Below are 56570 nucleotides of genomic sequence, written 5' to 3' on the forward strand. Positions count from 1 at the left end.
GCCGCTGCTGATGGAGCCCCTGACCGCCGGGGTCACCGTGGCGCTGGAACTGGCCGAGGTCGATGAATTCGATTCGGCCGGGCTGCAGTTGCTGCTGCTGGCCCACCGGGAGGCGCAGCGTTTGGGCGGCAGCCTGGAGCTGGTCGATCCCAGCCCCGCCGTCACCGAACTGCTGGAGCTGGCAGGTCTTGCCGACTTCTTTACCGCGGCCGCCGCGGAAGGTGTTGCCGCATGAACATGGACGAGATTCTCAAGACCTTCATCGCCGAGAGCGAGGAATTGCTGCAGCAGATGGAAGCCGCGCTGCTGCAGATCGAGCAGGCACCGGATGATGTCGAGCTGATCAATGCCATCTTCCGCGCCGCCCACACCATCAAGGGTTCGGCCGGTCTGTTCGGTCTGGACCATGTGGTGGCCTTCACCCATGTCGCCGAAAGCGTGCTCGACCGGATCCGCAGCAACGAGCTGGCCTTCGACGAGACCCTGTCGGCGCTGTTCCTTGAGGTCTGCGACCACCTCAACGGCCTGATCGCCCGGGTGTCGTCCGGCAGCGAGCCGGAGCCCGACTTCCAGGCCGCCGGCGCCGTGCTGGTGCAGCGCCTGGAGCACTATCTGCAGCCGAGCGCCAAGGCGGCCCAGCCGGTCGCTGCCGCCCGTACCCTGGCGGCACCGGTCGATGGCGTGGCCGCCGGCCACTGGCACCTGTCGCTGCGCTTCGGTCCGGACATGCTGCGCAACGGCATGGATCCGCTGGCCTTCGTCCGCTACCTCAACAGCTTTGGCCGCATCGTCAACATCGTCACCCTGACCGATGCCATCCCGGCCGCAGCGGACATGGATCCGGAGACCTGCTACCTGGGCTTCGAGGTCGCCTTCGACAGCGACGCCGACAAGGCGACCATCGAGGCGGCCTTCGAATTCGTCCGCGAAGACAGCCAGATCCGCATCCTGCCGCCGCACAGCCGCAGCAGCGACTACTGCCAGCTGATCGACGACCTGGCCGAGGAAGACCTGCGCCTGGGCGAGATCCTGGTGCGCTGCGGCACCCTGACCGCCACCGAGCTGGACGAGGTGCTGCGCCGCCAGGCCGATCCGGCCACCCCGCGCCAGCCTATTGGCGAAGCCCTGGTGGAAGCCCAGCTGGTCAATCCGCCGGTGGTGGATGCGGCCCTGAACAAGCAGCGCAAGATCAAGGAGCAGCGCGCGCCGGCGGGCGAAGGCCAGTTGATCCGCATCGACGCCACCAAACTCGACCAACTGATCGACCTCATCGGTGAGCTGATCATCGCCGGTGCCGGGACCCAGCTGATCGCCCAGCAGAGCGGCCTGGCGGCCCTGGTGGAATCCACCGGGGTGCTGTCGCGCCTGGTGGAAGAGGTGCGGGATACCGCCCTGACCCTGCGCATGGTGCAGATCGGTACCACCTTCAACCGCTTCCAGCGGGTGGTCCGCGACGTCTCCAAGGAAATCGGCAAGGACATTGCCCTGCGCATCAGCGGTGGCGAGACCGAACTGGACAAGACCGTGGTGGAAAAGATCGGTGATCCGCTGACCCACCTGATCCGCAACGCCATGGACCACGGCATCGAATCCGCCGAGCTGCGCCTGGCGCGTGGCAAGCCGGCCCAGGGCACCGTGGGGCTGAACGCCTATCACGAGGCCAGCAGCATCGTCATCCAGGTCACCGACGACGGTGGCGGTCTGTCGCGCGAGCGCATCCTGCGCAAGGCGACCGAGCGCGGCCTGATCGCCGAAGGCCAGGTGCTGGCCGACAAGGACGTGTTCAACCTGATCTTCGAACCGGGTTTCTCCACCGCCGAGCAGATCAGCAACCTGTCCGGTCGCGGCGTCGGCATGGACGTGGTGAAAAAGAACATCACCGCCCTGCGCGGCAGCGTCGACCTCACCAGCGAGGAGGGCCGCGGCACCACGGTGACCATCCGCCTGCCGCTGACCCTGGCGATCATCGACGGCTTCCTCATCGGCGTCGGCAAGGCCACCTACGTGGTGCCCCTGGAAGCGGTGGAGGAGTGCATCGAGCTGACCGAGGCGGCCAGTGTCCAGGCCAACGGCAACGACTACCTCGACCTGCGCGGCGAGGTGCTGCCGGTGCTGCGCCTGCGTCAGCTGTTCACCATCGAGGAAGCCCCGCCGCGGCGGCAGAACGTGGTGGTGGTGCGCTATGCCGGCCAGCGCGCCGGCCTGGTGGTCGATCAGCTGCTCGGCGAATTCCAGACCGTGATCAAGCCGCTCGGTCCGCTGTTCGGCCACAACCGCAGCCTCGGTGGTTTCACCATCCTGGGTACCGGTGCCGTGGCGCTGATCCTCAACGTGCCCGGCCTGATTGGCGAAGCCGCGTCCACCGGCACCGCTGCTCCAGTCCTCGCACCCGTGCTGGCCTAACTGAACCGACCCGACTTGACCTGACCGACAAGGATTTAGAGTCCATGACCGTTACCAAACGCATGTCCCTGCTGGTCCTCTCTGCGCTGCTGGGGATCATTCTCCTGGCAGGGCTGGCCTACTACCAATTGCACCAGGTCTTCGAACGGGCCAATTTCGGCAACAACGATACCGTGCCGGCCATTCTGGGCATCGACGCCGTCGACGCCCATTCCGCCGATGTCATCACCAACATCTATCGCCATCTCGCCGCCGACGGTGATGCCGCCACCCAGAAGGCCGAAAAGGAACTCAGCGAATCGCAGCGGCTGACCGATGAGGCGCTCAAGGCTTACGAGGGGCAGATCTCCGACGACACCGACAAGCGTCTATGGGAAGACGACAGGCAGGCGATCGCCGCGCTCAACCAGCTCGCGGCCAAGGTGATCCCGCTGTCGCGCGCCAGCCAGGATGACGAGGTCAAGCGGCTGCTGGGCGAAAACCAGGAGATCATCACCCACGTGGGTGATGTTCTCGACGCCCATCGCCTCTATAACCAGAAGCTGGGAACCGAGCAGTCCAACCTGGCGGAGGGCACGCTCAATCAGGCCACGCTGCTGTCGGTCGGCATCTCCGTGGCCACCCTGCTACTGATCGGCCTGCTCGGCTTCTTCATCACCCGCAACCTGCTGCGTCAGCTCGGCGGCGAGCCGGCCGAGGTGGCCAAGGTCGCCAACCGCACCGCCGCGGGCGACCTGCCCGACGATCTGCAGCTGCGCGCCGGCGACGATTCCAGCCTGATGGCCGCCATGCAGCGCATGGTGGTGACCCTGCGCGGTCTGGTGCAGGAGATGAGCACCATGGCCAGCGAGCATGATCGCGGCGAGACCGACAAACGCATCCCGCTGGAGCGCTTCCAGGGCACCTTCCGCAACGTCGCCGAAGGCGTCAACGCCATGGTCGCCGGTCACCTGAGCGATTCGGCCAAGGCCATGGCCTGCGTCAAAAGCTTCGGCGAAGGCGATCTGGCCGCGCCGCTGGAGCGTTTCCCCGGCAGGAAGGCGGTGATCAACGACAACCTTGAGCAGGTGCGCGACAACATCCAGCTTCTGGTCGCGGAGATGGTGCAGCTGTCCGCCGCCCATGATCGCGGCGAGACCGATGCCCGCATTCCCGTCGAGCGCTTCCAGGGCACCTTCCGCGGCATGGCCGAAGGCGTCAACGCCATGGTCGCCGGCCACCTGAGCGATTCGGCAAAGGCCATGGCCTGCGTCAAGCGCTTCGGCGAAGGCGATCTGTCGGTGGCGCTGGAACGCTTCCCCGGCCAGAAGGCGGTGATCAACGACAACCTCGAACAGGTCCGCGGCAACATCCAGCGCCTGGTCGAAGACGCCAATCTGCTGAGCCAGGCGGCCATGGCCGGTCGTCTCGACACCCGCGCCGATGCCAGTGCCCACCAGGGCGATTTCCGCCGCATCGTCGCCGGCATCAATGGCACCCTCGACGCCATCGTGGCGCCGGTCAACGAAGCCATGGGCGTGATGGCCGGGCTCTCCCAGGGCGACCTGAGCCGCACCGTACGCGGTGACTACCAGGGGCAGTTGCTGGAGCTCAAGGAGTCGATCAACGGCACCGTGGGCAAGCTGAACCAGATCATCGGCGACGTGCGCCTGTCGGCCGACTCCCTGGCCAGCGCCTCGGAAGAGATCTCCGCCACCGCCCAGAGCATGAGCCAGGCCAGCACCGAACAGGCGGCCTCGGTCGAGGAGACCAGCGCCAGCGTCGAGCAGATGTCGGCCTCCATCACCCAGAACACCGAGAACGCCAAGGTCACTGACGGCATGGCCGGCAAGGCCGCGCGGGAAGCCGGGGAGGGCGGTCAGGCGGTCGGCGAGACCCTGGTGGCCATGAAGACCATCGCCGACAAGATCGGCATCGTCGACGACATCGCCTACCAGACCAACCTGCTGGCGCTCAACGCCGCCATCGAAGCGGCCCGTGCCGGCGAGCACGGCAAGGGCTTCGCCGTGGTGGCTGCAGAGGTCCGCAAGCTGGCCGAACGCAGCCAGGTCGCCGCCCAGGAAATCGGCACCGTGGCCAAGAGCAGCGTGGCCCTGGCCGAACGCGCCGGCACCCTGCTGGAGCAGATGGTGCCGTCCATCAGCAAGACCTCCGACCTGGTGCAGGAAATCGCCTCGGCCAGCGAAGAACAGAGCAGCGGGGTGAGCCAGATCAACGGCGCCATGCTGCAACTGAGCCAGATCACCCAGCAGAACGCCTCGGCGTCCGAAGAACTGGCTGCCACCGCCGAGGAAATGAGTACCCAGGCCGAGCAGCTGCAACGCCTGATGGGCTTCTTCAATACCGGCGAAGGCCGGGTGGTACAGGACCTGGAACGCGCGCTGGAGGCCTCGCGGCCCAAGGCCATGCAGGTCCCGGGCAAGGCCCTGCGTACGGGTACCTCGGGCGTGCCTGACGGCTACGTCTCCTTCGAATCCTGACCCCTATCCAACGGCCACCTGCAGGTGGCCTTTTTGAGACCATCGACATGACCGTCATCAAGAAAATGCTGCTGCTGGTGCTGTCCGCATTATTGGGCATCCTGGTGCTGGCCGGCACCGGGCAATACGAAATCGACCAGGTGTTCCAGGCAGCCAACTACGGCAACGACAACACCGTTCCCAGCCTCAAGGCGCTCGGCGAGGTCAACGACAGCCGCTCCGACTACGTGGTGGGCATCTATCGCCACGTGCTGTCGACCAGCGCCGAAACCATGACCACCGTCGAGCAGGACCTGGCCGCGGCCAAGGAGCGCATCGGCCAGAATCTCGGCAAGTACGAGACGCTGGTCTCGGACGACCGCGACCGTGGCCTGCTGGTCGCCGATCGCGCCGCCTTTACGGCGCTGTTCAGCCTCGGCGACCAGGTCATCGCCCTGTCGCGGCAAAATCGCAACGAAGACGCCCAGGCCCTGATGCGCAGCCGCACCGACGTGATGCTGGCGATCAACAAGGCCCTCGACGAGCACGTAGGCTACAACCAGACCCTGGCGCTGCAAGGTGTGCAGGTCGCCCAGAAGACCAAGGTCGAGGCCACCTGGCTGGCCCTGGGCATTGCCCTGGCGACCCTGCTGGCGGTGGCCCTGCTGGGCTTCTTCATCACCCGCAATCTGCTGCGTCAGCTGGGCGGTGAGCCCGCGGCGGTGGCGACCCTGGCCGGCTGCGTGGCCGCCGGCGATCTGCCGGACGACATCAAGCTGCGCGACGACGACAAGACCAGCCTGATGGCGGCCATGCAGAACATGGTCACCACCCTGCGCAGCCTGATCAGCGAAATGAGCAGTATGTCGGCTGCCCATGACCGCGGCGAAACCGTGGTGCGCATTCCGGCCGAGCGCTTCCAGGGCGCCTATCGCAACATGGCCGAAGGGGTCAACGGCATGGTCGCCGGCCACCTGAGCGATTCGGCAAAGGCCATGGCCTGCGTCAAGAGCTTCGGCGAAGGCGATCTGTCGGTGGCGCTGGAGCGCTTCCCCGGGCAGAAGGCGGTCATCAACGACAACCTCGAACAGGTCCGCGGCAACATCCAGCGCCTGGTCGAAGACGCCAATCTGCTGAGCCAGGCGGCCATGGCCGGTCGTCTCGACACCCGCGCCGATGCCAGTGCCCACCAGGGCGATTTCCGCCGCATCGTCGCCGGCATCAATGGCACCCTCGACGCCATCGTGGCGCCGGTCAACGAAGCCATGGGCGTGATGGCCGGGCTCTCCCAGGGCGACCTGAGCCGCACCGTACGCGGTGACTACCAGGGGCAGTTGCTGGAGCTCAAGGAGTCGATCAACGGCACCGTGGGCAAGCTGAACCAGATCATCGGCGACGTGCGCCTGTCGGCCGACTCCCTGGCCAGCGCCTCGGAAGAGATCTCCGCCACCGCCCAGAGCATGAGCCAGGCCAGCACCGAACAGGCCGCCTCGGTCGAGGAGACCAGCGCCAGCGTAGAGCAGATGTCGGCCTCCATCGCCCAGAACACCGAGAACGCCAAGGTCACCGACGGCATGGCCGGCAAGGCCGCGCGCGAGGCCAACGAAGGTGGCGAAGCGGTGGGTGAGACGCTGGTGGCCATGAAGACCATCGCCGAGAAGATCGGCATCGTCGACGACATCGCCTACCAGACCAACCTGCTGGCGCTCAACGCCGCCATCGAAGCCGCCCGCGCCGGCGAGCACGGCAAAGGCTTCGCCGTGGTGGCCGCCGAGGTGCGCAAGCTGGCCGAACGCAGCCAGGTCGCCGCCCAGGAAATCGGCACCGTGGCCAAGAGCAGTGTGGCCCTGGCCGAGCGCGCCGGGTCACTGCTCGACGAAATGGTACCGTCCATCAGCAAGACCTCCGATCTGGTACAGGAAATCGCCGCGGCGTCCGAAGAACAGAGTAGCGGAGTCACTCAGATCAATAGCGCCATGCTGCAACTCAACCAGATCACCCAACAGAACGCCTCGGCCTCGGAAGAGCTGGCCGCGACCGCCGAAGAAATGAGCGGTCAGGCCGAGCAGCTGCAGCGCCTGATGGGCTTCTTCCACACCGGCGATGGTCGTGCGGTCCAGGACCTGGAGCGTGCCATCGAGCAGACGCGCCCGGCCGCGAGCCGTACGGCCCAGCCGACCCTGCGTCGTCCCCAGATGGCCGCGGGCGGCCTGCCGGACGGTTACGTCCGCTTCCCGGAGTAATGGCTTCATGACTGCCCTGACCCTTGGCGACATCGCCCACGAACACCTTGGCCATCAGCACCTGACCTTCGTGGTCGACGGTGAGACCTATGCGGTGGATACCCTCGCGGTGCGCGAGATCATCGAGTTCGGCCAACTGACCCAGGTCCCGCTGATGCCGGCCTGCATTCGTGGGGTGATCAATCTGCGCGGCGCGGTGGTCCCGGTGGTGGATCTGGAGGCCCGCTTCGGCGGCCGACCGACCCGGGTCGGCCCGCGGACCTGCATCGTGATCTTGGAAGTGTGCGCCGACGAAGACACCCAGGTGCTGGGCGTGGTGGTGGATGCGGTGAGCGAGGTGCTGGAAATCGCCGCGGCGGACATCCGTCCGGCGCCGGCCTTTGGCAGTCGCCTGGCGCCGCACTTCATCGCCGGCATGGTCAAGTCCGAAGACGGCTTCCTGACCCTGCTCGACGTGGCCCAGGTCCTCGACGTACAGGAACTGGCGAACCTGGCCCAGGCCGCCAGCTGAAAGACCCCGCATTGCCATGGGCGACGGTAACCGGCGCCTCTTAAACGAAGCAGTTTCAATCGGCGCCGGAGGCGCTTCCACCATGCTGAACACACTTCGCGTCTCGACCAAGCTGGCGATCGGCTTCGGGGCTGCCATCCTGATGCTGCTGCTGGTCATGGGTGTCGCCCTGCTGAACATGGGCACCATGAAGGACTCGGCCGACAACATGTCGAAATTCCGTTTCCCCATGACCGTCCAGGCCAACACCCTGGTGCGTAACACCCTGGACAGCGGCCGCCTGATGCGCAACCTGCTGCTGCTGGACGATGAGCGCGCCCTGGCCAAGACCAAGGAAGACATCGCCAAGGTCCGCTCCGGCAACGCAGAGATACTCGCCGATCTGCAAAAGAAGATCGTCAGTGAGGATGGCAAGCAGAAGCTGGCCGCTGCCACGGACGCGCGTCAGCGCCTGCAGGACAAGTACGGCGAATTCTTTCGCCTGCTCGACACCGACCGTGGCCAGGCCCGGGACTATCTGCTGAATGTCTTCGCGCCCAACAACAACGAGCTGGTCGCCGCCCTCGGCGCCCTGAACGATCTGCAGGCCCAGCGCATGCAGGAAGCCGGTGAAGCGGCGACCGACGCCTACGTCGATGCCCGCAACCTGATGCTGGTGATTGGCGCGGTGGCGACCCTGATCGCCGTCCTGCTCGGCTATCTGATCACCCGCAGCCTGATCCGGCAGCTGGGTGGCGAACCGGCCTATGCCGCCGAGGTGGTGCAGCGCGTCGCCCGCGGCGATCTGAGCGTCGAGGTGGCGACCCGCGAAGGCGACACCACCAGCATGCTGGCCTCCGTGCGTACCATGACCACCACCCTGGCGCAGATCATCAGCGACGTGCGCAGCTCGGCCGATGGCCTGGCCAGCGCCTCGGAAGAGGTCTCGGCCACTGCCCAGAGCATGAGCCAGGCCAGCACCGAGCAGGCCGCCTCCGTCGAGGAGACCAGCGCCAGCATCGAGGAGATGTCGGCTTCCATCGCCCAGAACACCGAGAACGCCAAGGTCACCGACGGCATGGCCGGCAAGGCCGCGCGTGAAGCGGACGAGGGCGGCCAGGCCGTGCGCGAGACGCTGGTGGCCATGAAGACCATCGCCGAGAAGATCGGCATCGTCGACGACATCGCCTACCAGACCAACCTGCTGGCGCTCAACGCCGCCATCGAAGCCGCCCGCGCCGGCGAGCACGGCAAAGGCTTCGCCGTGGTGGCCGCCGAGGTGCGCAAGCTGGCCGAACGCAGCCAGGTCGCCGCCCAGGAAATCGGCACCGTGGCCAAGAGCAGTGTGGCCCTGGCCGAGCGCGCCGGATCGCTGCTGGCCGAGATGGTGCCCTCCATCAACAAGACCTCCGACCTGGTGCAGGAAATCACCGCGGCCTCCGAAGAGCAGAGCGCCGGGGTCGAGCAGATCAATGGCGCCATGCTGCAACTGAGCCAGATCACCCAGCAGAACGCCTCGGCGTCCGAAGAGCTGGCCGCCACCGCGGAGGAGATGAGCGGCCAGGCCGAGCAGCTCCAGCAGATGATGGAATACTTCACCCTGAGCGGTTCGCCGGTGGCCCAGCAGGTCGCCCGTCCCGGCGCCAAGCGCTCGGGGTCGAGCCTGGCCGAGCGCGCCTCGGCGCTGATCGACTCGCCCCGTCGCGCGCCCCGTGGCAGCGTGCCGGCCGGTTTCGCCCGTTTCGAGGAGCAAGCCTGATGCTATTGCGCCAGTTTCTGACCTTTCAGCTCGCCGGTGACCTCTACGGCGTGAACACCGGCTGCGTGCGGGAGATCATCGAGTACGGCGCGGTCACCACGGTGCCCATGCTGCCGCCGGCCATCCGTGGCGTCATCAACCTGCGCGGCGCCGCCGTGCCGGTCATGGACCTCGGCGTGCGCTTTCGCAACGAGGTGACCGAGACCTCCCGCCGCAGCTGCATCGTGGTGCTGGAGATCCAGGTCGACGGTGGCCCCCAGGTGTTCGGCATCGTGGTGGACGCGGTCTGCGAGGTGCTGGAGATCGGCGCCGACGGCATCGAGCCGGCGCCGCGCTTCGGCGCTTCGATCCGCACCGATTTCATCCTCGGCATGGCCAAGCAGGGTGCCGGTTTCGTCATCCTGCTCGACATGGATCGGGTGCTGGGCGCAGACGATCTCGCCCAGCTCGCCGCCATGACGGCTGCCTGAGTCGCGAACCATGGAACTCCCCGCGCTGACCGACAGCGAATTCCGCCAGTTTCGCAGCTTCATCTTCCGGGTCGCCGGCATCAGCATGTCCGATGCCAAGCGCCCGCTGGTGAGCGGTCGCCTGGCCAAGCGCGTGCGCCAGCGCGGCACGCCCAGCTACGACGCCTATTTCCAGCTGATCCAGCGCGACCAGGCGGAATGCCAGATGGCGGTCGATCTGCTGACCACCAACGAAACCTATTTCTTTCGGGAGCCCAAGCACTTCGACTTCCTGCGCGAGCAGGTGCTGCCGAACTGGGAAAGGCGCCAGCCGCTGCGGCTGTGGAGCGGCGCCTGCTCCTCGGGCGAGGAGCCCTATACGCTGGCCATGACTCTGGCCGAAGGACTGGGCGAGCGGCCCTGGGAAATCGTCGCCTCCGACCTCAGCACCCGGGTGCTGGCCAAGGCGCGCAATGCCCAGTATCCGCTCGCCGAAGCCGAGAACATCCCGCCGGCGCTGTTGCGGCGCTACTGCTTCAAGGGCGTGGGCGACAACGACGGCACCTTTCTGGTGGATCCGCGCCTGACCGCGCGGATCGCCTTTCGCCAGATCAATCTGAACAATTCGCTGCCGGAGCTGGGCACCTTCGACATCATCTTCCTGCGCAACGTGATGATCTACTTCGACGTGCCCACCAAGCGCCAGGTGGTGGCCCGCCTGGTCCGCCACCTGCGACCCGGGGGCTACTTCTTCGTCAGTCATTCCGAGAGCCTCAATGGGGTGACCGACGCCCTGAAAATGGTCAGTCCTTCCATCTATCAACGTCCGCTCTAGCCATGGCAGCCGCGCCGGAGCTGTTTCTGCGTCCAGGCGAATGGTATTTCGGCCAGGGCGAGGTGCGGATCCGGACCATCCTGGGCTCCTGCGTGTCCTTCGTCTTCTGGCACCCGCGGCGCCGTCTCGGCGGCATGACCCATGCGCTGTTGCCCACGCGCCAGCGCGCCGTGCCCGGCGCGCCCGCCGACGGTCACTATGTCGACGAATCCCTGCAGCTGCTGCTGGGGGCGATCGCCCGCCACGGCGGTGATCTGCCCGGTTACCAGGTGCACCTCTACGGCGGCGGCAACATGTTTCCCCAGCTCCTGCGCGATCGCGTCCGCAGCATCGGCGACGTCAACGTCGAGGCGGCGCTGGCGCAGCTGGCCCAGGCCGGTATCCATTCGGTGCGGACCCATGTCCGCGGCGCCGGCCATCGCAAACTGTCCCTGGACCTCGTCGACGGCCGGGTGCTCATGCAACAGGTGGAGCTACCCTATGTTCCGCCGCTTACGAGAATTACTCCATGAACAAGATCAAGGTCCTTATCGTCGACGACTCCGCCGTGGTGCGGCAGGTGCTCGCCCAGAGTCTCGCGGAGGATCCGGCCATCGAGGTGCTGGGGGCGCCGCCGACCCGGTGTTCGCCCAGGACAAGATGCGCAAGCAGTGGCCCGACGTCATCGTGCTGGACGTGGAGATGCCACGCATGGACGGCATCACCTTTCTCAAGAAGATCATGGCCGAGCGTCCGACCCCGGTGGTGATCTGCTCGACCCTGACCGAGAAGGGCGCCGCCACCACCCTGCAGGCCATGGCCGCCGGGGCGGTCAGCATCGTCACCAAGCCCCAGGCCAATCTCAAGCAGTTCCTCAAGGACGCCTCGGACGACCTCACCAGCGCGGTCAAGGCCGCCGCCCGGGCCAATCTCAAGCGCCTGGCGCCCCGTGGCGTGCCGGTGGTGCCGACGCCCAAGCTCAGCGCCGACGCCATCCTGCCGGCCGGCGGCAGCCCGGCCATGGCGCGCACCACCGAGCGCATCGTCGCCCTGGGTACCTCCACCGGCGGGACCCAGGCCCTGGAAGCGGTGCTGACCTCACTGCCACGGGTCTGCCCGGGCATCGTCGTGGTCCAGCACATGCCCGAGCGCTTCACCGCCGCCTTCGCCGAGCGCCTGGATCGCCTCTGCGAGCTGGAGGTGCGCGAAGCCCGGCATGGCGATCGGGTCCTGCCGGGGCGGGTGCTGATCGCCCCGGGCGGTCGCCACATGCTGCTCAAGCGCAGTGGTGCCCAGTATCAGGTGGACGTGGTCGACGGTCCGCCGGTGAGTCGCCATCGCCCCTCGGTGGATGTGCTGTTCCGCTCGGTGGCGCGGGCCGCCGGCAGCAATGCCCTGGGTATCATCATGACCGGCATGGGCGATGACGGCGCCCGCGGCCTCAAGGAGCTGCGTGACGTCGGCGGCCGGACCCTCGGCCAGGACGAAGACAGTTGCGTGGTCTACGGCATGCCCAAGGAAGCCATGAAGCTCGGCGCGGTGGAGCAGGAAATCGGCCTCGGCCAGATCGCCGCCGCCATTCTCAAAGGTGGGGTCTAGACGAACTTGCGGGGCAGGCGGGACTCCAAGCGCGAGCACGCGAGGAGAGCCCCATGTTCGACATCTGCCAATGGATCAATGAACCCGAGACCTGGCTGGCCGAGCCCGAGCGGCTGCGGGTCATCACCGATCGCCACAGTGACTTCTGGCGTCAGACCCACGACGGCGCCGAGCGCCACAGCGGACACTTCTTCGGCGCCCGGGTCACCAGTGGCTTCACCGCCCAGCTGCGGGTGGCGGCGCGCTGCAAGAACCAGGGCGACCACGCCGGGCTGATGGTGCGGATCGATGAGCAGCAGTGGCTGCGCGTCGGCATCGGCTACTTCGACGATACCCCCCAGCTGCTCAGCGTCCTGACCCTGGGACGCTCGGATCTGGCCGTGGGCGCGCCCCTGGGGGAGCGCGAGGAGGTGTGGCTGAGGGTTACCCTGACCCAGGGCACCCTGCGGGTCCAGGCCTCGTTCGACGGTCAGCGCTGGCCGTTGCTGCGCCTGGCCAGCCTGCCAGCCGCCGCGGAATACCGGGTCGGCCCGGTCTGTGGCACCCCGGAGCGCGGCGGCATGGAAGTGGCGTTCAGCGAGTTCAGTCTGCAAACCCCGCTGCAACGAGGCCTGGCCGATCTGAGTTGAAGCGGGGAGGGGTGGTTCAGCCGACGGTGACGGGGGGCAGTTCCACCTGTTGCACCTGCACCGGCTTGCGCGGCGCAACCACCTTGGCGACGCCGTCGACGACCTTGTCCCCATGCTGGTTGAACACCCGGGTAGCCAGGTTCACGCGAAACTTCGGCAGCTTTTCCAGCACCTCGATTTCCACCGTCAGGGTATCGCCCAGCTTGACCGGCTTTTCGAAGGTCATGGTCTGGTCGACATAGAGGGTGCCCGGTCCCGGCAGGTTGCAGGCCACTGCGGCGCTGATCAGGGCGCCACTGAGCATGCCGTGGGCGATGGGCTCGCGAAACAGCGTCTTGGCGGCGAATTCGGGGTCCAGGTGCAGCGGGTTGCAGTCGCCGGAGACGGCGGCGAACAGCAGCACGTCGCGCTCCTCGATGGTGCGGGTCACGGTCACCTTCTGGCCGATTTCGAGGGCTTCATAAGGGATGTTTTCGGTCAGGCTCATGAAGCGCTCCGGCAGCTGTGACAGGGCGGCGGACGCCGCGAAGCCGGGCATTCTACCCAGCCTCGCCGCCGGAGGCTAATCACCTCCCGGAAAAGCCGGCAGAGAGCGTGACCGTAATTGACCATATGGTCATTAGGTGACGTTAAGGGCGGATATTGATGCTGTTGCGGGCTAGGCAAAGCTGCTAGGCTCGCAGGGCCGGTTCAGCGCTGATCACGGCACGCCAACGAACAATAACCATAGAGCGGGAGCGGGCTGCATGATGCCGAATTTCTGGAGTGACAAATATCCCGAGGGCATCCAGACAGACATAGACCTGGACCGTTATCGCAATGTCCTGGCGGTATTTCGCGAGGCCTGCCAGACCTACGCCGAGCGCCCGGCGTTCAGCAATCTGGGACGGACGCTGAGCTACCGCGAACTCTATGAATTGTCCGGCCAGTTCGCCGCCTATCTGCAAAAGCACACCGACCTGCAACCCGGCGATCGCATCGCCGTGCAGATGCCCAACGTGCTGCAGTACCCGGTGGTGGTCTTTGGCGCCATGCGCGCCGGCCTGGTGGTGGTCAACACCAACCCCCTCTATACCGCCCGCGAGATGCAGCACCAGTTCAAGGATTCCGGCGCCCGGGCGCTGGTCTGCCTGGCCAACATGGCGCACCTGGCCGAACAGGTGCTGCCGCAGACCGATATCCGCCACGTCATCATCACCGAGGTTGGTGACCTGCTGCCGACCTTCAAGCGCCTGCTGGTTAACGCCGTGGTCCGCCATGTCAAGAAGATGGTGCCGGCCTATCGCATTCCCCATTCCATCCGCTTCGTCGATGCCATGACCAAGGGCGAGCACGTCGATTTCGTCGACGCCGACCCGGCGGCGGAGGACGTCGCCGTGCTGCAGTACACCGGCGGCACCACCGGCATCGCCAAGGGCGCCATGCTGACCCACCGCAATCTGGTGGCCAACATGCTGCAGTGCCAGGTGCTGATGACCAAGTACCTGGGCGGCGGTGCCCAGGTCATGATCGCGCCGCTGCCGCTCTACCACATCTATGCCTTCACCATTCACTGCATGGCCATGCTGATCCAGGGGAACCACAACGTCCTGATCACCAATCCGCGCGACCTGCCGGCGCTGGTCAAGGAACTCAGGCAGTGGCGCTTCAACGGCTTCGTCGGTCTCAACACCCTGTTCGCCGCCCTGTGCAACAGCGAGGATTTCCGCCAGCTGGATTTCTCCCAGCTCAAGGTGACCTTTTCCGGTGGCATGGCGCTGCAGCAATCCGTGGCCCTGCGCTGGGAAGAGGTCACCGGCTGCGGCATCTGCGAAGGCTACGGCATGACCGAGACCAGTCCGGTGGTGAGCTTCAATCCGCTGGAGCGTCGCCGGCTGGGCACCATCGGCATGCCGGTGCCGGGCACCGACTGCAAGGTGGTGGATGCCGATGGCGTGGCCCAGGGCTTCGACACCCCCGGCGAGTTGTGCGTCAAGGGCCCCCAGGTTATGAAGGGCTACTGGCTGAGACCCGAGGCCACTGCCGAGGTGCTGGATGCCGAGGGCTGGCTGCGTACCGGCGACATCGCCGTGATCGAGCCGGATGGTTACCTGCGCATTGTCGACCGCAAGAAGGACATGATTCTGGTGTCCGGCTTCAACGTCTATCCCAACGAGCTGGAAGAGGTGCTCTCCCAGCTGCCCGGGGTGATGCAGTGCGCGGCCATCGGCATTCCCGACGAGGTGGCGGGGGAGAAGATCAAGGTGTTCGTGGTGCCCAAGCCCGGTGCGTCCCTGACCACCGAGCAGGTGCTCAAGCACATGCACGACAACGTCACCGGCTACAAGCGACCCAAGCTGGTGGAATTCCGCGACAGCCTGCCGACCACCAACGTCGGCAAGATCCTGCGTCGCGAACTGCGTGACGCCGAACTCAAGAAGGCGTAACAGGACGCCACTACGTCCCCTGCGCCGCTACCTCTCGTCGACTGGTAGCGGTGCTGCTGGTTTCCAAGCATGGTTTTCGCAAGAGGTTCGGGTATAAACCGCAGGCGGCATTTTGCCGTCATCTCTCCGACCTCTTTCCTTGAGGACACACCATGCGAATTAGCGTACGCCAGGCCTTGCTGGGCCTCTTCCTGCTGGGCTCCAGCGTGCTCGGTCAGGTCCAGGCCGGTGAACCCATCCGCGTCCTGTTCGTGGGCAACAGCTACACCTTCGTCAACGATCTGCCGGCAATGGTCCGTCAAATGTCCGTCGAGGCCGGTCAGTCGCGTCCGCTGGACGTCAAGCATGTGACCTTCAGCGGCGCCAGCCTCGAGGAACACTGGAAGCGCCACGACGTGCAGGACGAGCTGGCCAAGGCCAACTACGACTACGTGGTGATCCAGGATCACAGCATGATGCCGGTGAAGAATCCGGACCTCACCCGTCAGTACGTACGCCTGATCGCCGATCTGGCGCGCAAGGACGGCGCCCAGCCGATCCTGTACCTGACCTGGGCCCGGCAGAACAACCCGACCATGCAGGCGCAGCTGGACAGCGTCTATACCCCCCTGGCCAAGGAGACCGGCGCGCTGCTGGCCCCGGTGGGCCAGGCCTGGCAGAAGGCCCTGGGCGATCAGCCGCAGCCGGGGCTGTTCCTGCCTGACGGCAGCCATCCGTCCTTTACCGGCACCTACCTGACCGCCTCGGTCTTCTATGCGCTGATCTACGGCACCCGTCCGCCGCTGCCGGCCGCCGGCGAAAAGATCAAGTTCGATCACGCCGATCCCGCCGATCTGCAACAGGACGCCTGGAAGGCCCTGCAGTCCCTGGACATGGCCCTGCGCACGCCGCCGGCCAAGCTGAACGTGGCCAGCGTCCAGGCCAAGCGCTAATGCGCTACCGCCCCTGCGCGACCAGGCGTCGCGCAGGGGCCGGCAACCCGGCGGTTTTCCACCCGCCGTTCTTGTAAAGCCCCGCCGCACCCCCCAACTCTTTTACACTTACCGGTCCAAGCGACCGCCGTCGAAAGAGTTTCATGACCGATACCCCCTCCGTTGCCCGTCTCGCCGCCAACCTGGATCAGGCCTTCAACGCCGATCGCCATCGCCTGCGGCGCCAGCTCCAGGCCCTGCAGAAACAACCCGATCCGGCCCGCGAAGCCCAGTGGCTTGAGCGTTTCCAGGCGTCCTGTGCCAAGGTCGAGGCGCGGCGTGCCAGCGTGCCGCGCATCCGCTACGACGACGCCCTGCCGATCGCCGCCAAGCGCGAGGAGATCAAGCGCGCCATCGCCGCCCATCAGGTGGTGGTGATCGCCGGCGAGACCGGTTCGGGCAAGACCACCCAGCTGCCCAAGATCTGTCTGGAACTGGGCAGGGGTGTGCAGGGACTGATCGGCCACACTCAGCCGCGCCGGCTGGCGGCGCGCAGTGTGGGCGCCCGGGTGGCGGAGGAACTGGGTTCGCCGCTGGGCGAACTGGTCGGCTATCAGGTGCGGTTCGAGGATCAGAGCACCGATGCCACCCTGATCAAGCTGATGACCGATGGCATCCTACTGGCCGAAACCCAGCACGACCGCTTTCTCGAGCGCTACGACACGATCATCGTCGACGAGGCCCACGAGCGCAGTCTCAACATCGACTTCCTGCTGGGCTTTCTCAAGACCCTGCTGCCGCGTCGTCCCGATCTCAAGCTGATCATCACCTCGGCCACCATCGATCTGGAGCGCTTCTCCAGGCACTTCGACGGCGCACCCATCGTCGAGGTGTCCGGGCGGACCTATCCCGTGGAGACCTGGTACCGCCCGCTCAGCGCCGAGGTGGATGAAGACGGCGAACGGCTGGTGGACGATCTCTCGGTGGACCAGGGCATCCTCCAGGCGCTGGACGAGATCGAGGCCCACGAGCGCAGCGTCGGTCAGCGCCCGGGCGATGTGCTGGTGTTTCTCCCCGGCGAGCGCGAGATCCGCGACTGCGCCGAGGTCCTGCGCAAGGCCCAGCTGAAATTCACCGAGGTGCTGCCGCTCTATGCGCGACTGACGCCGGCCGAGCAGCAGAAGATCTTCCAGCCGCGTCCCGGGCGCAAGATCGTGCTGGCCACCAACGTCGCCGAGACCTCGCTGACCGTGCCGGGCATCCGCTACGTGATCGACAGCGGTACCGCGCGCATCAGTCGCTACAGCTATAGAGCCAAGGTCCAGCGACTACCCATCGAAGCCATCTCCCAGGCCAGCGCCAACCAGCGCAAGGGTCGTTGCGGCCGGGTCGAGCCAGGCATCTGCATCCGCCTCTTCAGCGAAGAGGACTTCCTCGGTCGCCCGACCTTCACCGATCCGGAAATCCTGCGCACCAACCTGGCGGCGGTGATCCTGCAGATGCTGCATCTGCGCCTGGGTCGCATCGAAGATTTCCCCTTCATCGAGCCGCCGGATGGCAAGGCGATCAAGGACGGCTTCACCCTGTTGCAGGAACTTTCGGCGGTCGATGTCGAAGGCCGCCTGCTGCCCCTGGGTCGGCAACTGGCGCGCCTGCCCGTCGATCCGCGGCTGGGGCGCATGCTGCTGGAGGCGACCGAGCAGGGCAGTCTCGCCGAGGTGCTGATCGTCACCAGCGCGCTGTCCGTGCAGGACCCGCGCGAGCGCCCGGCGGACCGCCAGACCCAGGCCGATCAGGCCCACGCTCAGTGGAAGGACCCGGATTCGGATTTCGCCGCCCTGGTCAATCTCTGGCACGGTTTCGAAGAGCAGCGCCAGGCGCTGGGTTCCAACGCCCTGCGCAGCTGGTGCCGCAAGCACTTCCTCAACTACCTGCGGCTGCGCGAGTGGCGCGATGCCCATCGCCAGCTGACCCTGCTGTGCCGCGAACTGGGGCTCCAGGTGCGCAAGGCCGAAAGTCCAGCGCCAGCAGCCGCGGAGGGCACCCACAAACCCGCGCCGACCACCGACAAGCACGTCAACGCCAAGGCCCAGCAACAGGCCGAAGCCAGCGAGGCGGCGGTACGCGCCCGTGGTTACGCGGCGCTGCACAAGGCCATTCTCGCCGGTCTGCTCAGCCAGATTGGCCAGAAGAGCGAGGATGGCGACTACCTGGGCGCGCGCCAGCGGCGCTTCTGGATCCATCCCAGCAGCGTCATCGGCCGCAAGAAACCCACCTGGATCATGGCCGCGGAGCTGGTGGAGACCACCAAGCTGTTCGCCCGCATGGTGGCCAAGATCGAACCGGACTGGATCGAGCCGGTGGCGGGGCACCTGGTCAAGAAGACCCACCTCGAACCCCACTGGGAGAAGAAGCGGGGCCAGGTGGTGGCCTATGAGCAGGTCACCCTCTATGGCCTGATCGTGGTCGGTCGTCGCCCGGTGCACTTCGGCCCCGTAGATCCGCCCGCTGCCCGCGAGTTGTTCATCCGCGAGGGCCTGGTGCGCGGCGAGATCAACAGTCGCGCCAAGTGCCTGGCCGCCAACCGGGCGCTGCTGGAGCGGCTGGACGAACTGGAAGCCAAGGCCCGCCGCCGCGACATCCTCGCCGACGAGGAAACCCTGTTCGACTACTATGCCGCGCGGCTGCCGGCGGACGTCTACCAGACTGCCACCTTCGACAGCTGGTATCGCCGCGAAAGCGCCAAGCAGCCCGATCTGCTGATCATGCGCGAGGAAGACGTCCTTGCCCGCGAAGCCAGCGAGGTCACCGCCGCCCAGTATCCGGACACCCTGCGCCTGGGCGAGTTGACCCTGCCGCTGTCCTACGAATTCGACCCGACCCATCCGCGTGACGGCGTCACTCTGCGGGTGCCGGCGCCACTGTTGCCACAGCTGCCGCCCCAGCGCCTCGACTGGCTGGTGCCAGGGTTGCTCTATGACCGCTGCGTGGCCCTGGTGCGCAACCTGCCCAAGGCCCTGCGCAAGAACTTCGTCCCGGTACCGGATTTCGTTCGCGCGGCGCTGGACAAGATCCCCTTCGGCGAGGGCTCGCTGCACGAGGCGCTGGGACGCGAATTGCAGCGCATGACCGGTGCCCGCATCCCCGACGACGCCTGGCCGGAGGCCGAAGCCGGCCTGGATCCGCACCTGCGCATGAATCTCGAGGTGGTCGATGCCCAGGGCAAGCCGCTGGGCGAGGGCCGCGACCTGGCCGAGGTGACGGCGCGCTTCGCTCAGGAAAGCCAGGCGGCCCTGGCGCTGCCGACGCAGAAGCGCCAGGAGCAGCGCCCGGTGGAGGCCAAGGCCTTCGCCGAGGTGGCGGCCAAGACCCAGCAGCAGGTGGCCGGCCTTTCCATGACGGTCTATCCGGCGCTGGTGGACGAGCAGGGCACGGTGCGCGAAGGCCGCTTCGCCACCCAGGCCGAAGCCCGCTACCAGCACCGCCGCGCCCTGCAGCGACTGCTGCTGCAGCAACTGGCGGAACAGGCCAAGTTCCTGCGCGGCAAGTTGCCCGGGCTCACCGAGCTGGGCCTGCTGCACCGCGAACTGGGCCGGCCGGAGGCCCTGGTGGAAGACATCCTGCTGGCCAGCCTGGACGCCACCATCCTCGCCGACGACGCCGAGCTGCCCCGCGATGGCGCCGGCCTGGCCTCGCTGGCCGAACGGCGCAAGGCGGGCTGGACCGAGCAGGCCGAACGCATCGCGCGCCTGACCCTGGAGATCCTCAAGCTCTGGCATGGCCTGCAGAAGAAATTCAAGGGTCGCATCGACCTGGCCCAGGCGGTGGCCCTCAACGACATCAAGGCGCAGCTGGGTAGCCTGGTCTATCCCGGGTTCGTCCGCGATACGCCGCTGGAATGGCTCAAGGAGTATCCACGCTACCTGAAGGCCATCGAGCAGCGCTTCGACAAGCTCGGCGGCCAGGTGCAGCGCGATCGCGTCTGGAGCGGCGAGCTGGCCGGACTCTGGGAGCAGTATCGCGCCCGCGCCGCCAAGCATGGTCAGGAGGGCAAGCGCGACGCCAACCTAGAGCTCTATCGCTGGATGCTGGAAGAGTATCGGGTGTCGCTCTGGGCCCAGCAGCTGGGCACGCGGATGCCGGTGTCGGACAAGCGGCTGAACAAGCAGTGGAGCCAGGTGGAGGCCTAGCGGTCCTCCATCGGCGGCGCCGCTCGGAAGATGTTCGAGCGATCATCCGTAGATCTCTGAGCCGCGCTGTCTGGGCGGCAACCTGGTGGTACGGCTGGCCGCGTGGCGGAGCGTCTCCCGGCATGGGTTGGCGCCCGCCGCCCGTCTTTCGCTCACTGTCCGGACGACTACTAGATGCTCTGGACGGACAGCCACCCAGCCACTGGCCCGCGATGTATGAACGTCTGGTGCGGGCCTAGCGTGGCAGCACCTGGCGCAGCGAGCCGCCCACATCCGGCAGGTCCATCTCGATACGCCGCCACCAGGCTTCCGCGAAGCTGTAGAAGGCAAAGGCAATCAGGCCCAGGCCTACCACCGACAGCACCAGTCCGCCGAAGGGCAGATTCTGCAGGCCGTTCAGGGCGTCCTTCATGCCCGGCGGATGCAGCGCCTGGTAGCGCGAACCGCTGACCACCAGCAGGACGGCGATCTCGACGAAAGCCACGCCCCGAGCGATCAGGCCGAAGCGACCGATGGGCCGAATCATGCGCAGCTGTTCGGGACTGGCTTCGAGATAACGCTCGAAGCTGGCCTTCCAGCCCTTCACGAAATGGGCGAGGCCCACCCCCAGGGGGATCAGTGCGGCGACGTAGACCAGCAGATTGGAATAGCGCCAGCCGAGGATCATCTGCAGCAGGTCGTTGGTTTCCCCACCCGAACCACCGCTCTGGCGCAGACCGCTGATCAGCAGGCCCAGGGCGAAGAAGGCCAGTGCGCCATAGGTGATGCCGCCCACCAGCAGGCCGGCGCGGATCACCAGGCCCTTGGGCTTGCTGCCATGGTCATCGACATCGCGGATGGCCTGGAGAATACGCCAGGCCGCGAAGGCGATCAGACCGACCACCACCAGGCCGACCAGAAAGTGCCCGAAGGGCTGGGCGAGCAGGGCTTCCAGGCTGTCGTGGCTGTCCGCCGGCTTGCCGGAGCCGCGTGCGGCGAGCAGCGCCAGGACGCCGATGATGAGATAGACGAGGCCACGAGCGGCGTAGCCGCCGCGAGCCAGCAAGGTAAGTCCGGTACGAGTGTGCATCTGTTATGCCCTGTTACATTCTGCCTTGTACTGACCGGTGGCCCGCGTGCGGGTTCTAATGGCCGGACGGACGTTCTCCGGGGACTGGCAGCGAGCGGGTTTTGGCCTTAGGCTCGCACCCTTTGCTCCGGCGACCGGTTCATGGACAAAGCGCGACTGCTTCCCCTCATTCTTCAGGCCCTGGAAGCCGACCGCGAGGTCATCAGCCAGCAACTGGCGGCCAGTCACGAGGCGGCCACCCACAGCGAAAGCAAGGCTGAGAACAAGTACGACACCCGCGGTCTGGAAGCGGCCTATCTGGCGGATGGCCAACGCCGTCGCCTGCACGAGATCGAGCTGGCCCTGGCGGCCTACCGGGCGCTGACACCCGTGGCCATGAACGACGGCATTCGCGTCGGTGCCCTGGTCGAGTTGACCACCGCGACGGCCAGCCGCTGGATGTTCCTCGGCCCGGATGCAGCGGGACTCAAGGTCAGGCTGGATGGCCACGATGTCCTGGTGATCTCGCCCCACGCACCCTTGGGTCAGGCATTGCTGGGGCGGGAGGAGGGCGATGAGGTGGCGGTGACGGTGGAAGGCAAGGTGCACCGGCAGGAGATCCTGGCGGTGTATTAACGTAGGACAGAGGTAACGTCCTGTCTCCATCGTGGCCTTGGCCCGCGCCTGTGGACTGGGCAATGGCGGCGGATCGCGAGCGTGCCGGTGCCGATGGAGATGAATGCCCGCCCGGATAGCTCCCTCTCCCCTCGGGAGAGTGTTGGGGTGAGGGTGCCTTCGCCACGAAGCCCCGGTGGAAAAGGCTACGCCGTTTTCCACGCTACGATCCCATGTGGTGCCGTTGATGGTAATCGCGGCCATGGGCCGCTCCTACAGACCTCGCTTAGGGGCGTCGACCATGTTGTGCGATTAGGGCAGTGCTCCAACCCTTCAGGTTAGCTGTAGGAGCGGCCGCATCGGCGGACCGCCATGGCCGCGATCAAGAGACGTTGAGGTCCGCCGTGATTCCAGGATTGCCGCCAGGGCGATCCCTCTCTCAGGTCTCCACTCCCTCCACCGGCCGGTTGGCCCTGGGCGGTGCCGCCTCTTCCTTTTCCGACTTCGGCCGATGCTGATCCAGCCAGGCGCGGCCCTGATTCTGGGCCTCGTCGACCTTCTTGTTCAGCTTGTCGAGGGTCCCACCGAGGGTTTCCCGCGCCTGTTCGCGAGCGGCTTCCTCCACCTTGGTGGCGAAGCTGTCCGCGGCCTTCTCGGCACTGTCGCAACCGCCGAGACCAAGTAGCAGGAGAATGCCGGCGAGTCCGAGGATGGCTCTGGTAGTCATGGTCGTCCGCTCCTTCACGAAGGCCTGTTCAGGGAGTCGCGCGGCTCATGACCGGCAGCGGTGGGCTTGGCCTCGCTGCGGGTCTTGTACAGCGACACCAGCACGCCACCGGCCAGCAGGCCCAGGGTCACGCTCAGGGAGATCGCCGGGGGGATCTTGCCGATGATGCCCACCAGGAAGATCTTGCAGCCGATGAACACCAGCACCAGCGCCAGGGCGTACTTGAGATAGGCGAAGCGATGGATCATCGCCGCCAGGGCGAAGTACAGGGCGCGCAGGCCAAGGATGGCGAAGACGTTGGAGGTGTAGACGATGAAGGGATCCTGGGTGATGGCGAAGATCGCCGGCACGCTGTCCACCGCGAACACCAGGTCGGCGCACTCGATCACGATCAGCGCCAGGAACATCGGCGTCACCCAGAGCACCGTCTTGCCGCTGGCATCGGGCTGGCGCACGAAGAAATGCTGGCCGTGCAGCTCGTCGGTCACGCGCAGCTTCTTGCGCAGGAATTTGATGAAGAAGTTGTCGTCGAGCTTGGGCTCTTCGTCCACCTTGGCGAACAGCATCTTGACCCCGGTGATCACCAGGAAGGCGCCAAAGACGTAGAGGATCCAGTCGAACTGGTGGATCAGGGCGGCGCCCAGGCCGATCATGATGGCGCGCAGCACGATCACCCCGAGGATGCCCCAGAACAGCACCCGGTGCTGGTATTCCCGCGGGATGGCGAAGAAGCCGAAGATCACCGCCATGAGGAAGACGTTGTCCATGGACAGCGACTTCTCGATCAGGAACCCGGTGACGTAGTCGAGGCTGGCATCGGCGCCCTTGAGCTGCCAGACGAAGAGGGCGAACAGCAGGCCCGCGGTGATGTAGCCCGCGGACAGCAGCAGGCTTTCCTTGACCTCGATGGGCTTGTTCTCCTTGTGGAGGACACCCAGGTCGAAGGCCAGCAGGGCGATGACGACGGCGAAGAAGGTCAGCCACATCCAGGTGGCGGTGCCGAGGAAGTCGGCGAAGAGGAATGCATGCAGGGCGTTCATGAGCCCCTCCTTAGTCAAGTTTCAAGACTATGACTCGACATGGCGGCACATACCGTCAGAGGGGCCCGGGTCACCAGGACAGGATTTCGAACTCGCGCACATTCGGCAAGGCTTGCAGTTTTACAAAATGCAACCGCTCTGGATCAGGCCTCTCGGGAGGAATGGTGGCCGGTGATCAGCCAGCGGCCGTCGATCTGCTCGAAGGTGAAGAGAAAGCGTGCGGGCACACTGATGACCTGCTCGCCATCGCGATAGTGGAAGACATAGAGGCCGCCGACCACCACGGTGCTGAGTTTGCTGCTGACCCTCTTCTTGAAGATCTCCACGTCGCACACCAGCCCCTCATTGGCGAGGAAATTGCGGAAATATTCCCGCCGGCTGTCCTCGCAGTCCCGCACCTCGTTGGAAAGCGTCGGCACCAGGATGGCGTCGGGCGCATAGAGCGCAAGAATGGCTTCCACATCGCGGGTGGCGACGGTCGCCGCCCAGGTGTGCAGAGCAGCCTTGGCGCCGGCGAGGCAGGCGATCTCTTCGTTGGAGCGAGCAGGCGCGTGGGCAGGACTGGCAACGGACACGGCGTTATCCTCAGGTGAACTTGAAATTGTTATAATATAACAATTGGTACTGAGCGAGTACGTGCCATGGCCAGATCGTTGGAAGATGACACCGGTCGGGGAGATCCGGGTCATGACGGGGCGGCGTCGCCGTCGGTAGCCGGCGACGGCGGAGGAGTGCGGCTCAGCGATTCTCGATCTTCGAGCGCAGCGGGATCTCTTCGCGGGAATCGGTCTCGCTCACCGGCTGGCCGACCATCTCTTCATAGACCGCTGGCTGGGCGATGAACAGGCGCACCTCCTTGACGTCGTCGAGGATACGCCGGGCTTCTTCCACCGAGGCCACGTGCAGGGTCGCGCCCTTGTCATCGGCGACCGGTACCGAGGTGCCTTCCACCAAGGCATGGATGACGTAGGAGCCGCCTTCCATGGACACCAGGTTGACTTCCTTGACCGCGCCGGCCTTGACCTGCTGATTCAGCTCTTTGATATTCATCGACACACCTCGGTTATCACGCTAACGAGCCCTCCGCGGCGGCAGGGGGAGTTAGGGATTCGAGGCGAGGGCAGGGCTGGGAGTTCCGATGCGAGAGGCGGCCAGGGCGCGTTTTGCGGCTTTTTTCAGTACCCCGTCATTTCCAGATAGCCCACCCCCTTGGCGCTGCCCTCCACCCTGACCGGACCTTCCCAGTAGGGCGTGCCCAGGGCCATCCAGGCATCGGGGTTGACCGCCGCGATATGCAGATCGAGCTGCCGCCCCGGCAGGGTGATGGACCAGCGTACCGGCACCTCGCGTCCGGCGACCCTGTGGGTGGACTCCGGCGCCAGGCGGATATCGCCGGGATGCAGGGGCTGGTTGTGGCCGTCGGCACCGATCAGGTTGCCGAACAGATAGTGCTGGCCGTCGGCCTGGCGCAAGCGATAGAGCATCAGTTGCCGACCGTCGTCCAGGTGCAGGGAAAACCAGTCCCAGCCGAGCTGGTCCGCGGCCAGGTGCTGGCTGCTCCATTCGCGATCCAGCCAGGCCAGGCCCTTGACCGGCACGCGCCGGCCTTCGATCTCCAATTCGCCCTGGGCCTGGAAGAACGGCTGGCTGTAGTAGTAGGACGCCTGGCCGCTGGCGGATTTGCGACTCACCCCGCCTACGCCCTGGAGCACCAGCGGGCCGCTGGCGGCGAGATTCAGCCGGTAGGCGAAGCCCGGACCCTGGGTCCGAACCTCGGCGCGTCCGTTCAGGTCTCCGCTCAGCCGCCAGTCGTCGATCCAGGCGGAAAAGGGCGCGGCGGTCACCCCGGCCTGGCCGATGCCGCCGCGACCCTGGGTCTGGGCGGAAAACTGGCGGGTCTCGCTGGTAAGACCGGCATGGCCCAGCCAGAGGTTGCCGTTGCTCCAGCCGGGCTGGTCGGCGCCGGGGCGCAGGGCGCTGCGGAACAGCGTCCATTGCACGCCGTATTGATGGCCCTCGGCATCGCTGAGGTTGGCCGTGACGTACCACCATTCGATGCGGAAATCCGGGTGGGCGCCGTGATCGGCCGGAAAGCTGAAGACCTTGCCCGGCACTACCGGGGCGAAGTTCTCGCTGCCCTGGCCGAGGCCGGCGAAGCCTGCGGACGGCGGCTGCTCGTCGCAACCGGTGAGCAGCAGGAATGCGACCAGCAGGACCCTAGCGTTCATTACCGAGTTCTCGCAGCAGATCCAGCGGTTGACTGCGCTGCAGCCGAAGCAGGGGCCAGGCGGCCGCCAGCAGGGTCGCCAGCAGGGCAATGGCGGAGAGCGCCAGCAACTGGCCCGGAAAGACCTGCAGCGGCAATCGCCAGCCAAAGGCCTGGACGTTCACCACCGCCACCAGGCACCAGGCGAGCAGGATGCCCAATGGGATGGCCAGCGCCAGGGTCAGCAGGGCGAGCCCCAGCAACTGGCCCAGACTGAGCAGGATCAGCCGCGGACGCTCGATGCCCAGCGCCCAGAGTGGCGCGAGCTGGCCGAGACGGCGCTGCGCCTGGCCGAGCAGGGCGATGAACAGGGCGAGACCGGCCACTGCCAAGGTCAGGGCATTGAGCGCCGCGGTGGCGCTGAAGGTGCGCTCGAAGACCTGGTCGGCATAGCGCCGCAGCTGACCCTGGTCGATGGAATGACTGGCGTCCAGTGCGAAGCGCTGCTGCAGCTCGCTGCGCAGGGCCTCCACCTGCGCCGGCGCCATGCGGACGACGATGCGCACCAGGGCGGCATCCGGCCACAGCGCCCGCAGCCGGGCCTGGGGTAGCAGCAGGTGGCCACGCGGATTGCCATAGTCGGCATAGGTGGCGAGCACCGGGGCGGACCAGCGACCCTGGCTGCCCTGCAGCTCCAGCCGTTGCCCCTTGACCACCCCCAGGCGGCGGGCCAGTTGCTCGCTGAGCATCAGGCCATCACCGGCGAAGAACGGCGTCCAGGCCTCGTCGCCGGCATCGAGCAGCGGCCAGTGTCGCCGATAGAGATCGGCGTCGAGGATACCGCTCAGGGTAGATGGCTGGCCTTGAATACCCGTCTCCCGTTCGTACACCGGCAGTACCGCGCGCACGCTGGATTGGCGGGGCAGCCAGTCGAGCAGGGTCGCCGCCTGGGCAGCGTCCTGCGGGCGCAGATAGAGTTCGGCGGCCAGGCGCTGGTCGAGCCAGCCATCGAAGGTGCGGCGAAAACCCTCGGTCATGCTGCCGGCGCCGACATTGGCCGCCAGGGCCAGCAACAACGCCATCAGCGCCTGGGACAGTCCGGGCAACTGTTGTCGGGCGTCGGCCAGGAACCAGCGCGAAAGTGGCCGCCGTGCCCGCTTCAGCAGGAGATCCAGCAGAGCGCTCAGCAGCGGCGGCAACGCCAGCGCGGCAGCCAGCAGGAGGCAACCCAGCAGGGCCAGGCCGCTGGCCAGGCTGTTGCCGCCCAGCCAGAGGACCAGCGCCGCCAGGCCCACCAGCAGGGCACCCAGCGCCTGGCGACGCAGCCAGCGGCCATGGGCAGCGCGCCAGGCCTCGCCCTGGGCCAGGGCCAGCAGCGGTAGCCGCGCCGCGCGCCACAGACCATCGGCACCGGCCAGCAGGGCTCCACCCAGGCTGAGGCCGAGGCCGGCCAGCCACCAGGCCGGACTCAGGGTCAGGCTGCCGGCGATTTCGGCGCCGTAGAGGCCGCGCAGGCTGGCCGCCACATCGGGTAGCAACAGCGCCGCCAGAAGGTACCCGCTGGCAACCCCCAGGGCGCCCGCCACCAGGGCGATCAGCGCCAGCTCCAGGGTCAGCGCCAGTACCAGGGTCGCGGCCGACAGGCCACAGGCGCGCAGGGTACGCAGTAGGGCCCGGCGCTGTTCCAGCGCCAGACCGGTCGCGGCATGGACAATGAACAGGCCGACGGCAAAGGCCAGCAGGCCGAGTGCCAGCAGGTTGAGGTGGAAGCTGTCGGTCAGGCGGTCCAGTTCGGCGCCCTGGTCATTCTCCACCCGTTGCAGGCTGACCCCGTCCAGGGTGGGCAGGGCACGTTGGAAGGTCTTTGGCAGGATCAGCCGGGAAAGCTGGTCTGGCGCGTCCAGCAGGCGCTGAGCCTGGCCGATGTCCATTACCAGGGTACCGGGCGCCAGGCCGGGGCGCGGCTGCAACGGTGGCAGCACCAGGCCATCGGCGCGATGCAGCACCGCGCCGGCCTGCAGCCGCCATTCACGCAGCGTCTCTGGCGCGATCCAGGTGGTCCCGGTCGGACCGAGGAAGTCGAACAGGGCCTCTGGCGGTGCGCTGGCCGTCACGCCGCGATCGCTGGGCAGACTGACTGGTTCGATGCCCAGCAGTGGCAGGGCGCCCTCGCGCTCGGCCAGGGTCAGGCGCCCCTGTAGGACGGGCGACACCGGCCAGCCCTGGCGGCGCAGTTCGACGAACAGCGCCTGGGGCAAGCGCTTGCCGTCGGGGGCTTCAAGACTCGACTGGTCGGCGCCGAAGAGGGCGCTGGCCTGGGCATAGCTCTGGCGGGCCTGGGCGTTGAGCGCCAGCACTCCGGTCAGCAGTGCGGTCGCCAGCCACAGGCCGGCGACCAGGCCGGCGAGTTGCAGGGGATGCCGCCGCCAGTGACTGACCAGGCTGTGCAGACTCCAGTAGAGCAGCCTCATGATGGGCCCACGGCTGCGCCGCCGAGACGTCCGCGTTCCAGTTGCAGGGTGCGATCGAGATGACTGGCGATACGCGCGCTGTGGGTCACCATCAGCAGGCTGCTGCCGGTCTCGGCCACCAGTTCCAGCAACAGGGCGAGGGCCTGGTTGCCACTGGCTTCGTCGAGATTGCCGGTGGGTTCATCGGCGAGCAGCAGGGGTGGCCGGGAGGCGAGCGCCCGCCCCAGGGCCACGCGCTGCTGCTGGCCGCCGGAGAGCTGTTCCGGATAGCGTTCCAGCAGGGTGGCCAGGCCCAGGCGTTCGGCCAGCTCGGCTTGCCAGCGCGGATCATGGCGGCCGGCCAGCCGGGCCTGGAAGGCGAGATTGTCGGCCACGGTCAGACTGGCGATCAGATTGAATTGCTGGAAGATCAGCCCGATGCCCTCGCGGCGCCAGGTGGCCAGACCACGCTCGTTGAGGCTGGCGAGTGCCTGGCCGGCGGCCTGGATCTGGCCGCGGTCAGGTCGGTCGAGACCGGCGACCAGGTGCAGCAGGGTGCTCTTGCCACTGCCGGATTCGCCCATGAGCGCCAGACTCGCGCCCCGCGCCAGGCTCAGGTCCACGCCGCGCAGGACCGGCAGCGGCCCCTGGGGCGTGGGATAACTCTTGTGCAGATCGGTGATGGTCAGCATCGCGCCTCCAGCGCCGGTCGTGGTCTGCAATCGACCGGGCGCGGGCGGTGACGTTCAGCGCGGTCAGCGGCGCTTGGCCTTGCCCTTGCCAGCTTTTTCGTCTTCCTCGCGCTGCAGGCGTTCGCACTTGCGCACCATGTTCAGGTAGTACACGGCGCTGCCGGCGAACAGGATGATGGGCAGCGCCAGGGACATTTCCAGCAGGCTGCCGGGGAAGGCGCTGGGCACCCAGTGGTGATAGAGCAGGATGCCGATCGCCAGCAGCACCGAGTACAGCAGGCCGTAGCCGCCGGCCTTGCGCGATTCGCGGGCGAGGTCGAGGGGCGGGCGATTCAGATCGTTGGGCTCGAACATGGAGGTCTCTAGCAGGCACTGAAGAAGGCGCTAGTCTAGCGCCTGGACTCGCGCCGGTCGCCACTGCTCGGGCACCCCGGACAAGACGTCGCAGGGATTGCCCGCCCCTCGTTCACGCGATGTTCAGGCAGACCTAAGCTTGAAATCTTATCCTTTGCAGCCATTTAGAGGCCTGACGATGGCAAGCGAGCAGGTCTCCTTGTAAGCTCGATCAGTTATTTGAACGCGCACAATGCGCACGGATAAGGAATCAACATGAAACAGTATCGGTTGGCAGCAGCGGTGGCCCTGGTGGGTCTGGTTCTGAGCGGCTGCGACTCCAAGCCCAAGGTCGAGCTGGAAAGCCCGGCCCAGAAGGCGTCCTACGGCATCGGCCTGAACATGGGCAAGAGCCTGGCCCAGGAAGGTATCGATGACCTGGATCCCAAGGCCGTCGCCCTGGGTATCGAGGACGCCGTTGGCAAGAAGGACCAGAAGCTGACCGATCAGCAGCTGACCGAAGCCTTCGCCGCCCTGCAGAAGCGTGCCGAAGAGAAGATGACCAAGGTCAGCGAAGACAACGCCAAGGCCGGCAAGAAGTTTCTTGAAGAGAACGGCAAGAAGCCTGGTGTGATCACCACCGCCTCCGGCCTGCAGTACGAAGTGGTCAAGAAGGCCGACGGCCCGCAGCCCAAGCCCACCGACGTGGTCACCGTGCACTACGAGGGCAAGCTGGTCGACGGTACCGTGTTCGACAGCTCCATCAAGCGTGGCACCCCGATCGACCTGCCGGTCAACGGCGTGATTCCGGGTTGGGTCGAGGCGCTGCAACTGATGCATGTCGGCGAGAAGATCAAGCTGTACATCCCCTCCGAGCTGGCCTACGGCGCCCAGAGCCCGAGCCCGGCGATCCCGGCCAACTCGGTGCTGGTGTTCGACCTGGAACTGCTCGGCATCAAGGACGCCGCTGCTGCCGACGCCGAAGACGCCCCGGTCGCTCCGGCTGCCGATGCGCCGGCCGCTGCCGAAAAGGCCCCGGCCAAGAAGTAAGCCGCGCCTGCTGTATCAGACGCCCTGCCTTGCAGGGCGTTTTACGTTGGGCGGCGGGAAACCCTGACGCAGCGGTGCGATCAAAGCTGGGGTGCAAAGCCCTGCGCCAAAGGGGTTGCTGCCCTCCGTTCTCCATTGCTCGAGGTGTCCATGAAGCCGCCGAAGAATTTTGATCGCTATCTGGGTATCGCCCAGCGCCTGCTGATCCGTGGCCGCCTGCCGGCGCTGCTGCTCGGCGTCGCGCGCAAGACCAGCAAGCGTGGACTCAAGCTGGGCGAGGCCCGTGAGACCCTGGGACTATTCCATCAGTTGCTGCTGGCCTGGTGGCGCGGCGAGTATCGCGGGGTCAGCCGCAAGACGCTGCTGACCGTAGCCGGCGGCTTGGTCTATTTCCTGCTGCCCATCGACCTCATTCCCGACTGGGTGCCCATGTTCGGTCTGCTCGACGACCTCGCCGTGCTGGCCTGGGTCGGCAAGGCCTGCAGCGACGAGCTGGATGGCTTCCGAGCCTGGCGCGCCAACCGTACCGCAAGTCAGCAGGCGGCCCTGGCCGCGCTGCCCGACCGGCACGAACGGCCGGCGGCAGGTGTCGCCCTCGATCAGCTGCGGGACTGAATGGCTTGAGCGTACGCATCAGTCGCCAGCACTGGCTGGCCTTGCTGGATGAACTGGAAAGTGCGCGGCGCAGCCGCAGCCTGCTGACCTATCGCTCGGTGATCGAGCGGCTGGGGCTGCCCCAGCCGGCGATGGTGACTCTGACCACGGCGCTGGAGTACCTGGCGGCCCTCGATCGTCGCGAGGGCCGGCCCCTGCGCAGTGCGCTGGTGGTGAGCCAGAGCGGCACGCGCATCCCTCGTGAAGGTTTCTTCGACTGCGCCCTGCGCCTGGGTGCCCTGGACGGCTCGCCGCCGGTGAGCGATGCAGTCAGCTGGCACGCGGCCGAGGTGACCCGGGTATTCGACCACCGCTATCCCGACCATCGCCTTGAATAGGGTTCAAGCCCGCATCAGGTGCAGGCTGTAGCCGGGCACCCTCTTGGCGTTGCGCTTGGCTTCCGAGGCAAGGCCGGCCAGGCCGCTGGCATCCACCCGCTTGCCGGCCTCCTTGTCCAGCTCCACGACCCCAGTGACAGCGACAGCAGCGGATACTCGCGGCGGCGGCCGTCTCTGTCGTAGGCGAGAAAGCAGCCGGCTTCCAGGTGCTCGCTGCGATAGAAATGCCGGCAGCGCTCCTGGAAGCCCGCCATCAGGCCGTTGAGTCGCTGTCGCCAGTCCGAGGAACCCAGCACCACCAGAAAGTCGTCGCCACCGATATGGCCGACGAAGTCCTGCTGCGGATCCAGGCGTTCGGAGAGGGTCTGCGCCAGCGAGAGCAGCACCTCGTCGCCCTTGGCGTAGCCATAGAGATCGTTGAAGGGCTTGAAGCCATCGATGTCGACGTAGCACACCACGGCTTCGCGCTGCTGATCCAGCAAGCGCGTGAGGCACTGCTGGATGGGCACGTTGCCGGGCAGCTGGGTGAGGGGGTTGGCGTGCTTGGCCTGCTGGATGCGCTGCTCGGTAATCAGCCGCAGGACATCCATCACCCGACCGACCCCGACATAGCGACCGCCCTCGGTAATGATGAAATCCTCTTCGATGCGCTGGCGTGCCCGCGCGGTGAGCAGCCGGCTGACCTGCTGCAGCGACTGGTTGGTTTCGGTGGCCAGGAAATCCTGGCTCATCAGCCGGTCGATGGGCTTGCGCGCGAACACTTCGTGGGCGAAGGGCTTGAGCAGCGCCGAACTCAGCTCGTGGTGATGGACGATGCCCACCGGGCGATCGTCCTCGTCCACCACCGCCAGGGTATTAAGGCTGGGTTGCAGGCGGAAGCGCTCCAGTACCTCGGGGATCAGCATGTCCTGGCCGACCGCGACCTGCTCGACCCTGAGGCTGGCGACGGTGGTCGCTTCCTCGGCGAAATCGGAACTGCGGGTGGTGATCACCGGCAGCAGGGTCTGGATCTCGCGCGGCGGGGCCGCCGTCGGGCGGCCCAGCAGATAGCCCTGCACCAGGTCGATGCCCATGCTAGCCAGGGTCGACAGCTCTTCGTGGGTCTCGATGCCCTCGGCGATCACCTGGGCCCGGGAGGCTTCGGCCATCTTCAGGATGGAGCCGACGAATTCGCGTTTCACCGCATCGCGGTGGATGGATTCGATGAAATGCCGATCGATCTTGACGAAGTCCGGGCGCAACTCCGACCAGCGCCGGAGGCTGGAATAGCCCGCGCCCAGATCATCGAGGGCGATGGAGAAGCCCATGGCGCGGTAGTGGTGCAGGGCGGTGGCCAGCAGCGCGAAGTCATCAATGGGCGCCTGTTCGGTCAGCTCGATCACCACCTGGGCCGGTGAGAGCCCCAGGCGCTGCAGCAGCTTGAGGGTCTGCCCCGACTGATGCGCCGGCTCCAGCAGGGTTTCCGGGCAGACATTGAGAAACAGCAGGCCATCCAGGGCCAGTTCGCGAAAGGTCTGGCAGGACTGCTGGCGGGCGGCGATTTCCAGTTCGGACAGGCGACCGGCCTGGCGGGCGGTGGCGTAGAGGGGCAGGGGGGATTGCAGCGGAGTATTGGAGGCGCCGCGGATGAGCGCCTCGTAGCCGAGGATGCGTCGCTCGCTCAAGGACACTATGGGTTGAAAGAGCGAATGCAGCTCGCGGTTGGCGAGAATGCGATCCAACACCCCAGCCTGGTCGTTAAGCGTCATGGTTAGCCTGTAGAAACCCAGAAACGAAAATGCCCGGGGGTCGCACTTGGCGACCCCCGGGCATTTCACGACAGAGATATGACGCTTTGATGTCAGCGCTTGGGTGGTGTCTGACTCAGGTCGAGATAGTCCAGCAGTACATGACCCGACTCCATCAGGTAGGCGTCGTCCTGCGGCTTGGTCTTGTCGTCGTCGATCGCCGGGTTGTCCTCGTCGATCTTCTTCAGCTCCTTGAGCGGGGCTTCACCCTTGCCCTGGCGCCGCTGGTTTTCCATGGCCAGCTGGCGATTGTCCAGGGCGGTCTGCTCGGCCCGGCGCTTCTGCTCGTTGAGGCTGACGGTGGTGTCCGCCGCCAGCTCCTGGGCCAGCTTCAGGCGCTCGCCAGCGAAGATGAAGTCGGGATCCTTCTGCACCCGCACGTCATGGCGCTTGACCAGTTCCGGCAGGTAGTTGGCGAAGGGATTGCTCAGGCCGGTCACCGCCGGGGCGATGGTATCCCAGGGCATGGAATCGGGCAGGGCGCTCTCGCCGATCTGCTTGGTGTCCACCACCGCCGGGTAATCGATGTCCGGCAGGACGCCCTGATGCTGGGTGCTCTGGCCGGAGACGCGATAGAACTTGGCGATGGTCAGCTTCAGCTCGCCATGGTTCAGCGGCTGGATGGTCTGCACGGTGCCCTTGCCGAAGGTCTGGCCACCGACGATCAGCGCGCGGTGATAGTCCTGCATGGCGCCGGCGAAGATCTCCGAGGCCGAAGCGGACAGGCGATTGACCAGCACGGTCAGGGGGCCCTTGTAGAAGGCGCCGCCTTCGTCGTCGGCCAGCACCTCGACCTTGCCGTCGCCATTGCGCACCAGCACGGTGGGACCCTGGTCGATGAACAGCCCGGTCAGCTCGGTGGCTTCCTGCAGCGAGCCACCACCGTTGTTGCGCAGGTCGAGGACGATGCCGTCGACCTTTTCCTTCTGCAGCTCACCGATGAGCTTCTTCACGTCACGCGTGGTGCTTTTGTAGTTCGGATCGCCCGCGCGATAGGCCTTGAAGTCCAGGTAGAACGCCGGCACGTCGATCACGCCGAGCTTGTAGTGCTTGCCCTCGTGGGGCACGTCGATCACGTGCTTCTGCGCCGCCTGCTCTTCGAGCTTGACCGCTTCGCGGGTGATGGTGACGATCTTGGTCTTCTGGTCGTTCGGCGCATTGCTCGCCGGGATGATCTCCAGGCGCACCTTGGAGTTCTTGGGCCCGCGGATCAGCTTGACCACCTCGTCGAGGCGCCAGCCGATGACATCGACCATTTCGCCGTCACCCTGGGCGACGCCGACGATCTTGTCGGCCGGAGCGATCTGCTTGGACTTGTCGGCAGGGCCGGCCGGGACCAGGCGCAGGATCTGCACGTAGTCGTTGTCGTTCTGCAGCACTGCGCCGATGCCTTCCAGCGACAGGCTCATGTTGATGTCGAAGTTCTCCGCGCTTTCCGGCGAGAGATACTGGGTGTGCGGGTCGTAGGACTCGGCGAAGGCATTGATGTAGGTCTGGAAGACATCTTCGCCACGGGTCTGGTTGAGGCGCGCCAGCTGATTCTTGTACCTCTTGGTCAGCTGCTGCTGGATCTGCTGGTCGGTCTTGCCGGACAGCCGCAGGCGCAGCACCTCGTCCTTGAGCTTGCGATGCCAGAGATCGTCCAGCGCGGCGGTGTCCGCCGGCCAGGCCGCCTTCTCGCGATTGGTGTTGAAGGACTCGTCGACACTGAAGTCGAGCTTGCCGATGCCGGCGTTGAGCAGGCCCAGCCCATAGTTCAGCCGCTCGGTCATGCGCTGGGCATAACGGCGGTAGATGGCGAAGCCCGGTTCGAGATTGCCCTGCTTGAGGTAGTCGTCGAAACGGGTGCGCGAGGCATCGAATTCGCGGATGTCGGCGGCATTGAAATATAGCCGGCCGGGATCAAGCATCTTCAGATAGCTGTCGTAGATCTTGATCGACTGGGCATCGTTGAGCGGCGGCTTGCTGTAGTGGTGCCGCTTGAGCAGTTCGACGATGTTGAGGCTGGCGATAACCTGGTCGCGGTCGGGTTGCAGTTTCTCGGCGCCTACCGGCGCGTTGGGCTTGGCGAAGAGGGGCGTTGCGCTGACGCCAAGCAGGACAACGAGGGCGGTACGGGACAAGAGCTGCTTCATGTGTATTCGACTAATGCACGGAAAGGAATAGGCTATAGGCCCTTCCCGGCCCGGGCGGTTCCGCGGCCAGGGGAAGTATGACGGGCGCTGACGAAAGTCGTCTGACGGCGGTCTGAAGGGTAGCGGCGATCGGAGGGGAAGGCTGTGACAGCCCCGCGTCTTCCGGTCCGCTCGACTCCCGCAGAACCCGCCGGCGCAGGCGCTTTTCGTCAAAGCCTGAGCCACTATGGAGGCACCGTGAACGCATTGCAAGGTATCGAAGGGCAACTGGAATGGCAGTCACTGAGCGCTCGCGCTCTGGCGCCAGGGGAAATTCGCATCAAGGTGGCGGCCGCCGGCCTCAACCGTGCCGACCTGCTGCAACTGGCCGGCAACTATCCGCCGCCACCCGGCGCGCCGGCGACCCTGGGCCTCGAATGCGCCGGGGTGGTCAGCGAGACCACCGCGGATTCGCGCTGGCAGGTGGGTGATCGCGTCTGCGCACTCCTGGCCGGCGGCGGCATGGCCAGCGAGGTGGTTGTGGATGGGCGCCAGGCCGCTTCCGTGCCGGAAGGCCTGTCGTTGGTCGAGGCCGCGGCGCTGCCCGAGGTCTGGGCGACCGCCTGGAGCAACCTGTTCGACCTGGCCGCCCTGCAGCCGGGTGAAAAGGTGCTGCTGCATGCCGGTGCCAGCGGCGTTGGCTCGGCCGCCATCCAGCTGTGCAAGGCCTTTGGCAATCCCTGCTGGGTCAGCGTTGGTTCCCAGGATCGTCTGGCGCACTGCGAGCGCCTCGGCGCCGAGGGCGGGGTGCTGCGCAAGACCGATTTGGAAGGCCTGCGCGATTTCGCGCCCTTCCACGTCATCCTCGATCCGGTGGGGGCGAACTATGCGTCGCTCAACCTGGACCTACTGGGCCAGGATGGACGCTGGGTGCTGATCGGCCTCATGGGCGGTCGTCAGGCCGAGATGGATCTGGGCAAGGTACTGGGCAAGCGCATCCGCATCATCGGTTCGACCCTGCGCAATCGATCCGTGGAGTTCAAGGCCAAGACCATGAGATCCCTGGAAGCCAGGGTCTGGCCGCTGTTCGCCGAAGGCAAGCTGAACGTCAACCTGGAACGCCGCTTCGCCGCCCAGAACGCCGAAGCCGCCTTTGCCGCCCTGGAAAGCAACGAGGTGAACGGCAAGGTGGTGCTGGTGCTGGACGAGGGGTTGGAGTAGCACCCACGGCCAGGGTTATCGCGGCCATGGCGGTCCGCCGCTACGGTCGCTCCTACAGATCGAGTCCGCTGTAGGCGCAACTGTCTTCATCGCGGCCATGGGCCGCTCCTACGAGGGGCGATGCTTCTGTAGGAGCGGCCCATGGCCGCGATAACATAAGTGTCTTACTGACTCTACCGCCAGCTGAGGATCGGCCAGCCGGCCTGTGTCGCGCGCTCGCGCAATACCGGATCCGGGTTGACCACGTGCGGCTTGCCTACCGCTTCGAGCAGCGGCAGGTCGTTGCGCGAGTCGGAGTAGAAGCTGGCGTTAGCCAGCAGGCTGCAGTCGCCGCCGAGCAATTCCAGCAGCCGGGTCAGCTTGCCTTCGCGAAAGGTCATGACCCCTTCCACCTGGCCGCTGTAGACGCCGTGGCTGACCTGCAGGTCGATGGCCAGCACCTCTTCCACGCCCAGCCGCTCGGCGATGGGCTCCACCAGATGCACCCCGGAAGCCGAGACGATGATCACGCGGTCGCCGGCGGCGCGGTGGGCGGCGATGCACTTCATGGCGTCGCTGAAGATCAGCGGTTCGATGACGTCCTCGACCCAGGGACCGACCTCGAAATCCACTTCTTCGGGCGTGCGGCCCACCAGGGGTTCGAGGTGGAAAGCCATGTAGTCTTCCATGGCCAGTTCGCCCTGGGCGTAGGCCGCCATCAGCTCGCTGTCGCGCCGCACGAATGACTCGCGGTCGACCCAGCCGAGCACGCCCATCTGCTGGCTCCAGAGACTGGAACAGTCACCGTCGATAAGGGTTTCGTCGAGATCGAAAATCGCCAGGGTCATGCCACTTCTCTCAGGCTGTCGGAATCGACGGCCAGGGTGACGGCTGTGCCGTTCGCCTGCAAGGCCGACGGGCCATGGTTGAGAACGTCGACATTGAGTTCGCAGGCTTCGGTGGCGATCCGGTAGCGGATCACGTTGCCCAGCAGGCTGTGACTGACGATGCGGCCGCTGAAACCACCGGCGACGCCGAGCCTTATGGCCTCGGGACGAATCGCCACCTGTCCCTGGAAGGTCTGGCCGAACAGCCGGCTGGCCTGGTCGGCGCTGAGCAGGTTGTAGTTGCCGATGAAGCCGGCGGCAAAGGCATCCACCGGCGCGGTGTAGAGGGTCTCGGCATCGCCACTCTGGACGATGCGCCCGTCGCGCATCAGCACGATGCGATCGGACAGGGTGAGAGCCTCTTCCTGGTCATGGGTGACGAACACCGTGGTCAGCCCCAGCTCCTGCTGGATGGCGCGGATCTGCTCACGCAGGTGGCGGCGGATACGGGCATCCAGCGCCGAGAGGGGTTCGTCCAGGAGCAGCAGCCGTGGCCGCACGATCAGCGAGCGCGCCAGGGCCACCCGCTGGCACTGGCCACCGGAGAGCTGGTGTGGATAGCGTGTGGCGAAGCCTTGCAGTTCTACCAGGGTCAGGACCTCCTGCACGCGCTGCTGCACCTCATCCCGTGCCAGGCGCTGCATGCGCAGGCCGAAGGCAACGTTCTGCTCCACCGTCATGTTGGGAAACAGCGCATAGCTCTGGAACACCATGGCGATGCCGCGGCGCTGCGGTGGCAACTGGGTGATGTCCTGGTCGGCCAGCATGATGGCGCCACGGTCGACCTCGGTGAGCCCGGCCAGGCAGCGCAGCAGGGTGGACTTGCCGCAGCCCGAGGGGCCGAGCAGGGTCACCAGTTCGCCCTGTTCGGCATGGAATTCGATGTCGGTGAACAGGGTGTTGGCGCCGTAGCGCTTGTGCAGTCCCTTGACCGCGAGATAGCTCATGTCCGCTCCCGATTCAGGCGATTGGCGATCCAGGTCAGCAGCAGGACCGCGAGGAAATAGGAGATCACCAAGGCGCTGGTCAGGTGGCCACTGCCGTTGCGCAGGTTGTAGAGGTAGATCTGCAGCGTCTCGTAGCGCGTTCCCACCAGCAGGTTGGCGAAGACGAATTCGCCGATGAGAAAGGAAAAGGACAGGAACAGCGCCACCATCAGCCCGGTCCGCAGATTGGGCAGCACCACCAGCAGGGCGGCGCGCCAGGAGCTGGCGCCGAGCAGGTGGGCGGCGTCCATCAGGTCGCGCAGATTCAGCGCCTGGAGGTTGTTGCTGATGGCGCGGTACATGAAGGGCAGGGCGATGGTGAAGTAGCAGAACACCAGGATCCAAGGCGTGCCGGTCAGCGGCAACGGACCACTTGCGTAGAGCTGCAACAGACCAACCGCCGAGACCACCGGCGGTACGGCGAAGGGCAGCAGGATCAGCACGTTCATCAGCGCATCCAGCCGTGGAAAGTGATAGGCGACGGCGAACATGGCCGGCAGGATCAGCACGCAGGACAGGGCCAGGGCGCCAAAGCAGATCGCCAGGGAACGACCGAAGGCGGCGAGAAAGCGCGGCTCGCTCCACAGCTGCAGGTACCACTTGAAGGTGAAGCCCGCCGGCAGCAGGGTCGCCGACCACTGGGTGGCCAGGGAATAGAGGAGGGTCGCGGCCAGGGGCGTGAACAGGATCAGGAACAGGACCCAGACCACTGTCCGATGATAGAGGCGCTCAGTTCTGGACATGCCGACTCCGCCGTAGCAGCCACTGGTGGACGAGGGTGATCAGGGTCATGAAGGCCACCAGCAGCATGGCCAGCGCCGCGGCCAGGTTGGGCTCCAGATAGATGTCGCCGGAAACCAGGGCGGCGATGCGCACCGGTACCACGTTGAAGTTGCCGGTTGTGAGCGCATAGACCGTGGCGTAGGCGCCCAGGGCGTTGGCCAGCAGGATGATGAAGGTGCCGACCAGCGCCGGGCTGAGCACCGGCAGGCCGATGTGCCGCCAGTATTGCCAGGTGCCGGCGCCGAGCAGCGCCGCCGCGTCGCGCCAGTCCTGCTTGAGGGCTTCGAAGGCCGGGAACAGCAGCAACACCCCCAGGGGAATCTGGAAGTAGGTGTAGATGAGGATCAGTCCGCCCTTGGTGTAGAGGTTGAAGCCTTCGATCAGTCCGAATTGCTTGAGCGCCAGGGTCAGGCAACCGTTGATGCCCAGCAGGATGATGAAGGCGAAGGCCAGCGGCACCCCGGCGAAGTTGCTGGTCATGTTGGTGAAGGCCACCACGAAGCCGCGCAGCCGCGAGTCGACCCGGGTCAGCGAATAGGCGCCGAGCAGGGCGATGAGCAGACCGCAGACGCTGGACCAGAGCGAAATTTCCAGGGAGAAGCGGATGGCCTGCAGGTAAAAGGGCGAGCCGAGGATTTCGGCGTAGTTGCCCAGGCCCCAGCCACTTTCGCTGGAATTGAAGCTGTTGAAGGCGATCCAGGCCAGGGGCGCCAGCTGGAAGGCGCCGAACACCAGCAGGAAAGGCAGGATCAGCAGCAGGGCGAGCCAGGGCCGCTTCATGCCAGCAACTCCCGGCATAGCGGCTTGTCGTGGGCAAGACCCAGCAGCGTGCAGACGGTGCCGCAGATCTCCACCTGGCGCGGTGTGGCCTCGCCCAGGGAGAAGCCCGCGCCGAAGACGAACAGGGGCACCTCGCGTTCTTCCGGAAGCGTCCCGCCGTGACTGCGGTCGTCGTTCATGCCGTGGTCGGCGGTCACCAGCACCTGGTAGCCGGCGTCCAGCCAGGCGGGCAGGTAGTGGGACAGCAGGCCGTCGGCGCGGCGCGCGGCATTGCGGTATTCGGGGCTGGAGAGGCCGTGCCGGTGGCCGGCATCGTCGATGTTCATCGGATGGACCAGGAGGATGTCCGGCGCCTGGGTCAGGCGCAGGTGCTCGGCGTCGTCGAACAGATGGGAATCCGGGTAGTGGTCGGCGTAATAGAAGTGGCCGTGCTGGATCGGCAGGGCGGTGTCGCTGACATGCCTGTCCCGCGCTCGATCAAAGGGGCTGCGGTTGTAGAGTTCGCTGACCCAGTGATAGGCCGCCGCCGCCGTGGTGAGGCCGGCGGCCTGGGCCAGATGGAAGAGGCTGATCTGGTTGGACAGCCGATCCACGCCATTGTGGACGATGCCGCTGCTCACCGGGGTACCCCGGTGAGCAGGCATTCGTAGAGCGGGCGGGAGAGCGAGGGCAACTCGCATTCCAACCGGTAGAGGCGACCCCGGCCAGCCAGGCAGAGCGCCTGGAGAAAGCCGAGTCCGTGTTCGGCGACCCTCAGGGCGAGTCCGTCCAGCATGACCAGGATGACCTTCATGACGTCACTGCTGCATGTTGATCAGAACGTGTTCCTGCCAGAGCCGCGGTAGGCGCTTGGAGGTTTCCTCCCAGGCCTTGGCGTCGGCGATGGGCCGGGCCTTGGCGTATTGCGCCTGGGGCAGCAGCTTGGCCTGGACGTCGGCCGGCAGGGTCAGGTGCTCGGCGCGGATCGGCCGGGCATAGCCCTGGGCCAGGTTGATCTGGCCGGCGTCGGAGAAGATGTACTCGCGGGCCAGTTTGGCGGCGTTGGGGTGCTTGGCGTACTTGTTGATGATGGTGGTGTAGCCGGAGGTCACCGAGCCATCGGAGGGGATCAGCACCTCGAAGCGAGTGCGATCGATCTGGTCGCGATAGCTCAGGGCGTTGAAGTCCCACACCACCCCGACTTCCACTTCACCCTTCTCGAGGTTGGCCACCACCGGGTTGGTGAAGGCCAGGCGACCCTGCTTGGCCAGCTTGGCGAAGAAGTCCAGCGCCGGCTTGATGTTCTTTTCGTCGCCGCCGTTGGCATAGGCCGCTGCCAGTACGCCACTCACCGCCTGGGAGGCGGCGCTGACGTCGCCGATGGTGACCTTGTAGTTGCCCTTGAGGAGATCGGCCCAGGAGTGGGGGACGTCCTTGACGGTCTGCTTGTTGACGATGAAGGCGATGGTGCCGGTGTAGGCCAGCGCCCAGTGACCGTCGCTGTCCTTGGCCCAGCTCGGTACCTGGTCCCAGGTGCTCGGCTTGTAGGGCTGGGTAACGCCCTTCTGCACGGCGATGGGGCCGAAGGAAGCACCGACGTCACCGATGTCGGCGGAGGCGTTCTCGCCTTCGGCGGCGAACTTGGCGATCTCCTGGGCGGAGCTCATGTCGGTATCCTGATGCTTGAGCCCATATTTCTGCTCAAGGTCCTGCCAGGTACCTTTCCAGTTTGCCCAGGTATCGGGCATGCCGACGCTGTTCACCTCGCCTTCCTTGCGGGCGGCGGCTTCGAGGGATTTGAGGTCGACGGTATCGGCGAAGGCGGTACCGGCCTGTAGCGCAACGGCAGTGGCCAACAAGGAAGCAAGCAGACGGGTCATACGGGTGCTCCAGGTGTTAGGGCTTGGTCTAGGTCAGCAAGACACAGGCCAATCTAGGACCGGGGTATGACGATTTGATGGCAATGCGCCCTGTTTCACCGCTGGCACGGGCGCTGCAGTCGTCACCAAGCCGTCATCTGGCCGTCTTAGTCTCCCAACAAACCCTAGTCGAGGCACTCCGGGTGCACCAATCCGAAACTGGTCTAGTCCAAAGAAGTGCGCCGGGTGCCGGTGCCATCCGCCAGGCATTGCAGGAGCAGATCGCCCATGGCCTGCTGCCGGCCATGGAGCGCCTGCCCTCCGAGCGCCAGCTGAGCGAGCTGTTCGCCACCACCCGTATCACCCTGCGCGAAGCCCTGCTGCAGCTGGAGGCCCTGGGGCTGATCTATCGCGAAGAACGCCGGGGCTGGTTCGTCGCCCCGCCACGGCTGGCCTACAACCCCCTGGCACGGACCCATTTCCACGCCATGGTGGAAGCCCAGGGACGGGTACCGGCGACCGAGGTCGTGGCGGCGCGGCAGATGCTGGCGTCCGCGGAGATCTGTCGCCTGCTGGAGTTGCCGGCGCTGTCCAGTGTCTATCAGATCCGCCGGGTGCGTCGGGTGGACGGCCGGCTGGTGCTCTATGTCGAGCACTACCTCAATGCCGCCTATTTCCCGGGCTTGCTGGAGCACGATCTGCAGCGCTCCCTCACCGAGTTGTATCTCGACCGCTACGACATTCGCTACGGCGAGGTGCGCTTCGAGATCCTGCCGACGGCGCTGCTGCCGGAGGCGGCCCAGGCGCTGCGGGTGGCGCAGGGCAGTCCGGCGCTGCACATCACCCGCATCAACCACGACCAGCAGGGGCGACTGATCGATTGCGACCTGGAATTCTGGCGGCACGACGCCATCCAGGTCAGGGTCGAAGTACCGGACTAGGCTGGCTTCAGAGCGGCAGTTCGCTGCTCGCATAGAAGGCCGTCAGCACCTTGATCAGATGGCCCAGGTCATGGCTGCCGGCCAGTTCGCGGATGGAGTGCATGGCGAAGGTGGGCAGGCCGATGTCTACGGTGCGCACCCCCAGCTGCCCGGCGGTGATGGGGCCGATGGTGGAACCGCACCCCATGTCGCTGCGCACCACGAAGCTCTGTACCGGCACCGCTTCGCGTTGGCAGAGGTCGCGGAAGAAGGCCGCGGTTTCGCTGCTGGTGGCATAGCGCTGGTTGGCATTCACCTTGATCACCGGGCCGCCGTTCAGTTTCGGGCCGTGGTTGCCATCGTGCTTGTCGGCATAGTTGGGGTGCACGCCATGGGCGTTGTCGGCCGAGATCAGCAGCGAGCGCTGCAGGGTGCGGGTAAAGGCATCCCCGGCGGGCAGCAGGCGTTGCAGCACCTGTTCGAGGAAGGGACCGTCGGCGCCGCAGCAGGAGGTGGAGCCCACTTCCTCGTGATCGGTGCAGACCAGCACGGCGTTCTCGTCGCCCTCGTCGGCCAGCAGGGCTGCCAGGCCGGCATAGCAGGACAGCAGGTTGTCCAGGCGAGCGGCGGCGATGAAGTCGTCATCCAGCCCGATCAGGGCGGCGGGCTGGACATCATAGAAGCTCAGTTCGAAATCCAGCACCTCGGCTTGGTCTATGCCATGTTCCTGCTGCAGGCGCGCCGCCAGCAGGGCGCGGAAGTCGCGCCGCTCGCCGGCAGGCACCTGGGCCAGGATAGGTGGCAGCTCGTTCTGGGCATTGATGGCCCAGCCCTGGTTGGCTTCGCGATTGAGGTGGATGGCCAAATTGGGAATGATCGCCAGCGGCTTGCGGAAGTCGATCAGGCGACTCTGCACCCGGCCCTCGGCGCGATAGGTCACCCGGCCCGCCAGGGACAGGTCGCGGTCGAACCAGGGCGCCATCAGCATGCCGCCGTAGACCTCGACGCCCAGTTGCCAGAAGCCCTGCCGCTGCAGCTCCGGCTGCGGCTTGACCTTGAGGCAGGGACTGTCGGTATGGGCGCCGACCAGGCGCAGGCCGCGTTCCAGCGGTTGGGCACCCAGGCACACGGCGATCAGCGACGAATCGTTGCGGGTGACGTAGTAGCGTCCACCCGGCTGCACGGACCAGCTTTCTCGCTCGTCCAGGCGTTGGTAGCCGGCGGCTTCGAGACGGCGCGCGAGGGTTGCGGTGGCGTGGAAGGGCGTGGGCGAGGTGGAGAGGAAATCGATGAGGCCTTGGATCTGATCGGTACGCATGGACGACTCCGGACGACAAGGCGTCCAGTCTAGGTTCTGGACCCAGGGGAGTCGAGCGTAGCGCCCAGGGCGGACGGCAGCTCAGGGCTCAGCGGCGCTGCAGCACCAGGTGATGGATATGCCAGTGCTTGGGCCGCCCGACCGCGGTATGGCCGTCCTCCTCCTCTTCCCGCTGCAGGAGGACTTGCCAGTCCCGCAGCAGCTGTTGCAGGACCGCGGCGTCGACGACCGCCACCCCCTTGCTGGCCCAGCTGTCCCGCTCGCCGAGCAACTGGCCGCAGAACAGCCCACCCGGGCGCACCGCCGCGGTGATCCCGGTCCAGAGCAGCGGGAAGCGCGCTGGCTCGCAAAAGGGCAGGGCGAAGCTGGAATTGACGAGGTCGCAGGGAGGGATTTCGAGCGTTTCAAAGCGTGCCTGGCGGGTTTCCAGGCGTTTCTGCAGCAGGGTCGGCGTGCGCTCGCGCAGGGTGCTCAGCGCCTCGGCCTCGGCATCCACCGCCAGCACCTGCCAGCCGCGTTCCAGCAGGACGAGGGTGTCGCGCCCGGTGCCACAGCCCAGATCCAGCGCCAATCCTGGCGGATCTGAGCGGGATGAGAGTGCCTGCAGCAGGGTCTCGCGCGGACCGCCCGCGGCAGTGGCGGTGTAGTAGGACGTCCAGTGAGACAAGCGGCACTCCTCTGGCTGAGTGCCTCAGTATGCCAGCGCCCAGGCTTAGAAAGGCGCGGGACTGGTAAAGCTCATCCGCTCGCCCGAAAGGGGGTGGGTCAGCGTCAGCAGGCTGGCGTGCAGGCAGAGGCGCGGCTGGGCCGCCAGCGCCTCGCCCTCGGCATAGAGCTGATCGCCCAGCAGCGGATGCCCGATGCTCAGCATATGGACGCGCAGCTGATGGGAGCGGCCGGTAATGGGCGTGAGCTCCACCCGGCTGTAGTGGCCATGGCGCTCCAGCACCTGCCAGAAGGTCAGGGCATGGCGTCCCAGTTCGTGATCCACCACATGGCGCGGCTTGGTCGGCGGGTCGTAGCGCAGCGGCAATTCGATGCGGCCGCTGTTGGCCTCCGGTTCGCCCCAGCAGAGGGCGATGTAGGCCTTTTCCGTTTCGCGATCATGGAATTGCCTGGACAGCTCGCGATGGCTGTCGGCGTCCCGCGCCAGCACGATGACGCCGGAGGTCTCCCAGTCCAGGCGATGGACGATGCGCGCCTCGGGATAGCCGTTTTCCTGCAGGCGGGTCACCAGGCAGTCGCGGTTGTCTTCGGCGCGACCGGGGACCGACAGCAGCAGGGTAGGCTTGTCGACCACCAGCAGGGCGGCGTCCTCGTGAATGATGCGAATGTTGGAGAGGGGCATGGGCTTCCTGGGGCCTGGCGGCGAATCGCGGCACCGCGCTGAGCAGGTACCGAGGATTCGCCATGGCTTAAACGCCAGCGGCGGCCCTGGGGCCGCCGCTGTCCTGCTGCGCTCGCCTTAGCGGTCGGGCAGGGTGATGTTGAGTTCGAGGATCGAGCAACTGCCCTGATTTTCCAGTTCGACCTGGATCTGGTCCTGCTCGATGGGCACGTACTTGCGGATCACTTCCAGCAGGTCTTTCTGCAATTGCGGCAGATAGTCCGGCTGCTCGTGGCGACCGCGTTCGTGGGCCACGATGATCTGCAGCCGCTCCTTGGCTATCGAAGCGCTGTTCTGCTTCTTCCGATCGCGAAAGAAGTCGAAGATGTTCATTCGCTACCACCCCCGAACAGACGTTGCAGGAAGCCTTTCTTCTTCACGTCGAGGAAGCGATAGGCCACTTCCTTGCCGAGCAGTCGTTCCACGGTATCACTGTAGGCCTGACCGGCGTCGCTCTGTTCGTCGAGAATTACCGGGATACCCTGGTTCGACGCCTTGAGCACCGCCTGGGATTCGGGGATCACGCCGAGCAGGCGGATGGACAGGATCTCTTCCACGTCCTCGACGCCGAGCATTTCACCCTTGGTGACGCGCTCGGGTTGTAGCGGGTCAGCAGCAGGTGTTCCTTGATGGCTTCCTCGCCCTTTTCCGCGCGGCGCGACTTGCTGGCCAGCAGGCCGAGCATGCGGTCGGAGTCGCGGACCGAGGAGACTTCGGGGTTGGTCACCACGATGGCCTCGTCGGCGAAGTACATCGCCAGGTGAGCACCCTTCTCGATGCCGGCCGGGGAGTCGCAGACGATGAAGTCGAAGGTCTGCTTGAGTTCGTTGATCACGCGCTCCACGCCGTCCTGGGTCAGGGCGTCCTTGTCGCGGGTCTGGCTGGCGGCCAGCACGAACAGGTTCTCGAGACGCTTGTCCTTGATCAGGGCCTGACTCAGGATGGCTTCGTTGTTGATCACGTTGACGAAGTCGTACACCACGCGGCGCTCGCAGCCCATGATCAGGTCGAGGTTACGCAGGCCGACGTCGAAGTCGACGATGACGGTCTTGTGGCCGCGCAGGGCGAGACCGGTACCGATGGCGGCGCTGCTGGTGGTCTTGCCGACGCCGCCCTTGCCGGAGGTGACTACGAGTACTTTGGCCAAACTGATTCACCTTGATCGAAAGGAATAACTGAAGCGACTCGATGCCCTCGGTGACGAGATTGCAGGCAGTGTCGCGCTTCGTGTTGCCGTTGGCGGCTTAGGCGCCAAGTGCGAAAAATTCGCGGAAGTATCCGTCAAAGACGGGTGATGTTCAACACATCTCCCACCAGACTGACCTGTACCGGATTGCCCCATTGTGGATGGCGTCGCAGGTCCTCGGCGACCTTGTACTGGCCAGCGATGGAGAGCAGTTCCGCGGTCAGCTGCTGGCAGAAAATCCGCGCTTTAGTATCACCTTTTACCCCGGCCAGCGCTCGGCCGCGCATGGGGCCGTAGACATGGATGTTGCCGTCGGCGAGCAATTCGGCGCCCGGGCTGACCGGCGCCAGCACCACCAGGTCACCGGCCGGGGCATAGAGCTGCACACCGCCGCGCACCGGGGCGGTGATGATCTTGGTCGGATTGATCGTCGGTGCGGCCGGTTTGGGCGGTTCCGCCGGCTTGACCGGCTCGCGATCGCGCGGTTCGACCTGGCGTTCACGCCCGCCGGAACTGACTGGCAGGATCGGCAGGTCGTAGTCGTTGGCGGCGGCCAGATCCCCGCTGCGACTGGCGCGCAGGGCCAGGGTGCGCAGGCCGTGCCGGCGGCAGAGGTCGAGGAGGGCGCCCAGGTCGAGCGGGCCGGCATCCTCGGCGAGCTTGTCGAGGCCCAGTACCAGCGGCGTTTCCTGGAAGAAGTTGGGGGCCTGGGCGACCTTCTGGGCCAGTTGCCGGTCCAGGCGCCCCAGGTCGTTGCGGAGAAGCTCCAGCACGGTCACGGCGAGCATGTTGCCCTTGAGCTGGAAGACGGAGTCGCTTTCGGAAGGATCGGCTGCGGTCATGGTGGGTACTTGTGCTTGGATGGCGGGACTTATAGCGGGATGCCCCGCGTGTCGCAACCCTCACCGGGTCTGGGGACCATGACTGTGAAGGCTACGGGAAATCTGCGCGAGCCCTGTAGAATGGCGCGACTTTTTCATGCAGGAGTTCCGATGGAGCGGCCGTCTTTCCGCCTCGCCTTTCTCAATCCACGTTATTGGCCGCTCTGGCTGGGGCTGGGGCTGCTCTGGCTGCTGGTGCAACTGCCCTATGCCGTGCTGCTGCGACTCGGCCAGGGGCTCGGCTGGCTCTTCTATCACGTCGCCGGTCAGCGCCGCGCCATCGCCCGCCGCAATCTGGAACTCTGCTTTCCCCGGCTCGACGAGCGGGCACGCGATCGCCTGCTGAGGCGCAACTTCGCCAGCAGCGCCATGGCCCTGCTGGAGATGGCCATGAGCTGGTGGTGGCCGCGGCAGCGCCTGGCCCGCCTGGCCCATATCGAAGGCCTCGAGCACCTGCAGGCCGCTCAGCGCGAAGGTCAGGGGGTGATCCTCATGGCGCTGCATTTCACCACCCTGGAAATCGGCGCGGCGCTGCTCGGGCAGCGGCACACCATCGATGGCATGTACCGCCAGCACAAGAATCCGGTGTTCGACTTCATCCAGCGCCGCGGTCGCGAGCGCCACAACCAGGACGCCACCGCCATCGAGCGCGAGGACGTCCGCGCCATGCTCAAGGTACTGCGCGCCGGACGGGCCATCTGGTATGCGCCCGACCAGGACTACGGCGCCAAGCAGAGTCTGTTCGTGCCGCTGTTCGGCATCCAGGCAGCCACGGTAACGGCCACCACCAAGTTCGCCCGCCTGGGGCGCGCACGGGTGCTGCCCTTCACCCAGGAGCGCCTGGCGGACGGTTCGGGCTATCGCCTGGTCGTTCATCCGCCGCTGGCCGACTTCCCTGGCGAGAGCGAGGAAGCCGACTGCCTGCGCATCAATCACTGGGTCGAGCGCTGCGTCAGCGAGTTGCCCGAGCAGTACCTCTGGGCCCATCGGCGGTTCAAGACCCGTCCGCCCGGCGAGCCCAAGCTCTATCCGAAGAAGAAGCGCTAGATGAGTCTGGGCGGCGAGCGGCGCACCGGGCTGATTCTGGCCGGCGGTGGCGCGCGGGCCGCCTATCAGGTCGGGGTGCTGCAGGTGGTGGCCGATACCCTGGCGGTCCGTTCCGAGAATCCCTTCCCGATCCTCGTCGGTACCTCGGCGGGCGCGCTCAACGCCGCCGTGCTGGGCTGCGGCGCCCTGGATTTCGGCCGTGCGGTGGATCGCCTGGCGGCGGTCTGGTCGAGCCTGGAAACGGCGATGATCTATCGCAGCGACTGGGTCGGGGCGAGCCGCCAGGCCGCGCGTTTCGGCCTGCAGACGCTGTTCGGCGCCTGGCGCCAGGAACCGCTGGCCCTGCTCGACAACGCGCCCCTGCGGGCGCTGCTCAGCCGCGAGCTGGATTTCTCCGGGATCACCGCGGCCTTGCGCCAGCGCGCCCTGCGAGCCGTGGCGGTCACGGCCTTCGGCTATGCCTCGGGCCAGGCGATGACCTTCTACCAGAGTCATGGCGCGCTCGATCCCTGGTTTCGTCATCGGCGCGTCGGGGTGCCGGCACGGCTGGCGGTCGACCATTTGCTGGCCAGCACGGCCATTCCACTGTTCTTTCCGCCGGTGAAGGTCGGGCGGGAGTTCCTGGGCGACGGTTCGGTACGGCAGACGGCGCCCATCAGTCCGGCGCTGCATCTGGGGGCGGAGCGTATCCTGGTGATCGGACTCGGCGCGCCTGGGGGTCACGAGCACGGACTGCAGGGTCGGCCGCCGACGGTGGCGCAGATCGGCGGTCATCTGCTCAACAGCACCTTCGTCGATGCCCTGGACAGCGATACCGAAACCCTCCGGCGCCTCAATCTGCTGAGTAGCGCCCTGCCGGCAGGGGACCCGGTCAGCGGACGCTTCTGCCGTCCCGTGGACATGCTGGTGATCTCGCCCAGCCAGCAGCTGGCGGACATCGCCACCCGGCACCGCAAACGCCTGCCACCGGCGTTGCGGCAGTTGCTACGGGGAGTCGGGGTGAATCGCCCCTCGGGCAGCGCGCTGCTCAGCTATCTGCTGTTCGAGGCGGCCTACTGCCAGGAACTCATGGCGCTGGGGCGGACCGATGCCCTGGCCCGCCTGCCCGAACTCCAGACCTTTCTCGCCCGCGCCTAGGCCTTATTCGGCGATCTGCAGTTCCCGCGCCTTGGTGTAGAAATAGCGGATCTTCTCGTACTCGAAGGGCGAGTTGAGCTGGCCGTATCTCATGTCGGTCACGTACCTGAGGTTGATGCCGCGCAGCACCATGATCTCCGGATGACGACCGCTTTCGTCGCTGACGTTGAGGAAGTTCACCTGGGCTTCAGCGGCAAAATCCACCGCCAGACCGCCGGTATCGCGCAGGTTGGACGGGCCGAGGACCGGCAGCATCAGGTAGGGGCCATTGCCAACCCCATAGAAGCCCAGCGTCTGGCCGAAGTCTTCCGGCTGCTTGATCAGCCCGACGCGAGTCGCCGGGTCCCACAGGCCGAACACCCCGATGGTGGTGTTGAGCAGCAGGCGGCCGGTGGTGTCCAGGGCGCGGCGGCCCTTGAACTGCAGCACGCTGTTGAGCAGGTTGTTGACGTCGCCCAGGTTGCTGAAGAAGTTGCTCACGCCCGAACGTACGAAGCGCGGGGTGATCCAGCGGTAGCCGTTGACCACCGGCAGCAGGACCCACTCGTCCAGCCGATAGTTGAAGTGGTAGACGTGGCGATTCCAGGATTCGAAGGGATCGTAGACGTCCAGGGCGACCAGGGACGCCCGTTCGAATTCGCGCTGGTCCAGACCCGGGTTGTACTTGAGGGTCGACAGCGGATTGCTGAAGCCATCGGCGCCCACCGGCGCGGCCGGCATGGTGTCCGAGCCGATGGTCAGGGTCGAGGAGGGCGGCGGACTCGATTCGGCGGCGAAGACCGAGGCACTGGCCATCAGGAGGAGAGCGAGCAGGGACTTAACCACGGGCGAAGAACTCCAGCATGGCGTTCGCGTTGACGCGGTAGTTGAGATTGCCGCAATGGCCGCCGTGGGGATAGACGGTCAAGCGATCGCCAAAGGTCTTGCGCAGGAAACCAAGGTCGCCCGGGCCGAGGATGATGTCGTCGGCATTGTGCATGACGCCGATCTTCGGGCTGCTCTTCAGGTAGTCTTCCAGCGCGACGAGGCTGGACTTGCGCGCCAGATCGTCGAGGTTCTGCCCCTTGAAGTTCTTCTGCCAGAACGGCATTACCTGCTCGGTCATGTAGCAGTCGAAATCGCACTGCAGCGAACGGGCGAAGAAGCGCGTCAGGCTGGTGCCCTCGCTGATGGGGTAGGTCGGCGGGGTGATCAGGCCGCGGCGGTTGATCAGGTCGGACGTGAAGGCGATGTCAGCCGCCGAGAAGCGGAAGGACGAGCCGATCAGCATGGCCAGTTCTTCGTTGCTCAGTCGCTCCGGCGAGCGCTGGAAATCGCGCACCACGGCGTCGTTGAAGTCGACGTAGCCCTTCTCCTGGAAGTAGCGGGTCAGCTTCGACAGGATCAGCTCGTAGAAGGTGCGGTTGTTGGTCACGCCCCTCACCTCGGTCTGCACCAGGCGATCCAGGTTGCGTACCGAGGTCAGCAGATTGACCGGCGGATTGACCATCAGCACCTTCTTGAAGTTGAAGCTGCGCTGGCTCTCGTCCAGGTAGGAGACGAAGGCGGCGTCCAGGCCGCCCAGGCTGTAGCCGGTCAGGTAGTAGTCGGTGACCGGCAGCTTGGGATGCTGGGCGCGTACCGCCTGCATGGCGCGATAGAGATCCTCGGCATCGTGCGGGGTGTAGCCCGGGGTAGCGGTGCGCGACACCGACACCATGAAGTCCCAGCTGGTGGGCGAGGACAGCTGCACCACGTGGTAACCGGCCGCGTAATACAGCCGCTTGAGGTATTCCTGGGTACTCGAGGAGTAGTTGGCCCGGTACCGGCGATCAGGAAGATCAGCGGTGCCGGATGGTCCTGGCGGGCAAGACGGTAGTGGAATTTCTTCACCGGCCAGAAGTTGCCGGGCAGCTGGTATTCCCGTTCCGGACGCAAGTTGAGGCTGTAGTCATCCTGGTCGATGGTGCTTTCAGGCGGCAGCTCGGGACGGAATTTTTCCGGCGTGGTGACGATGGTGGCTTCGAAAGGATTGACTAGTGGATAGCCATAGGTGGCGGCATCCACTTCGGCGGCCGCGTGCGCGGTACCCCAGAGACCGGAAAACAGCGCGCCCAGCAGGGCGGCGACGCGCAACGAAAGACGCATGGACAGAGTCCTTTCAGAGGGCTTGAGAGCGTAGGTAAGACAACGGCCCGCCAATAGGTTGCATCGGCAGGTGCAGGTTTCTGCGCGGCGTCGATTACAGAGCGGTCGCCGGGCTGCGTCAAGCGACATCGCATGTCGTGAAAAGTGCAGCTCCTGTCGCTAACCGGTCGTTATGCGTCGCCCAGACGGTAGTGGCCATCTTGCATTGCCCGAATGATGGGGGTGGGGCAACCGCCCGACTTCCATAGCGAGAGGACTGCTGCATGAGCATGGTGAAGAAACTGTTGGGAATAGGACTCGGTGTCGCGCTGACCTCGGCCATGAGCCTGGCCCAGGCGGCCAAGCCCGAAATCACCATCGGCTACGTCGATGGCTGGGCCGATAGCGTGGCCACCACCCATACCGCAGCTGAAGTGATCCGCCAGAATCTGGGCTACGAGGTCAAGCTCATGCCGGTGGCCGCCGGCATCATGTGGCAGGGCGTGGCGCGCGGCAAGCTCGACGCCATGCTGTCCGCCTGGTTGCCGGTCACCCATGGCGCCTACTACGAGAAGATGAAGGACCAGGTGGTCGATCTGAACGTCAACACCCCCGATGCCAAGATCGGTCTGATCGTGCCGGAGTACGTCAAGGCCAACAGCATCGCCGATCTGCAGGCGCAGAAGGCCGACTTCGGTGGTCGGATCGTCGGTATCGACGCCGGTGCCGGGGTCATGCTCAAGGCCGACCAGGCGATCAAGGACTATGGCCTGGACTACAAGCTGGTGGCCAGTTCCGGTAGCGGCATGATCGCCGAGCTGACCCGGGCCGAGAAGGACCAGAAACCGGTCGTGGTGACGGGCTGGGTGCCGCACTGGATGTTCGCCAAATGGAAGCTGAAGTTCCTCGAAGATCCCAAGGGTGTGTTCGGCGGCTCCGAGCACGTGGACACCGTGGCCAACCCCGCGCTGGAAGCTAAGGCCAAGCCGGTCTGGGACTTCCTGAAGAAGTTCGCCTGGCAGCCGGGTGAGGTGAATGAGGTGATGCTGGCCGTGGAAGAGGGCAAGAAGCCGGAAGAGGCCGCCAAGGCCTGGATCGCTGCCCATCCGGATCGCGTGAAGTCCTGGCTGCCCTGAGGGTTGGCTGAATGAAAAACGGGCCCTGCGGGGCCCGTTTTGCTAGCTGTGCAGCTGCTCGGCCGCGTACAGCGTGTTTTCCAGCAGGCAGGCGCGCGTCATCGGGCCGACGCCACCGGGAACCGGAGTGATCCAGCTGGCGCGCTCGCAGGCACTGTCGAATTCCACGTCGCCCACCAGACGGCCATCGGCCTGGCGGTTGATGCCCACGTCGATGACGATGGCGCCGGGTTTGATCCATTCACCCTTGACCAGTCCCGGCTTGCCCACGGCGACGACCACCAGATCGGCCTGGCTGACGTGGTGTTCGAGGGAGCGGGTGAATCTGTGGGTCACGGTGGCGGTGCACCCGGCCAGCAACAGTTCCAGCGCCATGGGCCGACCGACGATGTTGGAGGCGCCGACCACCACCGCATCCAGCCCATAGAGGTCGACGCCGGTGCTGTGCAGCAGGGTCATGATGCCCTTGGGCGTGCAGGGGCGCAGCTGGGGATTGCGCTGTGCCAGACGACCCAGGTTGTAGGGATGGAAGCCGTCGACGTCCTTGTCGGTGCGGATGCGTTCCAGCAGCTGGGTGGCATCCAGGTGCGCGGGCAGCGGCAACTGCAGCAGGATGCCGTCGACGCTGGTGTCGTCGTTGAGCCGGTCGATCAGGGCTTCCAGTTCTGCCTGGGTAGTGCTGGCCGGCAGGTCATGGGCATAGGAGTCGAAACCGACCTCTTCGCAATCCTTGCGCTTGTGCGCCACATAGACGCTCGAGGCGGGATCGGTGCCGACCAGGATGACGGCGAGGCCAGGGGCGCGCAGTCCGGCGCTACGACGTTGAGAGACTCGCTGGGCAATATCCTGGCGCAGGCGGGCGGCAATGGACTTGCCGTCGATCAGTTGGGCGGTCATGGGCGATTTCTGGTGGTGACGGAAAGAGGTCGGCTATTTTCGCATGGACGGGCCCGCTGGCAACAGAGAAGCCTCTGCGGCGGCTAACTCATTCTTCTGCTTAAAAATTTTTTAAAAATTAGTTGACGGGCCGGCGGGAGCTTTATAACATTCGCCCCGCTTGCCGAGCACAGCCCAAGTCACTGACAAGGGCCAGGCAAGAGGCTTCTCACCAAGGAAGTCTCTGCTAGGGCAGCTGCCGTAACAGGCGCCCGTAGCTCAGCTGGATAGAGCATCCGCCTTCTAAGCGGATGGTCGCAGGTTCGAGTCCTGCCGGGCGCGCCATTGGCGGTTCGGCGACGGCAAGCACGTAAGATATGGTGGGCGTAGCTCAGTTGGTAGAGCACAGGATTGTGGCTCCTGGTGTCGTGGGTTCGATTCCCATCGTCCACCCCATATTCAGCGAACGCCAGACCTCGTGTCTGGCGTTCGTCTTTCAAGCGTCTCGCGGACGTGGTGGAATTGGTAGACACACCAGATTTAGGTTCTGGCGCCGCAAGGTGTGAGAGTTCGAGTCTCTCCGTCCGCACCAATCAAGATGCACAGCAGAAGACCGGCCCAGCGCCGGTTTTTTTGTGCCTGGGATTCAGGTGGCGGCCAGCGGGCGTCCAGTGCTGGTACCCGGTCTCAGTGCAGATGCCGCAGCAGCGGCGCACAGAGCGCGACGGCGAACGAGGTGCCGAACACCAGGGCCTTGGTCCACCTCTGCAGGTTGCGCTTGCGATTGCCCGGCGCGGAGGAGACCTCTGCGGTCGCAGGCTGATGATCCGGGCTGTCGAACAGGGTGATCGAGCGGGTCAGTTGGGTGCGCATGATCCGACCTCTTGCCGTCTGCACTAATTGTTATTGGCACTTTCAAGACTAATGCGGCGGGCGGGTAATGCAAGATGCGGGCGGATTCGGGGCGAGTGACGGCTGCGCGGTCGAACACTGACCCGGTCAAGGACGGCCTCGCAGCTGCTGCGGGAGCGACGCGACTGGCGACAAACGGTCAGTTGAAGGTCTCGGCCAGCAGGAACAGGGCGCCGCCGATGGCTCCGCCACTGAGCAGCACCAGGCTGATCAAGGCGCCCCCGACGAATTGGGCGATGTCGTCACTGATTTCGTATTCCGCTTTCATGCTCGGCTCCAGAGGATGGCTGCCGCTACAGATAGCAGCCGCGCGTTACAGCGCGACGACGGCGGGCGTGCCGGGTTAGCTGGTCGCCCAGTTCAGCCAGAGGGTCTGCTCTTCGCTGAGCTGACCGACCTCGCGCAGCGCCCGTTCGAGGTCTTCCCGGACCCGGCGCTTCAGGTCGGCATTGAGATCGACCTGGGCACTCTCCGCCAGACGATCGGCGAGCGAAAGGTCCGCGCTGAGCTGGCGCAACCGGGGGCCGATGAAATCCTTGTGCTGCATGAGCCGCTCCTGTCTCCTGATACCGCCGAGTGTGGCATGCGCCGCCTTTGACTGAACACAGACTGGAAAAATATTGTCTGACTTGATTGGTTAAAAGTCGGACTTTCGGCAGCTCATGTCGTTTTCAGGTCCGAGCTGTCAGCTTTTTCATAGGGAAAAAGAAATCATGAGCGGGACTTCAACTCGCAAGTTGCTGGTGTTGACCGCAGGTTTCGGCCTGCTGGTAGTGGCTGCAGTGGCAACCACCCACCGTAGCGATTCGACCAGCAGTGAGCCAGCCGTGGTGGCGACCACCACGCCCCCGGTAGCGGCCCACGCACCCACCACGGGTACCCATTCGGTTGCGGACGAACACAAGCAGGATCTCGAGAGCTTCCTGGCGCAGGCGAGCCTGGCGCCCTGCGGCACCGTCATGCCGGCGACCGTTACCGATCCCGCCTGCCGTGCCGCCATCGAGGCGCATGCCCGGCGCGCCGGCTATGGCGACGAAGAGGTCGCGGCCTATCTGAATGCCCACCAGAGCCGCTGACCCGAGAGTTTAGTGTTATCGGTTATAAGCAAAGACCCTTTCAATATAGGTCGGTCTAACCTGAGTGGTTATCCTGTGCGGCCGCAAAATGAGCCGACAACGGCAATTGGGGCTGTAATGGAAGTAGGGGCGTTGGGCTTCGTGATCGCGGGGCTGGTGGTTGGCTTCATCGTTGGCATGACGGGCGTGGGTGGTGGCTCGCTGATGACCCCCATCCTGCTCTGGTTCGGGATCAACCCCGCGGCAGCGGTAGGCACCGATCTGCTCTATGCCGCCATCACCAAGGCGGGCGGCGTCTTCGTTCACCAGCGCAACCGCAACATCGACTGGACGGTGACCGGCTGGCTGGCCGCCGGCAGCGTACCCACCGCCGCCCTGACGCTACTCGCCCTGGCGCTGCTGCCCGGTGATCAGCACGCGACCAATGCCCTCATCAAGCATGCCCTGGGCATCGTGCTGCTTTTGACGGCCCTGGCCATTCTCTTCAAAAAGCAGATCTTCGCCTTTGCCAGCCGCCATGCCAGCGACAGATTTCACCTGAGTGCCAGGCGGCTCAACGCCCTGACGGTGCTTACCGGCGCAGTGCTGGGCTTCATGGTGACCCTGACTTCCATCGGCGCTGGGGCCCTGGGCACGGTGGCGCTGTTCCTGCTCTATCCGCTGATGGCGACCCGGCGCCTGGTCGGTA

General features: G+C 65.8%; 49 protein-coding genes, 3 tRNA genes and 6 pseudogenes (2 of these 58 cut by a window edge). 28 read left to right on the forward strand and 30 right to left on the reverse strand.

The features are described from left to right. From BGI51_RS16410 to BGI51_RS16460, 11 genes and pseudogenes are all read left to right on the forward strand, one after another. Positions 1–235, forward strand: the 3' portion of a protein-coding gene (locus BGI51_RS16410) for an STAS domain-containing protein (RefSeq protein WP_187979012.1). 71 nt of this gene lie to the left of the window's left edge; 235 of the gene's 306 nt are visible here — the last part of the coding sequence; the start codon falls outside the window, past its left edge; its stop codon occupies positions 233–235. Then, positions 232–2403 carry a chemotaxis protein CheA gene (locus tag BGI51_RS16415; RefSeq protein ID WP_187979013.1) on the forward strand — a complete coding sequence of 724 codons (2172 nt, stop codon included), beginning with the start codon at positions 232–234 and terminating at the stop codon, positions 2401–2403. Before BGI51_RS16410 ends, BGI51_RS16415 begins: the two co-directional genes overlap by 4 nt. Before the next feature lie 44 nt (positions 2404–2447). Continuing rightward, entirely contained in the window at positions 2448–4883 is a 2436-nt protein-coding gene (locus tag BGI51_RS16420) for a methyl-accepting chemotaxis protein (protein ID WP_187979014.1), read from the forward strand. Between the two features lie 47 nt (positions 4884–4930). Further along, the gene (locus tag BGI51_RS16425) at positions 4931–7105 is read left to right on the forward strand and encodes a HAMP domain-containing methyl-accepting chemotaxis protein (protein ID WP_187979015.1); all 2175 of its coding nucleotides are present in this window, start codon (positions 4931–4933) and stop codon (positions 7103–7105) included. A gap of 7 nt (positions 7106–7112) precedes the next feature. Further along, positions 7113–7616: a chemotaxis protein CheW gene (locus BGI51_RS16430; protein ID WP_133859377.1), complete on the forward strand. Its 504-nt coding sequence runs from the start codon at positions 7113–7115 to the stop codon at positions 7614–7616. Between the two features lie 82 nt (positions 7617–7698). Next, positions 7699–9354 carry a methyl-accepting chemotaxis protein gene (locus tag BGI51_RS16435; protein ID WP_187979016.1) on the forward strand — a complete coding sequence of 552 codons (1656 nt, stop codon included), beginning with the start codon at positions 7699–7701 and terminating at the stop codon, positions 9352–9354. Further along, a complete protein-coding gene (locus tag BGI51_RS16440; protein ID WP_183630429.1) occupies positions 9354–9824 on the forward strand; it encodes a chemotaxis protein CheW in 471 nt (156 codons plus the stop codon). Before BGI51_RS16435 ends, BGI51_RS16440 begins: the two co-directional genes overlap by 1 nt. A 10-nt stretch (positions 9825–9834) precedes the next feature. After that, positions 9835–10638 carry a CheR family methyltransferase gene (locus tag BGI51_RS16445; RefSeq protein ID WP_133859374.1) on the forward strand — a complete coding sequence of 268 codons (804 nt, stop codon included), beginning with the start codon at positions 9835–9837 and terminating at the stop codon, positions 10636–10638. A gap of 2 nt (positions 10639–10640) precedes the next feature. Next, positions 10641–11150, forward strand: a complete 510-nt coding sequence (locus BGI51_RS16450) for a chemotaxis protein CheD (RefSeq protein WP_187979017.1) — start codon at positions 10641–10643, stop codon at positions 11148–11150. Then, a pseudogene (locus BGI51_RS16455) lies at positions 11147–12216 on the forward strand (protein-glutamate methylesterase/protein-glutamine glutaminase). The gene BGI51_RS16450 and the pseudogene BGI51_RS16455 overlap by 4 nt, the downstream one beginning before the upstream one ends. A gap of 53 nt (positions 12217–12269) precedes the next feature. Beyond that, positions 12270–12845: a DUF1349 domain-containing protein gene (locus tag BGI51_RS16460; protein WP_187979018.1), complete on the forward strand. Its 576-nt coding sequence runs from the start codon at positions 12270–12272 to the stop codon at positions 12843–12845. A 16-nt stretch (positions 12846–12861) separates the two neighbouring features. Here BGI51_RS16460 and BGI51_RS16465 read toward each other — a convergent pair whose 3' ends face one another. Then, positions 12862–13332, reverse strand: a complete 471-nt coding sequence (locus BGI51_RS16465; RefSeq protein ID WP_187979019.1) for a MaoC family dehydratase — start codon at positions 13330–13332, stop codon at positions 12862–12864. A gap of 259 nt (positions 13333–13591) precedes the next feature. Here BGI51_RS16465 and BGI51_RS16470 point away from each other — a divergent pair, with 259 nt between their 5' ends. The 3 genes from BGI51_RS16470 (at position 13592) to hrpA (ending at position 20372) form a co-directional block, all read left to right on the forward strand. After that, positions 13592–15271: a long-chain fatty acid--CoA ligase gene (locus BGI51_RS16470; protein WP_133859369.1), complete on the forward strand. Its 1680-nt coding sequence runs from the start codon at positions 13592–13594 to the stop codon at positions 15269–15271. Between the two features lie 152 nt (positions 15272–15423). Then, positions 15424–16203, forward strand: a complete 780-nt coding sequence (locus BGI51_RS16475) for an SGNH/GDSL hydrolase family protein (protein WP_187979020.1) — start codon at positions 15424–15426, stop codon at positions 16201–16203. Between the two features lie 143 nt (positions 16204–16346). After that, positions 16347–20372, forward strand: a complete 4026-nt coding sequence (hrpA, locus tag BGI51_RS16480; RefSeq protein ID WP_187979021.1) for an ATP-dependent RNA helicase HrpA — start codon at positions 16347–16349, stop codon at positions 20370–20372. A 235-nt stretch (positions 20373–20607) separates the two neighbouring features. Here the strand turns inward: hrpA and BGI51_RS16485 are convergent, their stop codons facing one another. After that, complete coding sequence (locus BGI51_RS16485) at positions 20608–21441, reverse strand: DUF1206 domain-containing protein (protein ID WP_187979022.1); 834 nt, start codon at positions 21439–21441, stop codon at positions 20608–20610. A 141-nt stretch (positions 21442–21582) separates the two neighbouring features. Between BGI51_RS16485 and BGI51_RS16490 the strand changes: the two genes are divergently transcribed. Continuing rightward, on the forward strand, positions 21583–22056 hold the full coding sequence (locus tag BGI51_RS16490) for a GreA/GreB family elongation factor (RefSeq protein ID WP_187979023.1): 474 nt from the start codon (positions 21583–21585) through the stop codon (positions 22054–22056). Between the two features lie 418 nt (positions 22057–22474). Here the strand turns inward: BGI51_RS16490 and BGI51_RS16495 are convergent, their stop codons facing one another. The 8 genes from BGI51_RS16495 to BGI51_RS16530 all read right to left on the reverse strand — a co-directional run bounded on the left by BGI51_RS16495 (position 22475) and on the right by BGI51_RS16530 (position 29504). Beyond that, complete coding sequence (locus BGI51_RS16495; RefSeq protein WP_187979024.1) at positions 22475–22762, reverse strand: hypothetical protein; 288 nt, start codon at positions 22760–22762, stop codon at positions 22475–22477. 14 nt (positions 22763–22776) lie between these two features. Continuing rightward, the gene (locus tag BGI51_RS16500) at positions 22777–23802 is read right to left on the reverse strand and encodes a TerC family protein (RefSeq protein WP_187979025.1); all 1026 of its coding nucleotides are present in this window, start codon (positions 23800–23802) and stop codon (positions 22777–22779) included. A 143-nt stretch (positions 23803–23945) separates the two neighbouring features. Beyond that, positions 23946–24377, reverse strand: a complete 432-nt coding sequence (locus BGI51_RS16505) for a DUF4440 domain-containing protein (RefSeq protein WP_187979026.1) — start codon at positions 24375–24377, stop codon at positions 23946–23948. Positions 24378–24540: 163 nt separating this feature from the next. After that, complete coding sequence (locus tag BGI51_RS16510; protein ID WP_187979027.1) at positions 24541–24852, reverse strand: DUF6482 family protein; 312 nt, start codon at positions 24850–24852, stop codon at positions 24541–24543. 125 nt (positions 24853–24977) lie between these two features. Then, positions 24978–26030 (reverse strand): lipocalin-like domain-containing protein, encoded by a 1053-nt coding sequence (locus BGI51_RS16515; protein WP_187979028.1) that lies wholly within the window; start codon positions 26028–26030, stop codon positions 24978–24980. Beyond that, positions 26020–28479, reverse strand: a complete 2460-nt coding sequence (locus BGI51_RS16520) for an FtsX-like permease family protein (protein WP_187979029.1) — start codon at positions 28477–28479, stop codon at positions 26020–26022. Before BGI51_RS16520 ends, BGI51_RS16515 begins: the two co-directional genes overlap by 11 nt. Further along, positions 28476–29150, reverse strand: coding sequence for an ABC transporter ATP-binding protein (locus BGI51_RS16525; RefSeq protein WP_187979030.1), 675 nt, complete (start codon positions 29148–29150; stop codon positions 28476–28478). The genes BGI51_RS16520 and BGI51_RS16525 overlap by 4 nt, the downstream gene beginning before the upstream one ends. A 63-nt stretch (positions 29151–29213) precedes the next feature. Continuing rightward, on the reverse strand, positions 29214–29504 hold the full coding sequence (locus BGI51_RS16530; RefSeq protein WP_187979031.1) for a hypothetical protein: 291 nt from the start codon (positions 29502–29504) through the stop codon (positions 29214–29216). 255 nt (positions 29505–29759) lie between these two features. Here BGI51_RS16530 and BGI51_RS16535 point away from each other — a divergent pair, with 255 nt between their 5' ends. The 3 genes from BGI51_RS16535 to BGI51_RS16545 all read left to right on the forward strand — a co-directional run bounded on the left by BGI51_RS16535 (position 29760) and on the right by BGI51_RS16545 (position 31525). Then, positions 29760–30533, forward strand: coding sequence for an FKBP-type peptidyl-prolyl cis-trans isomerase (locus BGI51_RS16535; RefSeq protein ID WP_133859356.1), 774 nt, complete (start codon positions 29760–29762; stop codon positions 30531–30533). Positions 30534–30683: 150 nt separating this feature from the next. Then, positions 30684–31148: a YkvA family protein gene (locus BGI51_RS16540; RefSeq protein WP_133859355.1), complete on the forward strand. Its 465-nt coding sequence runs from the start codon at positions 30684–30686 to the stop codon at positions 31146–31148. Positions 31149–31153: 5 nt separating this feature from the next. Beyond that, on the forward strand, positions 31154–31525 hold the full coding sequence (locus tag BGI51_RS16545; protein WP_133859354.1) for a hypothetical protein: 372 nt from the start codon (positions 31154–31156) through the stop codon (positions 31523–31525). A 3-nt stretch (positions 31526–31528) separates the two neighbouring features. Here the strand turns inward: BGI51_RS16545 and BGI51_RS16550 are convergent. Both BGI51_RS16550 and BGI51_RS16555 read right to left on the reverse strand, forming a co-directional pair. Then, a pseudogene (locus tag BGI51_RS16550) lies at positions 31529–33273 on the reverse strand (EAL domain-containing protein). A gap of 92 nt (positions 33274–33365) precedes the next feature. Further along, positions 33366–35447: a carboxy terminal-processing peptidase gene (locus BGI51_RS16555; protein ID WP_187979032.1), complete on the reverse strand. Its 2082-nt coding sequence runs from the start codon at positions 35445–35447 to the stop codon at positions 33366–33368. A gap of 237 nt (positions 35448–35684) precedes the next feature. On the opposite strand from BGI51_RS16555, the gene BGI51_RS16560 reads away from it, so the two are divergent. Next, on the forward strand, positions 35685–36647 hold the full coding sequence (locus BGI51_RS16560) for an NAD(P)H-quinone oxidoreductase (RefSeq protein ID WP_187979033.1): 963 nt from the start codon (positions 35685–35687) through the stop codon (positions 36645–36647). A gap of 173 nt (positions 36648–36820) precedes the next feature. Here BGI51_RS16560 and BGI51_RS16565 read toward each other — a convergent pair whose 3' ends face one another. From BGI51_RS16565 to BGI51_RS16590, 6 genes and pseudogenes are all read right to left on the reverse strand, one after another. Further along, positions 36821–37474: an HAD family hydrolase gene (locus BGI51_RS16565; protein WP_187979034.1), complete on the reverse strand. Its 654-nt coding sequence runs from the start codon at positions 37472–37474 to the stop codon at positions 36821–36823. Next, the gene (locus tag BGI51_RS16570; protein ID WP_187979035.1) at positions 37471–38460 is read right to left on the reverse strand and encodes an ABC transporter ATP-binding protein; all 990 of its coding nucleotides are present in this window, start codon (positions 38458–38460) and stop codon (positions 37471–37473) included. The genes BGI51_RS16565 and BGI51_RS16570 overlap by 4 nt, the downstream gene beginning before the upstream one ends. Continuing rightward, entirely contained in the window at positions 38457–39242 is a 786-nt protein-coding gene (locus BGI51_RS16575; RefSeq protein ID WP_133859349.1) for an ABC transporter permease, read from the reverse strand. Before BGI51_RS16575 ends, BGI51_RS16570 begins: the two co-directional genes overlap by 4 nt. Further along, positions 39229–40062 carry an ABC transporter permease gene (locus tag BGI51_RS16580; protein WP_133859348.1) on the reverse strand — a complete coding sequence of 278 codons (834 nt, stop codon included), beginning with the start codon at positions 40060–40062 and terminating at the stop codon, positions 39229–39231. The genes BGI51_RS16575 and BGI51_RS16580 overlap by 14 nt, the downstream gene beginning before the upstream one ends. Then, positions 40059–40855 (reverse strand): annotated as a pseudogene (locus BGI51_RS16585) (alkaline phosphatase family protein). Before BGI51_RS16585 ends, BGI51_RS16580 begins: the two are co-directional and overlap by 4 nt. A gap of 4 nt (positions 40856–40859) precedes the next feature. After that, positions 40860–41921: an ABC transporter substrate-binding protein gene (locus BGI51_RS16590; RefSeq protein WP_187979036.1), complete on the reverse strand. Its 1062-nt coding sequence runs from the start codon at positions 41919–41921 to the stop codon at positions 40860–40862. Between the two features lie 182 nt (positions 41922–42103). Between BGI51_RS16590 and BGI51_RS16595 the strand changes: the two genes are divergently transcribed. Further along, positions 42104–42841, forward strand: a complete 738-nt coding sequence (locus BGI51_RS16595; protein ID WP_187979037.1) for a UTRA domain-containing protein — start codon at positions 42104–42106, stop codon at positions 42839–42841. Between the two features lie 7 nt (positions 42842–42848). On the opposite strand, the gene BGI51_RS16600 is transcribed toward BGI51_RS16595, so the two are convergent. The 6 genes and pseudogenes from BGI51_RS16600 to minC all read right to left on the reverse strand — a co-directional run bounded on the left by BGI51_RS16600 (position 42849) and on the right by minC (position 47553). Further along, a complete protein-coding gene (locus BGI51_RS16600) occupies positions 42849–44138 on the reverse strand; it encodes a M18 family aminopeptidase (protein ID WP_187979038.1) in 1290 nt (429 codons plus the stop codon). 88 nt (positions 44139–44226) lie between these two features. Continuing rightward, positions 44227–44805: a class I SAM-dependent methyltransferase gene (locus tag BGI51_RS16605; RefSeq protein ID WP_187979039.1), complete on the reverse strand. Its 579-nt coding sequence runs from the start codon at positions 44803–44805 to the stop codon at positions 44227–44229. A 45-nt stretch (positions 44806–44850) separates the two neighbouring features. Continuing rightward, the gene (locus BGI51_RS16610) at positions 44851–45486 is read right to left on the reverse strand and encodes an RluA family pseudouridine synthase (RefSeq protein WP_187979040.1); all 636 of its coding nucleotides are present in this window, start codon (positions 45484–45486) and stop codon (positions 44851–44853) included. Between the two features lie 117 nt (positions 45487–45603). Continuing rightward, positions 45604–45858: a cell division topological specificity factor MinE gene (gene minE, locus BGI51_RS16615; protein ID WP_017642793.1), complete on the reverse strand. Its 255-nt coding sequence runs from the start codon at positions 45856–45858 to the stop codon at positions 45604–45606. Further along, positions 45855–46672: pseudogene (gene minD, locus BGI51_RS16620) on the reverse strand (septum site-determining protein MinD). The gene minE and the pseudogene minD overlap by 4 nt, the downstream one beginning before the upstream one ends. A gap of 134 nt (positions 46673–46806) precedes the next feature. Next, positions 46807–47553 (reverse strand): septum site-determining protein MinC, encoded by a 747-nt coding sequence (minC, locus tag BGI51_RS16625; protein WP_133859341.1) that lies wholly within the window; start codon positions 47551–47553, stop codon positions 46807–46809. A gap of 150 nt (positions 47554–47703) precedes the next feature. On the opposite strand from minC, the gene BGI51_RS16630 reads away from it, so the two are divergent. Next, positions 47704–48639, forward strand: a complete 936-nt coding sequence (locus BGI51_RS16630; RefSeq protein ID WP_187979041.1) for a lipid A biosynthesis lauroyl acyltransferase — start codon at positions 47704–47706, stop codon at positions 48637–48639. Beyond that, complete coding sequence (locus BGI51_RS16635; RefSeq protein WP_187979042.1) at positions 48640–49776, forward strand: patatin-like phospholipase family protein; 1137 nt, start codon at positions 48640–48642, stop codon at positions 49774–49776. 3 nt (positions 49777–49779) lie between these two features. Here the strand turns inward: BGI51_RS16635 and BGI51_RS16640 are convergent, their stop codons facing one another. Both BGI51_RS16640 and BGI51_RS16645 read right to left on the reverse strand, forming a co-directional pair. Beyond that, a complete protein-coding gene (locus BGI51_RS16640) occupies positions 49780–50496 on the reverse strand; it encodes an MlaA family lipoprotein (RefSeq protein WP_252977306.1) in 717 nt (238 codons plus the stop codon). 97 nt (positions 50497–50593) lie between these two features. Next, a pseudogene (locus tag BGI51_RS16645) lies at positions 50594–51903 on the reverse strand (serine/threonine protein kinase). 269 nt (positions 51904–52172) lie between these two features. Between BGI51_RS16645 and BGI51_RS16650 the strand changes: the two are divergent. Then, entirely contained in the window at positions 52173–53018 is an 846-nt protein-coding gene (locus BGI51_RS16650) for a glycine betaine ABC transporter substrate-binding protein (RefSeq protein WP_371099721.1), read from the forward strand. Between the two features lie 42 nt (positions 53019–53060). On the opposite strand, the gene folD is transcribed toward BGI51_RS16650, so the two are convergent. Then, positions 53061–53915: a bifunctional methylenetetrahydrofolate dehydrogenase/methenyltetrahydrofolate cyclohydrolase FolD gene (gene folD, locus BGI51_RS16655; RefSeq protein WP_133859336.1), complete on the reverse strand. Its 855-nt coding sequence runs from the start codon at positions 53913–53915 to the stop codon at positions 53061–53063. Between the two features lie 247 nt (positions 53916–54162). Here folD and BGI51_RS16660 point away from each other — a divergent pair. From BGI51_RS16660 to BGI51_RS16670, 3 genes are all read left to right on the forward strand, one after another. Next, positions 54163–54239 (forward strand) — tRNA-Arg (locus tag BGI51_RS16660). A 35-nt stretch (positions 54240–54274) separates the two neighbouring features. Further along, positions 54275–54350 (forward strand) — tRNA-His (locus BGI51_RS16665). A gap of 51 nt (positions 54351–54401) precedes the next feature. Further along, positions 54402–54486 (forward strand) — tRNA-Leu (locus BGI51_RS16670). A 95-nt stretch (positions 54487–54581) separates the two neighbouring features. Here BGI51_RS16670 and BGI51_RS16675 read toward each other — a convergent pair. The 3 genes from BGI51_RS16675 to BGI51_RS16680 all read right to left on the reverse strand — a co-directional run bounded on the left by BGI51_RS16675 (position 54582) and on the right by BGI51_RS16680 (position 55353). Then, entirely contained in the window at positions 54582–54767 is a 186-nt protein-coding gene (locus tag BGI51_RS16675; protein ID WP_187979043.1) for a hypothetical protein, read from the reverse strand. 178 nt (positions 54768–54945) lie between these two features. Continuing rightward, on the reverse strand, positions 54946–55074 hold the full coding sequence (locus tag BGI51_RS23790) for a hypothetical protein (RefSeq protein WP_290127616.1): 129 nt from the start codon (positions 55072–55074) through the stop codon (positions 54946–54948). A gap of 75 nt (positions 55075–55149) precedes the next feature. After that, positions 55150–55353 (reverse strand): hypothetical protein, encoded by a 204-nt coding sequence (locus BGI51_RS16680; RefSeq protein WP_133859334.1) that lies wholly within the window; start codon positions 55351–55353, stop codon positions 55150–55152. Between the two features lie 166 nt (positions 55354–55519). On the opposite strand from BGI51_RS16680, the gene BGI51_RS16685 reads away from it, so the two are divergent. Next, complete coding sequence (locus BGI51_RS16685) at positions 55520–55882, forward strand: hypothetical protein (protein ID WP_187979044.1); 363 nt, start codon at positions 55520–55522, stop codon at positions 55880–55882. A gap of 117 nt (positions 55883–55999) precedes the next feature. Then, positions 56000–56570, forward strand: a pseudogene (locus tag BGI51_RS16690) (sulfite exporter TauE/SafE family protein) (it continues 214 nt past the right edge of the window).

The organism is Pseudomonas oryzihabitans, assembly GCF_014522265.1.
Classification (GTDB): domain Bacteria; phylum Pseudomonadota; class Gammaproteobacteria; order Pseudomonadales; family Pseudomonadaceae; genus Chryseomonas; species Chryseomonas aestiva.

Coding starts and splice junctions, on each gene's coding strand:
- BGI51_RS16415 (WP_187979013.1), top strand. CDS start 232: ATGAACATGGACGAGATTCTCAAGACCTTCATCGCCGAGAGCGAGGAA.
- BGI51_RS16420 (WP_187979014.1), top strand. CDS start 2,448: ATGACCGTTACCAAACGCATGTCCCTGCTGGTCCTCTCTGCGCTGCTG.
- BGI51_RS16425 (WP_187979015.1), top strand. CDS start 4,931: ATGACCGTCATCAAGAAAATGCTGCTGCTGGTGCTGTCCGCATTATTG.
- BGI51_RS16430 (WP_133859377.1), top strand. CDS start 7,113: ATGACTGCCCTGACCCTTGGCGACATCGCCCACGAACACCTTGGCCAT.
- BGI51_RS16435 (WP_187979016.1), top strand. CDS start 7,699: ATGCTGAACACACTTCGCGTCTCGACCAAGCTGGCGATCGGCTTCGGG.
- BGI51_RS16440 (WP_183630429.1), top strand. CDS start 9,354: ATGCTATTGCGCCAGTTTCTGACCTTTCAGCTCGCCGGTGACCTCTAC.
- BGI51_RS16445 (WP_133859374.1), top strand. CDS start 9,835: ATGGAACTCCCCGCGCTGACCGACAGCGAATTCCGCCAGTTTCGCAGC.
- BGI51_RS16450 (WP_187979017.1), top strand. CDS start 10,641: ATGGCAGCCGCGCCGGAGCTGTTTCTGCGTCCAGGCGAATGGTATTTC.
- BGI51_RS16460 (WP_187979018.1), top strand. CDS start 12,270: ATGTTCGACATCTGCCAATGGATCAATGAACCCGAGACCTGGCTGGCC.
- BGI51_RS16465 (WP_187979019.1), bottom strand. CDS start 13,332: ATGAGCCTGACCGAAAACATCCCTTATGAAGCCCTCGAAATCGGCCAG.
- BGI51_RS16470 (WP_133859369.1), top strand. CDS start 13,592: ATGATGCCGAATTTCTGGAGTGACAAATATCCCGAGGGCATCCAGACA.
- BGI51_RS16475 (WP_187979020.1), top strand. CDS start 15,424: ATGCGAATTAGCGTACGCCAGGCCTTGCTGGGCCTCTTCCTGCTGGGC.
- hrpA (WP_187979021.1), top strand. CDS start 16,347: ATGACCGATACCCCCTCCGTTGCCCGTCTCGCCGCCAACCTGGATCAG.
- BGI51_RS16485 (WP_187979022.1), bottom strand. CDS start 21,441: ATGCACACTCGTACCGGACTTACCTTGCTGGCTCGCGGCGGCTACGCC.
- BGI51_RS16490 (WP_187979023.1), top strand. CDS start 21,583: ATGGACAAAGCGCGACTGCTTCCCCTCATTCTTCAGGCCCTGGAAGCC.
- BGI51_RS16495 (WP_187979024.1), bottom strand. CDS start 22,762: ATGACTACCAGAGCCATCCTCGGACTCGCCGGCATTCTCCTGCTACTT.
- BGI51_RS16500 (WP_187979025.1), bottom strand. CDS start 23,802: ATGAACGCCCTGCATGCATTCCTCTTCGCCGACTTCCTCGGCACCGCC.
- BGI51_RS16510 (WP_187979027.1), bottom strand. CDS start 24,852: ATGAATATCAAAGAGCTGAATCAGCAGGTCAAGGCCGGCGCGGTCAAG.
- BGI51_RS16515 (WP_187979028.1), bottom strand. CDS start 26,030: ATGAACGCTAGGGTCCTGCTGGTCGCATTCCTGCTGCTCACCGGTTGC.
- BGI51_RS16520 (WP_187979029.1), bottom strand. CDS start 28,479: ATGAGGCTGCTCTACTGGAGTCTGCACAGCCTGGTCAGTCACTGGCGG.
- BGI51_RS16525 (WP_187979030.1), bottom strand. CDS start 29,150: ATGCTGACCATCACCGATCTGCACAAGAGTTATCCCACGCCCCAGGGG.
- BGI51_RS16530 (WP_187979031.1), bottom strand. CDS start 29,504: ATGTTCGAGCCCAACGATCTGAATCGCCCGCCCCTCGACCTCGCCCGC.
- BGI51_RS16535 (WP_133859356.1), top strand. CDS start 29,760: ATGAAACAGTATCGGTTGGCAGCAGCGGTGGCCCTGGTGGGTCTGGTT.
- BGI51_RS16540 (WP_133859355.1), top strand. CDS start 30,684: ATGAAGCCGCCGAAGAATTTTGATCGCTATCTGGGTATCGCCCAGCGC.
- BGI51_RS16555 (WP_187979032.1), bottom strand. CDS start 35,447: ATGAAGCAGCTCTTGTCCCGTACCGCCCTCGTTGTCCTGCTTGGCGTC.
- BGI51_RS16565 (WP_187979034.1), bottom strand. CDS start 37,474: ATGACCCTGGCGATTTTCGATCTCGACGAAACCCTTATCGACGGTGAC.
- BGI51_RS16570 (WP_187979035.1), bottom strand. CDS start 38,460: ATGAGCTATCTCGCGGTCAAGGGACTGCACAAGCGCTACGGCGCCAAC.
- BGI51_RS16575 (WP_133859349.1), bottom strand. CDS start 39,242: ATGTCCAGAACTGAGCGCCTCTATCATCGGACAGTGGTCTGGGTCCTG.
- BGI51_RS16580 (WP_133859348.1), bottom strand. CDS start 40,062: ATGAAGCGGCCCTGGCTCGCCCTGCTGCTGATCCTGCCTTTCCTGCTG.
- BGI51_RS16590 (WP_187979036.1), bottom strand. CDS start 41,921: ATGACCCGTCTGCTTGCTTCCTTGTTGGCCACTGCCGTTGCGCTACAG.
- BGI51_RS16600 (WP_187979038.1), bottom strand. CDS start 44,138: ATGCGTACCGATCAGATCCAAGGCCTCATCGATTTCCTCTCCACCTCG.
- BGI51_RS16610 (WP_187979040.1), bottom strand. CDS start 45,486: ATGCCCCTCTCCAACATTCGCATCATTCACGAGGACGCCGCCCTGCTG.
- minE (WP_017642793.1), bottom strand. CDS start 45,858: ATGAACATCTTCGACTTCTTTCGCGATCGGAAGAAGCAGAACAGCGCT.
- minC (WP_133859341.1), bottom strand. CDS start 47,553: ATGACCGCAGCCGATCCTTCCGAAAGCGACTCCGTCTTCCAGCTCAAG.
- BGI51_RS16630 (WP_187979041.1), top strand. CDS start 47,704: ATGGAGCGGCCGTCTTTCCGCCTCGCCTTTCTCAATCCACGTTATTGG.
- BGI51_RS16635 (WP_187979042.1), top strand. CDS start 48,640: ATGAGTCTGGGCGGCGAGCGGCGCACCGGGCTGATTCTGGCCGGCGGT.
- BGI51_RS16640 (WP_252977306.1), bottom strand. CDS start 50,496: ATGCCGGCCGCGCCGGTGGGCGCCGATGGCTTCAGCAATCCGCTGTCG.
- BGI51_RS16650 (WP_371099721.1), top strand. CDS start 52,173: ATGGTGAAGAAACTGTTGGGAATAGGACTCGGTGTCGCGCTGACCTCG.
- folD (WP_133859336.1), bottom strand. CDS start 53,915: ATGACCGCCCAACTGATCGACGGCAAGTCCATTGCCGCCCGCCTGCGC.
- BGI51_RS16675 (WP_187979043.1), bottom strand. CDS start 54,767: ATGCGCACCCAACTGACCCGCTCGATCACCCTGTTCGACAGCCCGGAT.
- BGI51_RS23790 (WP_290127616.1), bottom strand. CDS start 55,074: ATGAAAGCGGAATACGAAATCAGTGACGACATCGCCCAATTCGTCGGG.
- BGI51_RS16680 (WP_133859334.1), bottom strand. CDS start 55,353: ATGCAGCACAAGGATTTCATCGGCCCCCGGTTGCGCCAGCTCAGCGCG.
- BGI51_RS16685 (WP_187979044.1), top strand. CDS start 55,520: ATGAGCGGGACTTCAACTCGCAAGTTGCTGGTGTTGACCGCAGGTTTC.